This window comes from Escherichia sp. WS3227_2, assembly GCF_046486495.1.
GTDB lineage: Bacteria > Pseudomonadota > Gammaproteobacteria > Enterobacterales > Enterobacteriaceae > Escherichia > Escherichia coli.
The window spans coordinates 1-57,671 of the sequence record NZ_JBJQLG010000014.1; the positions used below are offsets into that span (position 1 = coordinate 1).

Sequence of the window (57,671 nt, forward strand, 5' to 3'; positions counted from 1 at the left end):
CTGACGCGCCGCCGGTTTTCCGCTCATCTGCTCATCCTTGTTTTATCGGGTTATTTGTCTGCTGACAGGCGAAACCCTACAGATTTATAAGAAAGCCTTAAGTGAGATATCCGTCAGATAGAAACAATTAGGAAAATATTTATATATGTTTCATGAATATATGTTTCGATTGGTATAACGGTGTCTAAATATTCCTCTGAACATCTTCCTGATACAAAAAAACCGCCAGCGTTTCCGCTGGCGGTTTTCAATGTATTCAGAACTCAGCAATCAGTAAAAATCACCAGTTGCCTTTTCTGCCTGATCCATCCACACCGGTTTCTCGCTGGTTTTCGACCAGACGCGGTGCAGGTAGCTGTAAAAGCGGGCGCGGTCTTTCCAGAAAAGCATGAAAGGCAGCGCCAGAACGCCCGCTGCAACCGCATAAGTACGGCGTAAAAAGATAAGCCATGCAGGATATTCTCTGTAGAGTTCCATACTTTTCTCCCCCTTTTGTATCTACCCGGTGAATGGCACCGGAAAAATGAATTTGTTTATCTGATGAAAATAGTACCGCCTTTTGTGTAATTTTACTACTCATCCGACCACTTATTTTTGCTTATTGATGGTTTATTTACATTCACCGTGTAATTAAGTTACACAAAAGTTAAATTAATACTAACCATCAGTTAAATCATGGCTTTTGCCATTTTTATACTTTTTTTACATCCCGCCCGAAGATTTTTGCGAAATCTTTGCAGCCAGAATTCTACCCTTCCGGTATCACTTTTAGGCCACTGGAGGTGCACTGTGAGTGCAGGCGTGATAGCCGGCGTGTTGCTGGTGTTTTTATTACTGGGTTATCTGGTTTATGCCCTGATCAATGCGGAGGCGTTCTGATGGCTGCGCAAGGGTTCTTACTGATTGCCACGTTTTTACTGGTGTTAATGGTGCTGGCACGTCCTTTAGGCAGCGGGCTGGCGCGGCTGATTAATGACATACCTCTTCCCGGTACAGCGGGTGTTGAACGCGTACTTTTTCGTTTACCTGGCGTCTCTGACAGTGAGATGAACTGGAAGCAGTATCTCTGTGCCATTCTCGGCCTGAACATGCTGGGGCTGGCGGTGCTGTTTTTTATGTTGCTCGGTCAGCACTATCTGCCGCTTAATCCACAGCAGTTGCCGGGGCTGTCGTGGGATCTGGCGCTGAATACTGCCGTCAGCTTTGTCACCAATACCAACTGGCAATCTTACAGCGGTGAAACCACGTTGAGCTATTTCAGCCAGATGGCGGGCTTAACGGTGCAAAACTTTCTTTCTGCCGCCAGCGGGATTGCGGTGATTTTTGCCCTCATCCGTGCATTTACCCGCCAGAGCATAAGCACACTCGGGAATGCCTGGGTCGATCTGCTACGCATCACGTTATGGGTGCTAGTCCCTGTGGCGTTGTTGATCGCATTGTTTTTTATTCAACAAGGTGCGCTGCAAAACTTTCTGCCCTATCAGGCGGTGAATACCGTTGAAGGAGCGAAACAGCTGTTACCAATGGGGCCGGTGGCTTCTCAGGAAGCGATCAAGATGCTCGGTACTAACGGCGGTGGCTTCTTTAATGCCAACTCGTCGCATCCGTTTGAAAACCCAACCGCACTGACCAACTTCGTGCAGATGCTGGCGATCTTCTTGATCCCAACAGCGCTGTGCTTTGCCTTTGGTGAAGTGGCAGGCGATCGCCGCCAGGGGCGCATGTTGCTGTGGGCGATGTCAGTGATTTTTGTCATCTGCGTAGGCGTGGTGATGTGGGCAGAAGTTCAGGGTAATCCGCATCTGCTGGCGCTGGGTGCGGACAGCAGCATCAATATGGAAGGTAAAGAGAGCCGTTTCGGCGTGCTGGTCAGTAGCCTGTTTGCGGTCGTGACTACGGCGGCTTCCTGTGGCGCGGTGATTGCGATGCATGATTCGTTTACCGCTCTCGGTGGCATGGTGCCGATGTGGCTGATGCAAATTGGTGAAGTGGTATTCGGCGGTGTCGGTTCTGGTCTTTACGGCATGATGCTGTTTGTCCTGCTGGCGGTGTTTATTGCCGGGCTGATGATTGGTCGTACACCGGAATATCTGGGTAAAAAAATCGACGTACGTGAGATGAAACTGACTGCACTGGCGATTCTGGTTACTCCAACACTGGTGCTGATGGGCGCGGCGTTGGCGATGATGACCGACGCCGGACGTAGCGCCATGCTCAACCCTGGCCCGCATGGTTTTAGCGAAGTGCTGTACGCCGTGTCATCCGCCGCTAACAACAACGGCAGCGCCTTTGCCGGATTAAGCGCCAACTCCCCGTTCTGGAACTGTTTACTGGCGTTCTGCATGTTTGTCGGTCGCTTCGGGGTGATTATCCCGGTGATGGCAATTGCCGGTTCGCTGGTGAGTAAAAAGAGCCAACCCGCCAGCTCCGGCACGCTGCCAACGCACGGCCCGCTGTTTGTTGGCCTGTTAATCGGCACCGTATTGCTGGTTGGCGCACTGACCTTTATCCCTGCCCTGGCGCTTGGTCCGGTGGCGGAATATCTCTCCTGATGATATTGAGTGAGCACTGAATATGAGTCGTAAACAACTGGCGCTATTCGAACCAACACTTGTCGTTCAGGCGCTGAAAGAAGCGGTGAAAAAATTAAACCCGCAGGCGCAATGGCGCAATCCGGTGATGTTTATCGTCTGGATCGGCAGTCTGCTGACCACCTTTATTAGCATCGCAATGGCAAGCGGTGCGATGCCTGGCAATGTGCTGTTTAGCGCGGCAATCAGCGGCTGGCTGTGGGTCACCGTACTGTTCGCTAATTTCGCCGAGGCGCTGGCAGAAGGCCGCAGTAAAGCGCAGGCCAACAGTCTGAAAGGGGTGAAAAAAACTGCCTTTGCCCGCAAGCTGCGTGAGCCGAAATATGGCGCTGCGGCGGACAAAGTTCCCGCCGATCAACTGCGTAAAGGCGATATCGTACTGGTAGAAGCTGGCGATATTATCCCCTGCGATGGTGAAGTCATTGAAGGGGGTGCATCGGTCGATGAAAGCGCCATCACCGGGGAATCGGCACCGGTGATCCGTGAATCCGGCGGCGATTTTGCCTCCGTCACTGGCGGCACGCGTATTCTTTCTGACTGGCTGGTGATTGAGTGCAGCGTTAACCCCGGCGAGACATTTCTGGATCGGATGATCGCGATGGTGGAAGGTGCGCAGCGACGTAAAACGCCGAACGAGATTGCCCTGACCATCCTGCTGATTGCCCTGACTATCGTCTTTTTACTGGCAACCGCCACGCTGTGGCCGTTTTCCGCGTGGGGCGGTAATGCAGTCAGTGTAACGGTACTGGTGGCGCTGCTGGTCTGTCTGATCCCAACCACTATTGGCGGCCTGTTGTCAGCGATCGGCGTCGCCGGGATGAGTCGGATGCTGGGCGCGAATGTGATTGCCACCAGCGGACGTGCAGTTGAAGCGGCAGGTGACGTTGACGTTCTGCTACTGGATAAAACCGGCACCATCACACTCGGTAACCGTCAGGCGTCGGAGTTTATCCCCGCGCAGGGCGTGGATGAAAAAATGCTGGCTGACGCCGCACAACTGGCTTCGCTGGCTGATGAAACGCCGGAAGGCCGCAGTATTGTGATCCTCGCCAAGCAGCGTTTTAACCTGCGCGAGCGCGATGTGCAGTCGCTCCATGCCACCTTTGTACCGTTTACTGCGCAAAGCCGGATGAGCGGGATCAACATCGACAACCGCATGATCCGTAAAGGTTCTGTCGATGCCATTCGCCGCCATGTTGAGGCTAATGGTGGTCACTTCCCAGCCGATGTTGATCAAAAAGTCGATCAGGTTGCGCGTCAGGGGGCCACGCCGCTGGTGGTGGTGGAAGGTTCCCGTGTGCTGGGCGTTATTGCGCTGAAAGATATCGTCAAAGGCGGTATTAAAGAGCGCTTCGCCCAGCTGCGCAAAATGGGCATTAAAACGGTGATGATTACCGGCGATAACCGTCTGACTGCCGCCGCCATTGCTGCGGAAGCGGGCGTCGATGATTTTCTCGCCGAAGCGACACCGGAGGCCAAGCTGGCATTGATTCGTCAGTATCAGGCGGAAGGCCGTTTGGTGGCGATGACCGGCGACGGCACCAATGATGCTCCGGCGCTGGCGCAGGCAGATGTCGCGGTAGCGATGAACTCCGGTACTCAGGCGGCGAAAGAAGCGGGCAATATGGTGGATCTCGACTCTAACCCGACCAAGTTGATCGAGGTGGTGCACATTGGCAAACAGATGCTGATGACCCGTGGCTCGCTGACCACCTTCAGCATTGCCAACGATGTGGCGAAATACTTCGCCATTATTCCGGCGGCGTTCGCGGCAACATATCCACAGTTAAATGCGCTGAACATCATGCGCCTGCATTCGCCCGACTCCGCAATCCTCAGTGCGGTCATTTTCAACGCCTTGATTATCGTCTTTTTGATTCCCCTGGCGTTAAAAGGCGTGAGTTATAAACCGCTTACCGCTTCTGCCATGTTGCGCCGTAACTTATGGATTTACGGTCTGGGTGGGCTGCTGGTGCCGTTTATTGGTATCAAAGTCATTGATTTACTGCTGACCGTTTGCGGTCTGGTGTGAGGTTTACCATGCGTGGATTACGTCCGGCATTATCGACATTTATCTTTCTGTTATTGATTACTGGCGGCGTTTACCCGCTGCTAACCACCGCGCTGGGGCAATGGTGGTTTCCCTGGCAGGCCAACGGTTCGTTGATCCGTGAAGGTGATACGGTGCGCGGTTCGGCATTAATCGGGCAGAATTTTACCGGCAACGGCTATTTTCATGGTCGCCCGTCGGCAACGGCAGAAATGCCCTATAATCCACAGGCTTCTGGCGGGAGCAATCTGGCGGTCAGTAACCCTGAGCTGGATAAACTAATAGCCGCACGCGTTGCTGCATTACGGGCCGCTAACCCTGATGCCAGCGCGAACGTTCCGGTTGAACTGGTGACGGCATCGGCAAGCGGGCTGGACAATAACATCACCCCGCAAGCGGCAGCCTGGCAGATCCCACGCGTGGCGAAAGCGCGTAATCTCAGCGTTGAACAGCTCACGCAACTGATCGCAAAATACAGCCAACAACCGCTGGTGAAATATATCGGCCAGCCGGTCGTCAACATTGTCGAACTCAATCTGGCGCTGGATAAGCTTGATGAATAACGAACCCTTACGTCCCGACCCCGATCGTCTGCTGGAACAAACTGCCGCGCCGCATCGGGGGAAGCTGAAAGTTTTCTTCGGTGCCTGCGCAGGCGTCGGGAAGACCTGGGCGATGCTGGCAGAAGCCCAGCGACTGCGGGCGCAAGGGCTGGATATTGTGGTTGGCGTGGTAGAAACCCACGGGCGGAAAGATACCGCCGCAATGCTGGAAGGGCTGGCTGTTCTGCCGTTAAAACGCCAGGCGTACCGTGGGCGGCACATCAGCGAGTTTGATCTCGATGCCGCCCTCGCCCGCCGTCCGGCACTGATCTTAATGGACGAACTGGCGCACAGTAATGCGCCAGGTTCTCGTCATCCTAAACGCTGGCAGGACATCGAAGAGCTGCTGGAAGCTGGCATTGATGTTTTCACAACCGTCAACGTTCAGCATCTGGAAAGTCTGAATGATGTGGTCAGCGGCGTCACCGGAATTCAGGTACGGGAAACCGTGCCCGATCCTTTTTTCGATGCCGCCGACGACGTGGTGCTGGTGGACTTGCCCCCGGACGATCTGCGTCAACGGCTGAAAGAAGGTAAAGTCTATATTGCCGGGCAGGCGGAACGCGCCATTGAACATTTTTTTCGCAAAGGCAATCTGATCGCCCTGCGCGAACTGGCACTGCGCCGTACTGCCGATCGCGTAGATGAGCAAATGCGCGCCTGGCGGGGGCATCCTGGCGAAGAGAAAGTCTGGCACACGCGCGACGCGATCCTTTTATGCATCGGGCATAACACCGGCAGCGAAAAACTGGTCCGCGCGGCGGCGCGGCTGGCGTCACGGCTGGGTAGCGTCTGGCACGCGGTGTATGTTGAAACCCCTGCCCTGCATCGCTTACCGGAGAAAAAACGTCGGGCAATTCTCAGCGCCTTACGTCTGGCGCAGGAGCTGGGCGCAGAGACGGCAACACTTTCTGATCCAGCGGAAGAGAAAGCGGTAGTGCGTTATGCCCGTGAACATAATCTTGGCAAGATTATTCTCGGTCGCCCGGCCTCGCGCCGCTGGTGGCGTCGGGAAACGTTTGCTGACCGACTGGCGCGCATCGCCCCCGATCTCGATCAGGTGCTGGTCGCGCTTGATGAACCACCCGCCCGCACGATAAACAACGCGCCGGATAGCCGCTCTTTTAAAGACAAGTGGCGGGTACAGATTCAGGGATGCGTGGTTGCCGCCGCGTTATGCGCCGTTATCACCTTAATTGCCATGCAGTGGCTGATGGCGTTTGATGCCGCCAACCTGGTGATGCTGTATCTACTTGGCGTGGTGGTGGTGGCGCTATTTTATGGACGCTGGCCTTCGGTGGTTGCTACCGTCATTAATGTGGTGAGTTTCGATCTCTTTTTTATCGCCCCACGCGGCACGCTCGCCGTCTCTGATGTGCAATATCTGCTGACCTTCGCGGTGATGTTAACCGTCGGGCTGGTGATCGGGAACCTTACTGCTGGCGTTCGTTATCAGGCGCGGGTAGCCCGTTACCGCGAGCAACGCACACGGCACTTATATGAAATGTCGAAAGCTCTGGCGGTGGGCCGCAGTCCGCAGGACATCGCCGCCACCAGCGAACAATTTATTGCCTCCACGTTTCATGCCCGCAGTCAGGTGTTGTTGCCCGATGACAACGGTAAATTGCAGCCGTTAACACATCCGCAAGGAATGACGCCGTGGGACGATGCCATCGCGCAGTGGAGTTTTGATAAAGGCCTGCCTGCGGGCGCGGGCACCGACACGTTACCCGGTGTACCGTACCAGATTTTGCCGCTAAAAAGCGGCGAGAAAACCTACGGGCTGGTGGTGGTGGAACCGGGGAATCTGCGCCAGTTGATGATCCCGGAACAGCAACGCCTGCTGGAGACGTTTACGCTGTTAGTCGCCAATGCCCTTGAGCGGCTGACACTGACCGCCAGCGAAGAACAGGCGCGGATGGCAAGCGAACGAGAACAGATCCGCAACGCCCTGCTGGCGGCGCTTTCGCATGATTTACGCACGCCGCTTACGGTGCTGTTCGGTCAGGCAGAAATCTTAACGCTCGATCTGGCGAGCGAAGGATCGCCCCACGCCCGCCAGGCCAGCGAGATTCGTCAGCATGTGCTGAACACGACCCGACTGGTGAATAATCTACTGGATATGGCGCGAATTCAGTCCGGCGGCTTTAATTTGAAGAAAGAGTGGTTAACGCTGGAAGAAGTGGTCGGCAGCGCGCTGCAAATGCTGGAACCGGGTTTATCGTCGCCCATCAATCTTTCTCTGCCAGAACCGCTGACCTTAATCCACGTTGACGGGCCACTCTTTGAACGGGTGCTGATTAATCTGCTGGAGAACGCGGTGAAATACGCGGGTGCGCAGGCCGAAATTGGTATCGATGCCCACGTTGAGGGCGAAAATCTACAACTGGATGTCTGGGATAATGGCCCCGGTCTTCCGCCAGGCCAGGAGCAGACGATATTTGATAAGTTTGCTCGCGGGAATAAAGAGTCGGCGGTACCGGGTGTAGGGCTTGGGCTGGCAATTTGTCGGGCGATTGTGGATGTACACGGCGGCACCATTACCGCGTTCAACCGACCGGAAGGTGGTGCCTGTTTTCGTGTTACACTTCCCCAGCAAACTGCCCCTGAACTTGAAGAATTTCATGAGGATATGTGACAAACGTTCTGATTGTTGAAGATGAACAGGCTATTCGTCGCTTTCTGCGCACGGCGCTGGAGGGCGATAGGATGCGCGTCTTTGAGGCCGAAACGCTGCAACGCGGCTTGCTGGAAGCGGCTACCCGTAAGCCAGATTTGATTATTCTCGATCTCGGCCTGCCCGATGGTGATGGGATTGAGTTTATCCGCGACCTGCGCCAGTGGAGCGCAGTGCCGGTGATTGTGCTTTCCGCACGTAGCGAAGAGAGCGACAAAATCGCCGCGCTGGATGCCGGAGCGGATGATTATCTGAGTAAGCCGTTTGGCATTGGCGAATTGCAGGCCCGTCTGCGCGTCGCATTACGCCGCCACTCTGCCACCACCACGCCCGATCCGCTGGTGAAATTTTCCAATGTTACCGTCGATTTAGCGGCTCGAGTGATCCATCGCGGTGAGGAAGAGGTGCATCTCACCCCGATTGAGTTCCGCCTGCTGGCGGTGTTGCTTAATAATGCGGGAAAAGTGCTCACCCAGCGCCAGCTACTTAACCAGGTGTGGGGGCCAAACGCGGTCGAACACAGTCATTATTTGCGTATTTATATGGGGCATCTGCGACAAAAACTGGAGCAAGATCCCGCCCGCCCCCGCCACTTCATTACTGAAACCGGTATTGGGTATCGGTTTATGCTTTAGGGTCTGAATTGCCGGATGCGGCGTGAACGCCTTATCCGACCTACACATCGTCCCGTAGGCATGATAAGACGCGTCAGCGTCGCATCAGGCATGGCACTCATCGCGATATGTTTAATGCGTATTTATCTGTTTCAACTCTTGCTGGCATTTTTCTGACTGGCAGCGTCGCAACTCGATAATCCCGACATGCATCATCGAGCCAAAAAATCCGCTTTCGCTGACATAATCCTCATTAACAATCGGTCGAGTGCCAGGCTTGCCCTGGCAAACCCGCATAAAAAATGAGGTGTAGCACTGCCAGCCACGATTTAAACTGCTCTTTTCTTGTGGTGACATATCGTGAAGATAAGTAAGTTCTTTTTCGTTCCCGCCTGACAACTGCCAGCGGCGGGTATTATCAGGTAAGTTATCGCCACGGCAATTTGTCTTACACCGGGAAGGCGCAATATTTACCGCAATGCTACCCGTTAATCCTCTGGTTTTATCTTTAGGGGTCAGTAACCAGTCACCAGCTAATGATGATTGTTCAGGTTGGGCGCATGCTGTCAGCAGTAGTGTGGCGGTAATTAATGCCACTCTGACGACCAGACTCCTTTTGGTCTTCATTTTGAATTCCCTTGAGCTATTCAGTTTGTTGGCAAAGTGCTCGTTGTTCATGCCGGATGCAGCGTGAACGCCTTATCCGGCCTACAAAATAGCGCAAATTCAATATATTGCACCATCTTCCCAGGCCTGATAAGCGTAGCGCATCAGGCAGTCATAAGTAAAAAAGGGCGATCTTCCGACCGCCCTTTTTCTTATTTAATGTGTTTACGCGTTTTTCAGAACTTCGCTAACAATCTCAACCGCTTCTTTCTCGATCTGCTTGCGATGCTCTTCACCGAGGAAGCTTTCGCAATAAATCTTGTACGCGTCTTCCGTGCCTGACGGACGCGCGGCGAACCAGCCGTTGTCAGTCATCACTTTCAGACCGCCGATAGAAGCACCGTTGCCCGGTGCCGCCGTCAGGCGCGCGGTGATCGGGTCGCCTGCCAGGGTGCTGGCGCTCACCATTTCCGGAGACAGCTTAGACAGCGCCGCTTTTTGTGCGGAAGTCGCGGCTGCCTGCAAACGGTTGTAGCTCGGCGCACCAAAGCGTTTTGCCAGTTCGTTGTAGTGTTCCTGCGGATTCTTACCGGTGACAGCGGTGATTTCCGCCGCCAGCAGACACATAATGATGCCGTCTTTATCGGTGGACCACGGCGTGCCGTCGAAACGCAGGAAGGAAGCGCCTGCACTCTCTTCGCCGCCAAAGCCGAAGCTGCCATCAAACAAACCATCAACAAACCATTTGAAACCTACCGGGACTTCTACCAGCTTACGGCCCAAATCATTGACCACACGGTCGATCATCGCAGATGAAACCAGCGTTTTACCGACAGCAACATCTTTGCCCCACTGCGGACGGTGCTGGAACAGGTAGTTGATCGCCACCGCCAGGTAGTGGTTCGGATTCATCAAACCTGCCGGAGTGACGATACCGTGACGGTCATAATCCGGGTCGTTAGCAAACGCCAGATCGAACTTATCACGCAGTGCCAGCAGACCCGCCATCGCACACTCGGAGGAGCAGTCCATACGGATCGCACCGTCTTTATCTAGGTGCATAAAGCGGAAGGTTTGATCGACCTGATCGTTAACGATGGTCAGGTTGAGATTGTAATACTCGCCAATGCGCTTCCAGTATTCGATACCGGAACCGCCCAGCGGATCAACGCCAAGCGTCAGGCCCGCTTTCTGAATCGCCGCCATATCAACGATATCGGCCAGCCCTTCCACGAACGGCTGCACCAGATCCTGCTCTTTCACATGACCGGATGCCATCGCTTCGTCGAGGGAGATACGCTTCACACCTTTCAGGCCATCGGCCATCAGTGCGTTGGCCCTGTCTTCCACCACTTTGGTGACGTTGGTATCAGCCGGGCCACCATTTGGCGGGTTGTACTTGATACCACCATCTTCCGGCGGGTTATGGGACGGTGTAATCACGATACCGTCTGCCAGCGGGCCACCTTTTTTATTGTGAACCAGGATGGCATTGGAAACGGCAGGCGTTGGAGTGAAGCCATTGTTTTCCTGCACAATAACATCAACGCCGTTCGCTGCCAGCACTTCCAGAACGGAAATGAACGCAGGCTCGGACAGGGCGTGAGTATCTTTACCCACATAGCAAGGGCCAGTGATGCCGTTTTTCGCACGTTCTTCAGCAATTGCCTGAGCGATCGCCAGAATGTGCGGCTCGTTAAAGCTGTGGCGCGCTGCACTGCCACGGTGACCGGAAGTACCGAATTTCACCGCGTGCTCCGCATTCCCTGCTTCTGGTTTCAGTACATAATATTGCGCCGTCAGTTGGGCGACGTTAATCAAATCACTCTGTTGTGCAGGTTGGCCTGCACGATTGTGGATTGCCATTGCTTTGTCCTTTGTCTGCAACGTTTTAGATAGTTCCGCAAACCTTCTCAATCAATTCCGCCGGGAATTGCATCGACTGCATGATGTGTTCGATCATGCTGCATTTACGGCCGGTGTTGGTGTTGGTGATCACCCAATACGGCGTGCCAGGCACATGTTTCGGCTTGGTCTGATTACCATTTTTCAGCAGCGTTTGTTCATCTGCCGCAAAGTAAACGCGTGTACGACCGTGCAACGATTCCGTTGCCTCGGCAAACGCCTGGGCGTCAAGAGAATATAGTGTAGACAACAGCAGCATAAAGCGATTGACCGCTCGCTTTTGCTCTGCGTATTCATCCGAAAGCAGAAGTTCACGCATTGCGCGAACCTTGTCTTTAATCGTTTTGACCGGCTTCGCTTCGACGATAGCAGGTGACGCAACGCGAACCTCTTTCGTCACCGGAGCAGCAGGCTGTGATGCGGCGGAAAATTTCAACATACGCCGTAAAATGTCGGATGCGCTCTCGCCGATATGCTTAGTGTGGCTGGCAATATAGCTGTAGAGTTCATCATCAACTTCAATCGTTTTCATCTTAATCCAGTGCAGTGTCTTAGCTGAATACAAGTCGCCAGGAGTATATGAATAAATCCCGGCAGCGGATAGCGTCAAGCCTGGCTTGCAGAAAAACTCGGAATAAACCTTATTTGTTGCAGCCCTGTGGCACAATGGTCAACATAATACCCTAACCCGACAACGCGAAAAAAAGAACTTTGCCATGAAATTGAATATCCGCGCGCAAACTGCACAAAACCAGCACAATAATTCTCCCATCGTTCTTGTCCACGGTCTGTTTGGCAGCCTCGACAACCTTGGCGTACTGGCTCGCGATCTGGTAAACGATCACAATATCATCCAGGTTGATATGCGTAACCACGGTCTTTCACCGAGAGATCCGGTGATGAATTACCCGTCGATGGCGCAGGATCTTGTTGATACCCTGGATGCACTGCAGATCGATAAAGCAACATTTATCGGTCACTCCATGGGCGGTAAAGCGGTAATGGCACTTACTGCACTGGCCCCCGATCGCATCGATAAACTGGTGGCGATTGACATCGCGCCGGTCGACTATCACGTACGCCGTCATGATGAGATTTTCGCGGCCATCAACGCAGTCAGTGAATCGGACGCACAAACTCGCCAGCAAGCAGCAGCAATAATGCGCCAGCATCTTAATGAAGAAGGGGTGATTCAGTTTCTGTTGAAATCTTTTGTTGACGGGGAGTGGCGCTTTAACGTGCCGGTATTGTGGGATCAGTATCCGCATATTGTGGGTTGGGAGAAAATCCCGGCATGGAATCACCCTGCCCTGTTTATCCCTGGCGGCAATTCTCCGTATGTTAGCGAGCAGTACCGTGATGATTTACTGGCACAATTTCCACAGGCACGGGCGCATGTGATTGCAGGCGCGGGTCACTGGGTCCATGCTGAAAAACCGGATGCGGTATTACGCGCTATCCGTCGCTATCTCAATGATTAACGCAACTGATTAAAAACCCAGCGTCCGCGTCGCTTTCCGCGCGTGGGCGTTGGCGTGACTCATCGCGCTGATGTATTATGGCGCGCTATCCATCCGGGCAGAGGCCTGGCTGATTGTTTCCCCCGAAGTCACCAAGATCATGGCCAAAGAACAAACGGACCGTACGACATTAGATCTGTTCGCGCACGAGCGTCGACCGGGACGACCGAAAACTAATCCGCTTTCGCGCGATGAACAGCTGCGTATTAATAAACGCAACCAGCTAAAACGCGACAAAGTACGTGGCCTTAAGCGTGTCGAACTGAAGCTGAACGCGGAAGCTGTCGAGGCGCTGAACGAGCTGGCGGAGTCGCGCAATATGAGCCGTAGCGAACTGATCGAAGAGATGTTAATGCAGCAACTGGCGGCGCTGCGTAGTCAGGGCATCGTTTAAATTTCCACTTTCATGTAGCACAGTGTGCAGTCCTGCTCGTTTGCTGATTCCGCAAGACTGCCTGTTCTGCTATGATTGCCTTTATCCGTGGGCAATTTTCCACCCCCATTTCAATAAGTTTCAAGAGGTTATTTCACTCATGGCTATCACTGGCATCTTTTTCGGCAGCGACACCGGTAATACCGAAAATATCGCAAAAATGATTCAAAAACAGCTTGGTAAAGACGTTGCCGATGTCCATGACATTGCAAAAAGCAGCAAAGAAGATCTGGAAGCTTATGACATTCTGCTGCTGGGCATCCCAACCTGGTATTACGGCGAAGCGCAGTGTGACTGGGATGACTTCTTCCCGACTCTCGAAGAGATTGATTTCAATGGCAAACTGGTTGCGCTGTTTGGTTGTGGTGACCAGGAAGATTACGCCGAATATTTCTGCGACGCATTGGGCACCATCCGCGACATCATTGAACCGCGCGGTGCAACGATCGTTGGTCACTGGCCAACTGCGGGCTATCATTTCGAAGCATCAAAAGGTCTGGCTGATGACGACCACTTTGTCGGTCTGGCTATCGACGAAGACCGTCAGCCGGAACTGACCGCTGAACGTGTAGAAAAATGGGTTAAACAGATTTCTGAAGAGTTGCATCTCGACGAAATTCTCAATGCCTGATGTGATGCGGCGTAGACTCATGTCTACGCCGTATTAATAGATAATGCCAATCAAAATAATTGCTACAAATTTGTAACTTTTGCTGTTGTACCTGTACAATGTCCCGGTGTTCAAGTGGCCTTGCCGTTGTAAATGTAAGCAGTGCCACGTTTTTATTAACAATATTTGCCAGGGACTTGTGGTTTTCATTTAGGCGTGGCAATTCTATAATGATACGCATTATCTCAAGAGCAAATTCTGTCACTTCTCGTAATGAAGTGAACCGCTTAGTAACAGGACAGATTCCGCATGACTGATAACAATACCGCCCTAAAGAAAGCTGGCCTGAAAGTAACGCTTCCTCGTTTAAAAATCCTGGAAGTTCTTCAGGAGCCGGACAACCATCACGTCAGTGCGGAAGATTTATACAAACGTCTGATCGATATGGGTGAAGAAATTGGTCTGGCTACGGTATATCGCGTACTGAACCAGTTTGACGACGCTGGTATCGTCACCCGCCACAATTTTGAAGGCGGTAAATCCGTATTTGAACTGACACAGCAACATCACCACGATCACCTGATCTGCCTCGACTGCGGCAAGGTTATCGAATTTAGTGATGATTCCATCGAAGCGCGTCAGCGTGAAATTGCCGCAAAACATGGCATTCGCCTGACTAACCACAGTCTCTATCTTTACGGTCACTGTGCCGAAGGCGATTGCCGCGAAGATGAGCACGCGCACGAAGGCAAATAAGCCAGCCGGAACGAGAAAAGCCAACCTGCGGGTTGGCTTTTTTATACACGGGAAATAAGAAAAGCGAGAGTTACAGCTCTCACTTATTTGTTATTACTGCGAATTTCCTGCCAGACCTTATCACAATCGGCTTTCACCGCCTGATCATTACCGGTTTGCGTTGCGCGCAGACACTGCTGATAATCCAGTACGCGTACACTTTCCTGGTCGGCAAACTGCTGATGTTGTTTCTCTTTCTTCAGCACGTTTAACACGCTCTGGCAGGCTTCAATTTTTTCTGGCGAACCTTGTGCGGTGTTGATACAGGCGCTGTATGCCTCTTTCAGACGACTGTCTTCCTGTGGCGCGGTTGATTGCGCACAAGCTACCAGCCCCGATGCCATTATGGCGATGAGAATCAGTTTTTTCATAGCAAATTCCTCAAACGTGCGGCAGGCACAAAACCTGCCGCGTCGGGCATCAGAAGATGGTGAATGGTGCGATTACCATAAATTTCACGTCACGCTCATCCTGGAAAATGTTGCCGTAACCACCGCCCCAGCTTGGGATGTCGGAGTGGTTGTCGTATTCGGTGAAGTGCAGTTTGAACATCGTGCCTTTGGCGCGACCGTCCTGAATGGTGTAGACCGCATCCAGGCTGTAGGCAGACTCTTCAATAGTCCGGTTTTTGTCGTAGTACGCATCCGGATTGCTCTGCCAGGTCGCAGGTTTAGCATCCCATGCGTAAACGTAGGAAGCGCCGATGGCGAAGCCTGGAAGATTCCAGTTTTTCAAGTCATACATCGCACCGAAGAAGACCGCTTTTTCGCCGTTGGCGTTGAAGTCAGAACGGTTATCCCACCAGATATCCAGGCGACCGTTGGAGGAAGCGTAGGTTGGAGTCATACGTTGCAGGAAGTATCCCTGCTGACCGTCGGCTTTAACCCAGGTGCCTTCCAGACGCAAATCCACTACATCAGCCGCCCGGTAACCAAAGGTCAATGCTTGCAGCCAGGCAGTGCCGTCGTAAAGGTCGTTGACGCTGCGATCGTCAACTTTATCGCGCGTACCGTAGAACTGGTAGCTGGTGGTTAACGGGCTACCGGCGATATCAAATTTGTAGCTGGCTTTGGCAAAGTATTGATCGATATACCCTTCCGCCTGACCAAATGCTGCTTCCAGTACGAAGTTATTTTTGAAGTCGTATTTCGCACCGATGGAGTGCAGATAATCAACTTTGGTGGTTTTATCGTTCTGATAAAACTCATCCATTTCCAGATGCCACGGTGCTTTGTATTCGTTGGTCCACATGTAGGAGAAACTCAACGCACCAGCATCGCCGTAATCAAAATTCGCCCCGGCTTCCGCCCCCTGATAAGTACCCGGCATAAAGCTCCAGTGCGGCGCTAACAGCGTTTGACCAGTTGGCTGAATGTAACCTGCCCTCGCCCAAACCGGACCGTATTTAAATTTGGCCGCTGCTTTATACAGGCTTATACCGCTTTTATCGCCGGACCAGTCTTCGTCATAGGCTTTATTACTTTTTGAAAACGCGATTTCGTTCGGGTGAGAGCTGTCACCGTTTTCCGCCATTTCAATCGCCGTAAACGCGGCAATATCAAGGCCGAACATATCAGCAGCATAACCGGACTGAAAATCGAGGTTGGCGTTCCAGGTGGAGTGAGAAAGGTTGGTTTTGTATTTGTCGCCGTCGGTAACATCTTTACGGTCGCGTTCACGCTGCCAGTAATAGATACCGCCGGTTAAGGTTGAATCGTCGATGAATCCTTCGGCGCGAGCCTCCGGCATTGCCATAAAGCCCGACATTGCTGTAACACCGGCGATAGCCAGCGCCAGCGTACTACGTTTGCCACTAAACGTACGCATGGGTTAATCCTCTTTGACGTATAAATTGCTGCACCAAAGGTGAACAGCGAAAAAAATAAAAATTAAAAAAGTAGCGTTGAGAAAAGTCTCGCTGACTACAGGAACAGACTATTTTTCGCGACGCGAATTATCAATCTCTTTCTGTAACCAGAATGTAAGAACATGAGCAACCGCACATATTTTGATGATTTTTGTTACAAGGCTTAAGTTTGCAGTTGAAAGGCTTGCAGAAGAATAAAAACGTGAAATTCTAGCAAGATGAAAGCGGTTACATTTTATTTAATTATGTTTTGTGATTTTAAATTTATTTTATGGATAAATTGCGAAGCGGAATTAATTCGCGAAGAAAAGCAGAAAAAAACGCCGCAGAGCGCGGCATTTTGAATTGTTTGCATGTTTCATGCCGGATGCGGCGTAAACGCCTCACCCGGCCTGGTAGAACTTAAAATTACTCGCCTACTTTCGCCCAGGTATCACGCAGCCCAACGGTGCGGTTAAATACCGGTTTTTCCGCCGTAGAATGGCGGCTGTCGAGGCAGAAATAACCTTCACGCTCAAACTGGAATGCTTTACCCGCTACCGCGTCTTTCAGAGACGGTTCAGCAAAGCCCTGTTTGATCACCAGCGATTCCGGGTTAATCACCGACAGGAAATCATCCGCAGCACCTGGGTTAGGCACGCTGAACAGACGATCGTACAGGCGGATTTCAACCGGCAGCGCATGTGCCGCGCTCACCCAGTGGATAACACCTTTCACTTTACGACCATCTGCCGGATCTTTGCTTAAGGTGTCGGCGTCATAAGTACAGAAGATGGTGGTGATATTGCCTTCGGCATCTTTCTCCACGCGTTCTGCCTTAATGACGTAAGCATTACGCAGACGCACTTCTTTACCCAGCACCAGACGCTTGTACTGCTTGTTAGCTTCTTCGCGGAAATCGGCGCGGTCGATCCAAATCTCACCGCTAAACGGCACCTGACGGCTCCCCATTTCCGGTTTGTTCGGATGGTTCGGCATGGTAACCATTTCGCCTTCGCCCTGGTAGTTTTCGATAACCAGTTTCACCGGATCGATAACCGCCATTGCGCGCGGGGCGTTTTCGTTGAGATCTTCACGGATGCAGGATTCCAGCGACGCCATTTCAATGGTGTTGTCCTGCTTGGTCACGCCGATGCGTTTGCAGAACTCACGAATAGAAGCCGCAGTGTAACCACGACGACGCAGACCGGAAATGGTCGGCATACGCGGGTCATCCCAGCCTTCAACGTGCTTGTCGGTCACCAGCAGGTTCAGCTTACGCTTGGACATCACAGTGTATTCCAGATTCAGGCGCGAGAATTCGTACTGGCGCGGGTGAACAGGAATGGTGATGTTGTCCAGCACCCAGTCGTACAGGCGACGGTTGTCCTGGAACTCAAGCGTACACAGAGAGTGCGTAATACCTTCCAGCGCATCGCTGATGCAATGGGTGAAGTCGTACATCGGGTAGATGCACCACTTGTTGCCAGTCTGGTGGTGTTCAGCAAATTTAATGCGGTACAGCACCGGATCGCGCATTACGATAAATGGCGACGCCATGTCGATTTTCGCACGCAGGCAGGCTTTACCTTCTTCAAAACCACCGGTACGCATTTTTTCGAACAGCGCCAGGTTCTCTTCAACGCTGCGGTCGCGGTACGGGCTGTTTTTACCCGGCTGCGTCAGGGTGCCGCGGTATTCGCGGATCTGTTCCGGTGTCAGTTCATCAACGTACGCCAGGCCTTTATTGATCAGTTCGATCGCATAGGCGTGGAGCTGATCAAAATAATCGGAGGAGTAACGGACGTTACCAGACCAGTGAAAACCTAACCACTCTACGTCGTTTTTGATCGACTCAACATACTCGATATCTTCTTTTACCGGGTTAGTGTCGTCGAAACGCAGGTTGCACTGGCCTTTATAGTCCTGGGCGATCCCGAAGTTCAGGCAGATAGATTTCGCATGGCCAATATGCAGATAGCCATTCGGCTCCGGCGGGAAACGGGTGTGTACTGTGGTGTGCTTACCACTGGCCAGATCTTCATCGATGATCTGACGAATAAAGTTAGTCGGGCGGGCTTCTGCCTCACTCATCGTGGATTCCTCAAAGCGTAAACAACGTATAACGGCGTATGATCTTATAAGCGGGACAGGCTGACAACTGTTAGTTAGTGAAAATCGAAAATCTCACTGAGATTATGGGGATGATTGATGAAAAAAAAAGCGGCAGAGAAGATCTCCACCGCTTGTCATTGTTGGATGCGACGCTGCCGTGTCGCATCAGGTATAAAGCAGATTACTTTTTGATTTCATACAGCGGTGTTTGACCCGCCACGACATGGCCCTGAGCTTTAATGATCAAGCCGCTGAAATCGTCGATATTGCTGCAAACCACCGGGCTAATCATCGAGCGGGCGTTTTCGTTCAGATAATCCAGATCCATTTCCAGAATCGGTTGCCCTGCGCTTACTTGCGCGCCCTCTTCCACCAGACGTTTAAAGCCTTTACCTTCCAGCGCTACGGTGTCGATACCCATATGGACGACGATCTCCGCGCCTTTTTCGGTTTCCAGGCAGAACGCGTGGTTGGTGTTGAAGATTTTCACGATTGTCCCTGCGGCTGGTGATACGACGATTTTATCTGTCGGTTTCACCGCCACACCGTCACCCACCGCTTTGCTGGCGAATGCTTCGTCAGGAACCTGATCCAGTGCCACAACATCACCGGTAATCGGCGATACCAGCTCCGCGACAGACACCGCGTTTGGTATAGCCTGCGGTTTTGCTACAGGCGCGGCAGTTGCAGGCGCAGTTTCAGCTGACGCAGCGGCTACCGGACCACGGGCAACAACTTTCTTCATTGCATCGCCAATGGATTCCGCTTTCGCGCCAACAATCACCTGAATAGTCTGTTTGTTCAGTTTCACTACCCCAGAAGCACCCAGCCGTTTACACATCGCATCGTTGACGCGAGCCGAGTCAACCACGGTCAGGCGCAGACGAGTAATACAGGCGTCAATTGCTTTCAGGTTGTCAGTGCCGCCAACCGCAGCAATATAGTTGGTCGCCAGTTGATTGAGGCCTTCTTCAGTGTTGCTGTTGGCTTCTTCAGTAACGATCTCATCTTCTTTATCTTCACGACCCGGCGTTTTCAGGTTGAACATGCGGATAACCAAACTGAACACCACGAAGTAGATAGCGAAGAAGACAACACCCATAACCAGCAGCATCCAGACGTTCTGGCTGGCGGCCGGCAGGTTATACATCAACGCGTAGTCGATAGCCCCCGCAGAGAAGGAGAAGCCCGCGTGGATACCCAGCAGCGTTGCCACAAACAGGCTGATACCGGTCAGCAGTGCGTGCAGGAGGTACAGCAGCGGCGCAAGGAACATGAACAGGAATTCCAGCGGCTCAGTCACACCGGTCAGGAACGCAGTAACAGCAACAGAAAGCAGCATACCGCCAACCATCGGACGACGCTCTTTCGGTGCTGCAAAGTACATCGCCAGCGCCGCACCCGGCAGACCGAACATCATGATCGGGAAGAAGCCGGACATGAACATCCCCGCGGTGCCGTCACCGGCATAGAAGCGGTTGATGTCACCGTGGAAAACCGTACCCGCCGCGTTGGTGAATTCACCAATCTGGAACCAGGCGATGGTGTTCAGTACCTGATGCAGACCGGTTGGGATCAGCAGACGGTTGATGAAACCAAAGATACCGGAACCCAGCGCGCCCGCAGAAACGATCCACTCGCCGCCTGCATGGATAGCGTGCTGTACCGGCGGCCAGACGTAACCAAAAATGGCCGCCAGCACCAGGCAGAAGAAGCCGGTGGCGATCGGCACAAAGCGTTTGCCGCCGAAGAAGCTCAGGAAGTCCGGCAGTTTAATATCGGACCAACGGTTATAGGCTGCACCACCGACCAGACCGGTAATGATACCCGCCAGTACACCCATGTTAATTTCCGGGTTGATGGTCACCATCGCTTTGGTTAACACAAAGTAACCTACCGCACCCGCCAGTGCCGCCGCACCTGCGCTGTCTTTCGACCAGCTGGATGCCACGCCGATGGCGAAGATTAATGCGAGGTTATCAAAAATCGCACCGCCCGCCTGGGCAATAAACGCAACGTTAAGTAAATCTGGCTGACCGAATCGCAGCAACAGCGCCGCCACCGGCAGCACCGCGATAGGGAGCTGTAACGCCCTACCGAGTCGCTGGAAAAAACCTAAAATATTCATCTTATTCCCCCTACGAGAACCCTATTTGGCTCGTTTAAAGCCGTATTTTTATTTTGCTGCAAATTGTACTGCCGATGTTCTGTAATCAGATTGTTAGATCATCTGCTACAGAGTGTGTGAAAATTTAATTCGTATCGCAAATTAAACGCGTGTCTTTTGTGAGTTTTGTCACCAAATATCGTTATCATCACTCCCTTTTACTGGCTAAACCAGAAAACTTATTTTATCATTCAAAAAATCAGGTCGGATTGACGCCTGTCTGCGCAAATCCAGGTTACGCTTAAAGATGCCTAATCCGCCAACGGCTTACATTTTACTTATTGAGGTGAATAATGAGACTGATCCCCCTGACTACCGCTGAACAGGTCGGCAAATGGGCTGCTCGCCATATCGTCAATCGTATCAATGCGTTCAAACCGACTGCCGATCGTCCGTTTGTTCTGGGCCTGCCGACTGGCGGCACGCCGATGACCACCTATAAAGCGTTAGTCGAAATGCATAAAGCAGGCCAGGTCAGCTTTAAGCACGTTGTCACCTTCAACATGGACGAATATGTCGGTCTGCCGAAAGAGCATCCGGAAAGCTACTACAGCTTTATGCACCGTAATTTCTTCGATCACGTTGATATTCCAGCAGAAAACATCAACCTTCTCAACGGCAACGCCCCGGATATCGACGCCGAGTGCCGCCAGTATGAAGAAAAAATCCGTTCTTACGGAAAAATTCATCTGTTTATGGGCGGTGTAGGTAACGACGGCCATATTGCATTTAACGAACCGGCGTCTTCTCTGGCTTCTCGTACTCGTATCAAAACACTGACTCATGATACTCGCGTCGCGAACTCTCGTTTCTTTGATAATGATGTCAATCAGGTGCCAAAATATGCCCTGACTGTCGGTGTTGGTACATTGCTGGATGCCGAAGAAGTGATGATTCTGGTGCTGGGTAGCCAGAAAGCACTGGCACTGCAGGCCGCCGTTGAAGGTTGCGTGAACCACATGTGGACCATCAGCTGTCTGCAACTGCATCCAAAAGCGATCATGGTGTGCGATGAACCTTCCACCATGGAGCTGAAAGTTAAGACTTTAAGATATTTCAATGAATTAGAAGCAGAAAATATCAAAGGTCTGTAATAGTTATCCCTGCCCTGACACCTTGCTCAGGGCAATATTTTTTAAAATCGGGGGTCAGAATGTATGCATTAACCCAGGGCCGGATCTTTACCGGCCACGAATTTCTTGATGACCACGCGGTTGTTATCGCTGATGGCCTGATTAAAAGCGTCTGTCCGGTAGCGGAACTGCCGCCAGAGATCGAACAACGTTCACTGAACGGGGCCATTCTCTCCCCCGGTTTTATCGATGTGCAGTTAAACGGCTGCGGCGGCGTGCAGTTTAACGATACTGCTGAAGCGGTCAGCGTGGAAACGCTGGAAATCATGCAGAAAGCCAATGAGAAATCAGGCTGTACTAACTATTTGCCGACGCTTATCACCACCAGCGATGAGCTGATGAAACAGGGCGTGCGCGTTATGCGCGAGTACCTGGCAAAACATCCGAACCAGGCGTTAGGTCTGCATCTGGAAGGTCCGTGGCTGAATCTGGTAAAAAAAGGCACCCATAATCCGAATTTTGTGCGTAAGCCTGATGCCGCGCTGGTCGATTTCCTGTGTGAGAACGCCGACGTGATTACCAAAGTGACCCTGGCACCGGAAATGGTTCCTGCGGAAGTCATCAGCAAACTGGCAAATGCCGGGATTGTGGTTTCTGCCGGTCACTCCAACGCGACGTTAAAAGAAGCGAAAGCCGGTTTCCGCGCGGGGATTACCTTTGCCACCCATCTGTACAACGCGATGCCGTATATTACCGGTCGTGAACCGGGTCTGGCAGGCGCGATCCTCGACGAAGCCGATATTTATTGCGGTATTATCGCTGATGGACTGCATGTTGATTACGCCAACATTCGTAATGCTAAACGTCTGAAAGGCGACAAACTGTGTCTGGTTACTGACGCCACCGCGCCAGCAGGTGCCAACATTGAACAGTTCATTTTTGCGGGTAAAACAATATACTACCGTAATGGACTTTGTGTGGATGAGAACGGTACGTTAAGCGGTTCATCCTTAACCATGATTGAAGGCGTGCGTAATCTGGTCGAACATTGCGGTATCGCACTGGATGAAGTGCTGCGTATGGCGACGCTCTATCCGGCGCGTGCGATTGGCGTTGAGAAACGTCTCGGCACACTCGCCGCAGGTAAAGTAGCCAACCTGACCGCATTCACACCTGATTTTAAAATCACCAAGACCATCGTTAACGGTAACGAGGTCGTAACTCAATAAGAGAAAGTATGACACCAGGCGGACAAGCTCAGATAGGTAATGTTGATCTCGTAAAACAGCTTAACAGCGCGGCGGTTTATCGCCTGATTGACCAGTATGGGCCAATCTCGCGGATTCAGATTGCCGAGCAAAGCCAGCTTGCCCCCGCCAGCGTAACCAAAATTACGCGTCAGCTTATCGAACGCGGGCTGATCAAAGAAGTTGATCAGCAGGCCTCCACCGGGGGCCGCCGCGCTATCTCTATCGTCACCGAAACCCGCAATTTCCACGCAATCGGTGTACGGCTTGGTCGTCACGACGCCACCATTACTCTGTTCGATCTCAGTAGCAAAGTGCTGGCAGAAGAACATTACCCGCTGCCGGAACGTACCCAGCAGACGCTGGAACATGCCCTGCTGAATGCCATTGCTCAGTTTATTGATAGCTACCAGCGCAAGCTGCGCGAGCTGATCGCCATTTCCGTGATCCTGCCGGGGCTTGTTGACCCGGACAGCGGCAAAATTCATTACATGCCGCATATTCAGGTGGAAAACTGGGGGCTTGTAGAAGCACTGGAAGAGCGTTTTAAAGTGACCTGTTTTGTCGGCCACGATATCCGCAGTCTGGCGCTGGCGGAGCACTACTTCGGTGCAAGTCAGGATTGCGAAGACTCCATTTTAGTGCGTGTCCATCGCGGAACCGGGGCCGGGATTATCTCTAACGGGCGCATTTTTATTGGCCGCAACGGCAACGTCGGTGAAATTGGCCATATCCAGGTCGAACCTCTGGGTGAACGCTGCCACTGTGGCAACTTTGGCTGCCTGGAAACTATCGCCGCCAACGCTGCCATTGAACAACGGGTGTTGAATCTGTTAAAGCAGGGCTACCAGAGCCGTGTGCCACTGGACGACTGCACCATCAAAACTATCTGCAAAGCCGCGAACAAAGGCGATAGCCTGGCGTCGGAAGTGATTGAGTATGTCGGTCGTCATCTGGGCAAAACCATCGCCATTGCTATCAACTTATTTAATCCGCAAAAAATTGTTATTGCCGGTGAGATCACCGAAGCCGATAAAGTGCTGCTCCCTGCTATTGAAAGCTGCATTAATACCCAGGCGCTGAAGGCGTTTCGTACTAATCTGCCGGTGGTACGTTCTGAGCTGGATCACCGCTCGGCAATCGGCGCTTTTGCGCTGGTAAAACGCGCCATGCTCAACGGTATTTTGCTCCAGCATTTGCTGGAAAATTAATGTGCTTTTATAGTGGCGCTTATTGTTGTCAATATTCTGGGTAGTCCATGACCATTAAAAATGTAATTTGCGATATCGACGGCGTGCTGATGCACGATAACGTCGCCGTACCGGGTGCAGCGGAATTTTTGCACGGGATTATGGATAAAGGCCTGCCGCTGGTGTTGCTGACCAACTATCCTTCGCAGACCGGGCAAGATCTGGCGAACCGCTTTGCCACTGCCGGTGTCGATGTACCTGACAGCGTGTTTTATACCTCTGCGATGGCGACCGCCGATTTCCTGCGTCGCCAGGAAGGCAAGAAAGCATATGTGGTGGGCGAAGGCGCACTGATTCATGAACTGTACAAAGCCGGTTTCACTATTACCGATGTGAACCCTGATTTTGTGATTGTTGGCGAAACGCGTTCCTACAACTGGGACATGATGCATAAAGCAGCCTATTTCGTCGCTAACGGTGCACGCTTTATCGCCACCAACCCGGACACCCACGGGCGCGGTTTTTATCCGGCCTGTGGCGCGCTATGCGCGGGGATCGAAAAAATCTCCGGACGTAAACCGTTCTATGTTGGTAAGCCGAGTCCGTGGATCATCCGCGCAGCATTAAACAAAATGCAGGCGCATTCGGAAGAAACGGTGATTGTCGGCGATAACCTGCGTACCGATATTCTGGCGGGCTTCCAGGCCGGTCTGGAGACGATTCTGGTACTCTCCGGTGTTTCGTCGCTCGACGATATCGACAGTATGCCATTCCGCCCCAGCTGGATTTACCCATCGGTCGCCGAAATCGACGTTATCTGAATAGCAACCACGCCTCAGGGCGTGGTTTCTTATTTTTACCCATCACTAAAATTCGCCCATTCAATAAAACCCGCCAAAAATTATCGATTCATCAATAAATACACCTCTACACCCTACCCTTTTTCATTAATCAGCAATCACCATTACGTTTTTTATTTACCCCCTGCCAAATCGCTTGCGCACAGTGCTGCTTTGCGGCATTTTTTTAAACAAGCAAACACAACAAGCAACAAATACCAGGTTAACGGAGAAGGTTATGTGTTCAATTTTTGGCGTATTCGATATCAAAACAGACGCAGTTGAGCTGCGTAAGAAAGCACTCGAGCTGTCACGCCTGATGCGTCATCGTGGCCCGGACTGGTCCGGTATTTATGCCAGCGATAACGCCATTCTCGCCCACGAACGTCTGTCCATTGTTGACGTTAACGCGGGGGCGCAACCTCTCTACAACCAACAAAAAACTCATGTGCTGGCGGTAAACGGTGAAATCTACAACCACCAGGCACTGCGCGCCGAATATGGCGATCGTTATCAGTTCCAGACCGGGTCTGACTGTGAAGTGATCCTCGCGCTGTATCAGGAAAAAGGGCCGGAATTTCTTGACGACTTGCAGGGCATGTTTGCCTTTGCTCTGTACGACAGCGAAAAAGATGCCTACCTGATTGGTCGCGACCATCTGGGGATCATCCCACTGTATATGGGCTATGACGAACATGGTCAGCTGTATGTGGCCTCAGAAATGAAAGCCCTGGTGCCGGTATGCCGCACGATTAAAGAGTTCCCGGCGGGGAGCTATTTGTGGAGTCAGGACGGCGAAATCCGTTCTTATTATCACCGCGACTGGTTCGACTTTGATGCAGTGAAAGATAACGTGACCGACAAAAACGAGCTGCGTCAGGCACTGGAAGATTCCGTTAAAAGCCATCTGATGTCTGATGTGCCTTACGGTGTGCTGCTTTCTGGTGGTCTGGATTCCTCAATTATTTCCGCGATCACCAAGAAATACGCCGCCCGTCGCGTGGAAGATCAGGAACGTTCTGAAGCCTGGTGGCCGCAGTTACACTCCTTTGCTGTAGGTCTGCCGGGTTCACCAGATCTGAAAGCAGCCCAGGAAGTGGCAAACCATCTGGGTACGGTGCATCACGAAATTCACTTCACTGTACAGGAAGGTCTGGACGCCATCCGCGACGTGATTTACCACATCGAAACCTATGATGTGACCACTATTCGCGCTTCAACACCGATGTATTTAATGTCGCGTAAGATCAAAGCGATGGGCATTAAAATGGTGCTGTCCGGTGAAGGTTCTGATGAAGTGTTTGGCGGTTATCTTTACTTCCACAAAGCACCGAATGCCAAAGAACTGCATGAAGAGACGGTGCGTAAACTGCTGGCCCTGCATATGTATGACTGCGCGCGTGCCAACAAAGCGATGTCAGCCTGGGGCGTGGAAGCACGCGTTCCGTTCCTCGACAAAAAATTCCTTGATGTGGCGATGCGCATTAACCCACAGGATAAAATGTGCGGTAACGGCAAAATGGAAAAACACATCCTGCGTGAATGTTTTGAAGCATATCTGCCCGCAAGCGTGGCCTGGCGGCAGAAAGAGCAGTTCTCCGATGGCGTCGGTTACAGTTGGATTGACACCCTGAAAGAAGTAGCGGCGCAGCAGGTTTCTGATCAACAGCTGGAAACTGCCCGCTTCCGCTTCCCGTACAACACGCCGACGTCCAAAGAAGCGTATCTGTACCGGGAGATCTTTGAAGAACTGTTCCCGCTTCCGAGCGCCGCTGAGTGCGTGCCGGGCGGCCCTTCCGTCGCGTGTTCTTCCGCTAAAGCGATCGAGTGGGATGAGGCGTTCAAGAAAATGGACGATCCGTCTGGTCGTGCGGTTGGTGTTCACCAGTCGGCGTATAAGTAAGAAATGCGGTACTGCCCCGGAGAAATCCGGGGCTGTTTCAGTTATTGAGCTGCTTGTTGATTCTGATATGCAGTAAGGAAATGTTCCGGGTTTGCCACATCACTGTTTGACAATTCATCACTGTAGGCCAGTACTTCATAGATTAATTTCCCACCACTATTGTTGAATTCCGAATTTCATCCTGTATGACAAAAGAATGGCTGTAGGGTGGGGAAAAAACACAAAGTAAACAATAATTGACGAATATAGCGCCACGCTGTTCGCAACCTAACCAAACAGTCACTTTCGAGCAATTTTCCTTGAAAAAGAGGTTGACGCTGCAAGGCTCTATACGCATAATGCGCCCCGCAACGCCGATAAGGTATCGCGAAAAAAAAGATGGCTACGTAGCTCAGTTGGTTAGAGCACATCACTCATAATGATGGGGTCACAGGTTCGAATCCCGTCGTAGCCACCATCTTTTTTGCGGGAGTGGCGAAATTGGTAGACGCACCAGATTTAGGTTCTGGCGCCGCAAGGTGTGCGAGTTCAAGTCTCGCCTCCCGCACCATTCACCAGAAAGCGTTGTACGGATGGGGTATCGCCAAGCGGTAAGGCACCGGTTTTTGATACCGGCATTCCCTGGTTCGAATCCAGGTACCCCAGCCATCTTCTTCGAGTAAGCGGTTCACCGCCCGGTTATTGGGGTATCGCCAAGCGGTAAGGCACCGGTTTTTGATACCGGCATTCCCTGGTTCGAATCCAGGTACCCCAGCCATCGAAGAAACAATCTGGCTACGTAGCTCAGTTGGTTAGAGCACATCACTCATAATGATGGGGTCACAGGTTCGAATCCCGTCGTAGCCACCAAATTCTGAATGTGTCGAATAAGTTCGGCAAATTCACAAACCAATTTGTTGGGGTATCGCCAAGCGGTAAGGCACCGGATTCTGATTCCGGCATTCCGAGGTTCGAATCCTCGTACCCCAGCCAATTTATTCAAGACGCTTACCTTGTAAGTGCACCCAGTTGGGGTATCGCCAAGCGGTAAGGCACCGGATTCTGATTCCGGCATTCCGAGGTTCGAATCCTCGTACCCCAGCCACATTAAAAAAGCTCGCTTCGGCGAGCTTTTTGCTTTTCTGCGTATATTCAATGTCGAATACGATGTTGACTCGTCTTATCCTTACAAAGTCGGATGCGACGCTGCCGCGTCTTATCCGACCTACGGTTGGCACGCATCCGGCAATGTTGTAGGGCTACAACCCTAACGCATATTTCAGCGCCTGACGTTTCAACACGCCAGCACGCTCCGCCGCCATCAAACCAAGATTACGCACAAAACGCAGCGGCGGCAGATTATTACTGAATCCGGCATAAAACAGATCCATACCGCTCTGCATAATGAAGTTATCCGCCATGCGCCGCATCTGGTAACGCTTGAGGACAGGATAACTGGCCCACGCTTCGCCGTAGCTGCGGGCATTCACCAGAACATCAATCAGGGCATCGACATCACGATAACCAAGATTCACCCCCTGCCCCGCCAGCGGATGGATGGTATGCGCGGCATCGCCCACCAGAGCAAGCCCTGGCTGCACATACTGCAACGCATGGCGACGTATCAGCGGAAACGCACCAGCGGCAAGCGGTGTCACGTAACCCAGACGCGACGGGAAATGCTTCGCGATTTCTGCCTGTAGCTGCGCCATATTCATATTCTGCAACTGGCGAATGTGCGCCGGAGAGTCATACCACACCAGCGATGCCCAGTTATCAAACAACGGCAGAAACGCACGCGGTCCGTCCGGGGTAAATTGCTGCCAGGTGCTGTCGCCGGGATCGTTCTCACACTGTACGCTAATCAACATACACGACTGTGCATACTGCCAGGCATGAACGCCAATTCCCGCCATCTGCCGCACCTGCGAATTTGCGCCGTCGGCACCAATCACCAGCTTCGCGCGGATCGTTTCACCGCCCTTCAGTTCCAGCTCCTGAAGATCATTATGGCGATGCAGCGCAATCAGCGAGCCTGGCACACGTAACGTTACTTTCGGATGCGCTTCCAGCGCCTGCCACAGCGCCTGTTGCAGGACTGTGTTTTCCACCATATAGCCAAGCAGCGGCAGCTTAAGTTCAGCGGCATCAAACACCACATGCGCCGTTTCCCACTCCCACGTTTCCAGTCTGCGGTAAGGATGGCAACGCATAGCCTGTACTGCATCCCAGACCCCTAACCCTTTAAGCAATGATACCGAAGCAGCGCTGATCGCCGAGATCCGCACGTCCGGTTGGCTATCAGCGACAAACGGCGCTGGTTCTGCGTGCTCGATCACCGTTACCGCAAATCCGTGCTGTGCCAGCCCCAGCGCCAGTGCGCCGCCGACCATTCCTCCGCCGACAATGGCAATTTCCGTTGGTTGATTTGTCATGGTCAATCATCCTGTTAGCAATATGCTTTAAGTTTACAGGATTTTTACCCCCAAGGGCTGATAACGCTCATACTGGTCACAACGGCAGCAAAGCATTACACTATGCGCCCTGCATTCCTGGCTACTATTTCGCAAGAGCAAGTCGATGACCAAAAAACTCCATATTAAAACCTGGGGCTGTCAGATGAACGAGTACGATTCATCGAAGATGGCCGATCTGCTGGATGCCACCCACGGCTATCAACTGACCGACGTGGCGGAAGAAGCGGATGTGCTGCTGCTGAACACCTGCTCAATCCGCGAGAAGGCTCAGGAAAAAGTCTTCCATCAGTTGGGTCGCTGGAAACTGTTAAAAGAGAAGAATCCAGACCTGATTATCGGCGTCGGCGGCTGCGTGGCATCGCAAGAAGGCGAGCACATTCGCCAGCGCGCCCACTATGTCGATATTATTTTTGGGCCGCAAACGCTGCACCGTCTGCCGGAGATGATCAACTCCGTGCGCGGCGACCGCAGCCCGGTTGTAGATATCAGCTTCCCGGAAATCGAGAAGTTTGACCGTCTGCCGGAACCGCGTGCCGAAGGGCCGACCGCGTTTGTCTCCATCATGGAAGGCTGCAATAAATATTGCACCTACTGCGTAGTGCCTTACACCCGTGGTGAAGAGGTAAGCCGTCCGTCCGACGATATTCTGTTTGAGATCGCCCAGCTTGCGGCTCAGGGCGTGCGTGAAGTCAACCTGCTCGGTCAGAACGTGAACGCCTGGCGTGGTGAAAACTACGACGGCACCACCGGATCGTTTGCCGATCTGCTGCGTCTGGTTGCTGCGATCGACGGGATCGATCGTATTCGCTTTACCACCAGCCATCCGATCGAATTCACCGACGATATCATCGAAGTGTACCGCGACACGCCGGAGCTGGTGAGCTTCCTGCATCTGCCGGTACAGAGCGGTTCCGATCGCATTCTGAACCTGATGGGACGTACCCATACAGCGCTGGAGTACAAAGCGATCATCCGTAAACTGCGTGCGGCGCGTCCGGATATTCAGATCAGTTCTGACTTCATCGTTGGCTTCCCTGGCGAAACCACCGAAGACTTCGAGAAAACGATGAAGCTGATTGCCGACGTCAATTTCGACATGAGCTACAGCTTTATCTTCTCTGCACGTCCGGGTACGCCAGCCGCCGATATGGTTGATGATGTTCCGGAAGAAGAGAAGAAGCAGCGTCTGTATATTCTACAAGAACGTATTAATCAGCAAGCGATGGCATGGAGCCGCCGGATGCTCGGCACCACCCAGCGTATTCTGGTAGAAGGTACATCGCGTAAGAGCATCATGGAGCTTTCCGGTCGCACTGAAAATAACCGCGTGGTCAACTTCGAGGGCACACCGGATATGATCGGTAAATTCGTCGATGTAGAAATTACCGACGTCTACCCGAACTCTCTGCGCGGTAAAGTGGTGCGAACTGAAGATGAAATGGGTCTGCGCGTGGCAGAAACACCGGAATCGGTCATTGCCCGTACCCGCAAAGAAAACGACCTTGGCGTGGGTTATTATCAGCCATAATTCTCAGGCCCGCCGTTCCGGTGGGCCTTGTTTTTTCTCTCTTTATCCCCATCTTTATCGCAATGCTTGCGCCTTTTTCCTGTGGCGTGAATAATTTCCTTATAGGCCGGTGAATGTTCAGCTTCCGGCGGCATACAGATAAGAGGAACGGTTTGAACATAGACACTCGCGAAATCACCCTGGAGCCAGCAGACAATGCGCGTCTGTTGAGCCTGTGCGGCCCGTTTGATGACAACATCAAACAGCTCGAACGCCGTCTCGGCATCGAGATCAATCGCCGCGATAACCACTTTAAACTGACCGGCCGTCCGATTTGCGTCACCGCTGCGGCAGACATTCTGCGTAGCCTGTATGTCGATACTGCCCCGATGCGTGGTCAGATTCAGGATATCGAACCGGAACAGATCCACCTTGCGATTAAAGAAGCGCGGGTACTGGAGCAAAGCGCGGAGAGCGTGCCGGAGTACGGCAAAGCGGTCAATATCAAGACCAAACGCGGCGTAATTAAGCCGCGCACGCCAAACCAGGCGCAGTACATTGCCAATATTCTCGACTATGACATCACCTTCGGCGTTGGCCCGGCGGGTACGGGTAAAACCTACCTGGCAGTGGCTGCGGCAGTTGATGCCCTGGAGCGTCAGGAAATTCGCCGTATTCTCCTGACTCGTCCGGCGGTAGAAGCCGGTGAGAAACTGGGCTTCCTGCCTGGCGATTTAAGCCAGAAAGTAGATCCGTATCTGCGCCCGCTGTACGACGCGCTGTTTGAAATGCTGGGCTTTGAGAAAGTCGAGAAACTGATTGAGCGCAACGTTATTGAAGTCGCACCGCTGGCCTATATGCGTGGCCGTACGCTGAACGACGCGTTTATCATTCTCGATGAAAGCCAGAACACCACCATCGAACAGATGAAGATGTTCCTGACCCGTATCGGTTTTAACTCAAAAGCGGTTATCACCGGCGACGTCACACAGATCGACCTGCCGCGTAATACTAAATCAGGCTTACGTCATGCCATCGAAGTGCTGGCCGATGTCGAAGAGATCAGCTTTAACTTCTTCCACAGCGAAGACGTGGTTCGTCACCCGGTGGTGGCGCGTATCGTTAACGCTTATGAAGCCTGGGAAGAAGCAGAACAAAAACGTAAAGCGGCGCTGGCAACAGAACGCAAGCGCGAAGAACAGGAACAAAAATGAGTCAGGTGATCCTCGATTTACAACTGGCATGTGAAGATAATTCCGGGTTACCGGAAGAGAGCCAGTTTCAAACATGGCTGAATGCGGTGATCCCGCAGTTTCAGGAAGAGTCGGAAGTGACTATTCGCGTGGTCGATACCGCCGAAAGCCACAGTCTGAATCTGACCTATCGCGGTAAGGATAAGCCGACCAACGTGCTCTCCTTCCCGTTTGAAGTGCCGCCTGGCATGGAAATGTCGCTACTGGGCGATCTGGTTATCTGCCGTCAGGTGGTTGAGAAGGAAGCTCAGGAGCAAGGCAAACCACTGGAGGCGCACTGGGCGCATATGGTGGTGCACGGCAGTCTGCATTTGTTAGGTTACGATCACATCGAAGATGACGAAGCAGAAGAAATGGAAGCCCTCGAAACAGAGATTATGCTTGCTCTGGGCTATGAGGATCCGTACATTGCCGAGAAAGAATAATTTGCCAGGCATTTGACTGGCAGACGTCCCCGCCGTTGGTGATTAACGACGGCGTTTTGATTAACTAACATGAGAACCCATACGACGCCATGAGCGACGACAATTCACACAGTAGTGACACGATAAGCAACAAGAAGGGATTTTTCTCCCTGTTACTCAGCCAACTTTTCCACGGTGAACCGAAAAACCGTGACGAACTGCTGGCGCTGATCCGTGATTCCGGGCAGAACGACCTTATCGACGAAGATACGCGCGATATGCTCGAAGGGGTGATGGACATCGCAGACCAACGCGTCCGCGACATCATGATCCCCCGCTCCCAGATGATTACCCTGAAACGCAACCAGACGCTGGACGAATGCCTTGATGTCATCATCGAGTCTGCCCACTCACGTTTCCCGGTGATTAGCGAAGACAAAGATCACATTGAAGGGATTCTGATGGCGAAAGACTTGCTGCCGTTTATGCGCAGCGATGCTGAAGCCTTCAGCATGGACAAAGTGTTACGTCAGGCAGTTGTCGTTCCTGAAAGTAAGCGCGTAGACCGGATGCTGAAAGAGTTTCGCTCTCAGCGTTACCACATGGCGATCGTCATTGACGAATTCGGTGGGGTTTCCGGTCTGGTGACCATTGAAGACATCCTGGAACTGATTGTTGGTGAGATTGAAGACGAGTATGACGAAGAAGATGATATCGACTTCCGTCAGCTGAGTCGTCATACCTGGACCGTGCGCGCACTGGCTTCCATTGAAGACTTCAACGAAGCGTTCGGCACCCACTTTAGCGATGAAGAGGTTGACACTATCGGTGGTCTGGTGATGCAGGCATTTGGGCATCTTCCGGCGCGTGGCGAAACCATCGACATCGACGGTTACCAGTTCAAAGTGGCGATGGCCGACAGTCGGCGTATTATTCAGGTTCATGTCAAAATCCCGGATGACTCACCCCAGCCGAAGCTGGATGAATAAAACCGAAACTGGATAGATAACTACATGGCTTTTGCCTCATTAATTGAACGCCAGCGCATTCGCCTGCTGCTGGCGTTATTATTCGGTGCCTGCGGAACGCTGGCCTTCTCTCCTTACGACGTCTGGCCTGCGGCGATTATTTCGCTGATGGGGCTTCAGGTGCTGACCTTTAACCGCCGTCCACTCCAGTCTGCCGCTATTGGCTTTTGCTGGGGATTTGGCCTCTTTGGCAGTGGTATTAACTGGGTCTATGTCAGCATCGCGACTTTTGGCGGAATGCCTGGCCCGGTTAACATCTTCCTGGTGGTGCTGCTGGCGGCGTATTTGTCGCTGTATACCGGACTGTTTGCTGGCGTGCTGTCGCGTCTGTGGCCGAAAACCACCTGGCTGCGCGTGGCGATTGCCGCCCCTGCTCTCTGGCAAGTGACCGAGTTTCTGCGCGGTTGGGTGCTGACCGGCTTCCCGTGGTTACAGTTCGGCTATAGCCAGATTGATGGCCCGTTAAAAGGGCTGGCACCGTTAATGGGCGTGGAAGCCATTAACTTCCTGCTGATGATGGTTAGTGGCCTGCTGGCACTGGCGTTGGTCAAACGCAACTGGCGTCCGCTGGTAGTGGCCGTCGTGCTGTTTGCCCTTCCCTTCCCGCTGCGTTACATCCAGTGGTTTACCCCGCAACCGGAGAAAACCATTCAGGTTTCGATGGTTCAGGGCGATATTCCGCAATCACTGAAATGGGACGAAAGCCAGCTTCTTAATACGCTGAAGATTTACTACAACGCAACGGCACCGCTGATGGGCAAATCATCGTTGATTATCTGGCCGGAGTCGGCGATAACCGATCTGGAAATTAATCAGCAACCGTTCCTCAAAGCACTGGACGATGAGTTGCGCGATAAAGGTAGCTCGCTGGTAACCGGGATTGTTGACGCACGTCTCAATAAGCAGAACCGCTACGATACCTACAACACCATCATCACGCTGGGTAAAGGTGCACCGTACAGCTACGAATCAGCCGATCGCTATAACAAAAACCATCTGGTGCCGTTTGGCGAGTTTGTCCCGCTGGAGTCGATTCTGCGTCCGTTAGCGCCGTTCTTTGATCTGCCGATGTCGTCGTTCAGCCGTGGGCCATATATCCAGCCACCGCTGTCGGTAAATGGTATTGAGCTTACTGCGGCTATTTGCTACGAGATCATTCTCGGCGAGCAAGTGCGTGATAACTTCCGCCCGGATACCGACTACCTGCTGACCATCTCCAACGATGCGTGGTTTGGTAAGTCTATTGGTCCATGGCAGCACTTCCAGATGGCGCGAATGCGTGCGCTGGAGCTGGCGCGCCCGCTGCTACGCAGCACCAACAACGGCATTACGGCGGTGATTGGCCCGCAGGGTGAGATTCAGGCGATGATCCCGCAATTCACCCGCGAGGTGTTAACCACTAACGTGACACCGACCACCGGACTCACACCGTACGCACGTACCGGCAACTGGCCGCTGTGGGTACTGACGGCACTGTTTGGTTTTGCTGCTGTGCTGATGAGCCTGCGTCAACGACGTAAATAATCCCTTCTTATCGTGCCGGAATACATCCCGTATTTCGGCACGCTCACCGGATGCGGCATCAGTGCGTTATCCGGATTACAAAATTCCCCTATCCAACTTTGGCACATCTATTGCTTTGTTATACAAGGCAAAGCTTGAACCAGCATCAGTACAACCCGGTTGCACCACAGCAATCCACGGGTAGCACCAAAAGAGTGCATTTTAAGAATTTTGCTTCGGAATGGTGCGGCGCATCTCGCAAAAACAAACAATAAAACAGCAATATCTTTACATTTAGCCAAACTAAATGTTACCTAACAAGCACAACACTGCACAATAAAGTTGCAGATGATAACAACACAAACACTCACAACGGGTATCCATGCGTTCTTAACGCAGAAGATAAAGGAGTTGGATATGCAATTACGTAAACCTGCCACAGCAATCCTGGCCTTGGCGCTTTCCGCAGGACTGGCACAGGCAGATGACGCCGCCCCGGCAGCGGGCAGTACGCTGGACAAAATCGCCAAAAACGGTGTGATTGTCGTCGGTCACCGTGAATCTTCAGTACCTTTCTCTTATTACGACAATCAGCAAAAAGTGGTGGGTTACTCGCAGGATTACTCCAACGCCATTGTTGAAGCAGTGAAAAAGAAACTCAACAAACCGGACTTGCAGGTAAAACTGATTCCGATCACCTCACAAAACCGTATTCCACTGCTGCAAAACGGCACTTTCGATTTTGAATGTGGTTCCACCACCAATAACGTCGAACGCCAAAAACAGGCGGCTTTCTCTGACACTATTTTCGTGGTCGGTACGCGCCTGCTGACCAAAAAGGGCGGCGATATCAAAGATTTTGCCGACCTGAAAGACAAAGCCGTAGTCGTCACTTCCGGCACTACCTCTGAAGTTTTGCTCAACAAACTGAATGAAGAGCAAAAAATGAATATGCGAATTATCAGCGCCAAAGATCACGGTGACTCTTTCCGTACCCTGGAAAGCGGTCGTGCCGTTGCCTTTATGATGGATGATGCTCTGCTGGCTGGTGAACGTGCGAAAGCGAAGAAACCAGACAACTGGGAAATCGTCGGCAAGCCGCAGTCTCAGGAAGCCTACGGTTGCATGTTGCGTAAAGACGATCCGCAGTTCAAAAAGCTGATGGATGACACCATCGCGCAGGTGCAGACCTCCGGTGAAGCGGAAAAATGGTTTGATAAATGGTTCAAAAATCCAATTCCGCCGAAAAACCTGAACATGAATTTCGAACTGTCAGACGAAATGAAAGCACTGTTCAAAGAACCGAATGACAAGGCACTGAACTAATTACAAGAACCAGGGGCGGAAATTCCAGCCCTCTCGATTGTTACGTAGCACGGACAGACTATACGCCTGATGGTCGTTCCCCATCGGGCCTGAAAACCGCAATACGCTGGGTAACAATCTTCGAGGGTAGCAGTTAACGCTGCTACCCTCTTTTTTCTGGAGTAGATTTATGTCTATAGACTGGAACTGGGGTATTTTTTTACAACAAGCCCCGTTCGGCAACACCACCTATCTTGGTTGGATCTGGAGTGGTTTTCAGGTGACGATCGCTTTGTCGATCTGCGCCTGGATTATCGCTTTCCTCGTCGGTTCATTTTTCGGCATTTTACGTACCGTTCCAAACCGTTTTCTCTCCGGTCTGGGTACGTTGTATGTCGAACTGTTCCGCAACGTGCCGTTGATTGTGCAATTCTTTACCTGGTATCTGGTGATCCCGGAGTTGCTGCCAGAGAAAATCGGCATGTGGTTTAAGGCCGAGCTGGATCCCAATATTCAGTTTTTCCTTTCATCCATGCTCTGCCTTGGGCTGTTTACCGCCGCCCGTGTTTGCGAACAGGTACGCGCCGCGATTCAGTCGCTGCCGCGTGGGCAGAAGAATGCCGCGCTGGCGATGGGTCTGACACTACCGCAGGCTTACCGCTACGTACTGCTGCCTAATGCTTATCGCGTTATCGTCCCGCCGATGACCTCAGAGATGATGAACCTGGTGAAAAACTCCGCCATCGCCTCGACTATCGGTCTGGTGGATATGGCGGCGCAGGCGGGTAAATTGCTCGATTACTCGGCCCACGCCTGGGAGTCGTTTACCGCCATTACGCTGGCGTATGTATTGATTAACGCTTTTATCATGCTGGTGATGACGCTGGTTGAACGTAAAGTTCGCCTGCCCGGCAACATGGGGGGCAAATAATGTACGAGTTTGACTGGAGTTCCATTGTCCCTTCCCTGCCATATCTGCTGGATGGGCTGGTGATCACCCTGAAAATCACCGTCACGGCAGTGGTGATTGGTATTTTATGGGGCACCATGCTGGCGGTGATGCGCTTATCCAGCTTTGCGCCCGTAGCGTGGTTTGCCAAAGCCTACGTTAACGTATTCCGCTCGATTCCTTTAGTTATGGTTTTGCTGTGGTTTTACCTGATCGTGCCGGGTTTTCTGCAAAACGTGCTGGGATTATCGCCAAAAAATGATATCCGTTTAATTTCGGCAATGGTGGCGTTTTCGATGTTTGAAGCGGCCTACTATTCAGAGATTATCCGTGCCGGTATTCAAAGTATTTCCCGTGGTCAGTCGAGCGCCGCGCTGGCGTTGGGGATGACTCACTGGCAGTCGATGAAACTGATTATTCTGCCGCAGGCGTTCCGCGCGATGGTGCCGCTGCTGCTCACTCAGGGCATCGTACTGTTCCAGGATACCTCACTGGTGTATGTGTTATCTCTGGCCGATTTCTTCCGTACCGCTTCAACCATTGGTGAGCGTGATGGTACGCAGGTCGAGATGATCCTGTTTGCCGGATTTGTTTATTTCGTTATTAGCCTTAGCGCGTCGTTGTTGGTCAGCTACTTGAAAAGAAGGACAGCATAATGATTACCCTGAAAAATGTTTCAAAATGGTATGGTCACTTTCAGGTGCTGACCGACTGCTCAACCGAAGTGAAAAAAGGCGAAGTGGTGGTGGTTTGCGGCCCGTCTGGTTCCGGCAAATCAACGCTGATTAAAACCGTCAACGGCCTCGAACCGGTGCAGCAAGGTGAAATTACCGTCGATGGTATCGTGGTTAACGATAAGAAAACCGATCTGGCAAAGCTGCGTTCCCGCGTCGGGATGGTGTTCCAGCATTTCGAGTTGTTCCCCCATTTGTCGATTATCGAAAACCTGACCCTGGCGCAGGTGAAAGTGCTTAAACGCGATAAAGCGCCCGCTCGTGAAAAAGCATTGAAATTGCTGGAGCGCGTGGGACTTTCCGCACATGCCAATAAATTTCCGGCGCAGCTTTCCGGCGGTCAGCAGCAGCGTGTGGCGATCGCTCGCGCATTGTGTATGGATCCTATTGCCATGCTGTTCGACGAACCGACATCGGCGCTGGATCCGGAGATGATCAACGAAGTGCTGGACGTGATGGTGGAACTGGCGAACGAAGGAATGACCATGATGGTGGTGACCCACGAAATGGGCTTTGCCCGTAAAGTGGCGAATCGGGTGATCTTTATGGATGAGGGTAAAATTGTCGAAGACTCGCCGAAAGATGCGTTCTTCGATGATCCGAAATCGGACCGCGCAAAAGACTTCCTCGCGAAAATCCTGCATTAATCACTCTGGCGCGCATACCCAAGTGCGCGCCATCTCACGCTTTATCGTTTCGCTCCTCGTATCTGTTACATCCTGGCGTTACCCTTGTCGCAAAGAAGCACACAACAAGGAGCAACAATGGCACTGCCAATTCTGTTAGATTGCGACCCAGGTCATGATGACGCTATCGCAATAGTTCTCGCCCTCGCCTCACCAGAGCTTGATGTCAAAGCAATTACGTCTTCCGCCGGAAACCAGACACCAGAAAAAACCTTACGCAATGTTCTGCGTATGCTGACCTTGCTTAATCGCACCGATATTCCGGTGGCAGGCGGCGCGGTAAAACCGTTAATGCGTGAGTTGATTATCGCGGACAATGTGCACGGTGAAAGCGGTCTCGACGGCCCGGCATTACCGGAACCGACGTTCGCACCGCAAAACTGTACGGCGGTGGAGCTGATGGCGAAAACGCTGCGCGAAAGTGCGGAACCTGTCACGATTGTGTCTACCGGACCGCAAACTAACGTTGCCTTGCTGCTCAATAGCCATCCGGAACTGCATAGCAAAATTGCTCGTATCGTGATTATGGGCGGCGCAATGGGGCTTGGTAACTGGACGCCTGCGGCTGAATTTAATATTTACGTTGACCCGGAAGCGGCAGAAATTGTCTTCCAGTCAGGGATCCCGGTGGTGATGGCCGGTCTGGATGTTACTCACAAAGCACAAATTCACGTTGAGGACACCGAGCGTTTCCGCGCGATTGGCAACCCTGTTTCAACCATTGTTGCCGAACTGCTGGATTTCTTCCTCGAATATCATAAAGACGAAAAATGGGGCTTTGTCGGCGCACCGCTGCATGACCCATGCACCATCGCCTGGCTGTTAAAACCGGAGTTGTTTACCACTGTTGAGCGCTGGGTTGGCGTGGAAACACAAGGGAAATATACCCAGGGTATGACGGTTGTTGATTATTATTATCTGACCGGCAATAAACCGAATGCCTCTGTAATGGTCGATGTTGATCGTCAGGGCTTTGTTGATTTACTGGCTGATCGTCTGAAATTTTACGCTTAATCACTCGCCGGATGACATCACGCCATCCGGCACCACTCATTTCATTAAGGCTCGAACGGGCGTCTCTGGAACTGGTCATGACCGCATTTCGGGCATAGCGTCAGCACTTCCGGTGTGTAGATCGGGAGATGGAAATGACATTTCTCGCAGACTAGATTCCCCAGCCCTACCACTTCTCCGCTGTGATAAACCCCGTGATGATTGAGGTCCTGGAAAACTTCGCGCCATTCAAGCTGTGTTTTATCGGTGATGTCTGCCAGTTCCTGCCACAAGCTTTCTTTAATCACCCGCATAAAGACGCTGTCAGACTCTTCTTTCAGGCTCTCTTCATAGCTCATGGCGAACTCTTCCAGGTCACGTCTGACAGCTCGCGTCAGCTCATCGACTTCGGTTCGCGTTAACTCCCCTGTTTTTATTACGCGCTCGCGCGCCTGTTCCACCAGTGCGTCGATATCACGTTCGCCATTGCGCAGGCGTTCGCTCAGTGACGCGACCAGTTCACGGTAATATTGAGCAACCTTGTTCATCGTTTCATCTCCCGGGTCGTTAACTGACTATAATAATAGACGTTCTTTGTTCCTTGCTTTGCTAATACGCCCACAAACTCTGTAAATTAATGTATGAATAATCCGGGCATCATTTCAACGTCGAATGCGCGAAAGGCTGTTTTGACGCGGACGTTTGGGCTATGCTATGCGGATCTGAAAAACCACCTCAACGCTACATTTGTAGCCGTATTGAAAACAGGACCACTGGCTGCCATGCAAGAGCAATACCGCCCGGAAGAGATAGAATCCAAAGTACAGCTTCATTGGGATGAGAAGCGCACATTTGAAGTAACCGAAGACGAGAGCAAAGAGAAGTATTACTGCCTGTCTATGCTTCCCTATCCTTCTGGTCGACTACACATGGGCCACGTACGTAACTACACCATTGGTGACGTGATCGCCCGCTACCAGCGTATGCTGGGCAAAAACGTCCTGCAGCCGATCGGCTGGGACGCGTTTGGTCTGCCTGCGGAAGGCGCGGCGGTGAAAAACAACACCGCACCGGCACCGTGGACGTACGACAACATCGCGTACATGAAAAACCAGCTCAAAATGCTGGGCTTTGGTTATGACTGGAGCCGCGAGCTGGCAACCTGTACACCGGAATACTACCGTTGGGAACAGAAATTCTTCACCGAGCTGTATAAAAAAGGCCTGGTATATAAGAAGACTTCTGCAGTCAACTGGTGCCCGAACGACCAGACCGTACTGGCGAACGAACAAGTTATCGACGGCTGCTGCTGGCGCTGCGATACCAAAGTTGAGCGTAAAGAGATCCCGCAATGGTTTATCAAAATCACCGCTTACGCTGACGAGCTGCTCAACGATCTGGATAAACTGGATCACTGGCCAGACACCGTTAAAACCATGCAGCGTAACTGGATCGGTCGTTCCGAAGGCGTGGAAATCACCTTCAACGTTAACGACTATGACAACACGCTGACCGTTTACACTACCCGCCCGGACACCTTTATGGGTTGTACCTACCTGGCGGTAGCGGCGGGTCATCCGCTGGCGCAGAAAGCGGCGGAAAATAATCCTGAACTGGCGGCCTTTATTGACGAATGCCGTAACACCAAAGTTGCCGAAGCTGAAATGGCAACGATGGAGAAAAAAGGCGTCGATACTGGCTTTAAAGCGGTTCACCCATTAACGGGCGAAGAAATTCCCGTTTGGGCAGCAAACTTCGTATTGATGGAGTACGGCACGGGCGCAGTTATGGCGGTTCCGGGTCACGACCAGCGCGACTACGAGTTTGCCTCTAAATACGGCCTGAACATCAAACCGGTTATCCTGGCAGCTGACGGCTCTGAGCCAGATCTTTCTCAGCAAGCCCTGACTGAAAAAGGCGTTCTGTTCAACTCTGGCGAGTTCAACGGTCTTGACCATGAAGCGGCCTTCAACGCTATCGCCGATAAACTGACTGCGATGGGCGTTGGCGAGCGTAAAGTGAACTACCGCCTGCGCGACTGGGGTGTTTCCCGTCAACGTTACTGGGGCGCGCCGATTCCGATGGTGACGCTGGAAGACGGTACCGTAATGCCGACCCCGGACGACCAGCTGCCGGTGATCCTGCCGGAAGATGTGGTGATGGACGGCATTACCAGCCCGATTAAAGCAGATCCGGAGTGGGCAAAAACTACCGTTAACGGTATGCCAGCGCTGCGTGAAACCGACACTTTCGACACCTTTATGGAGTCCTCCTGGTACTATGCGCGCTACACTTGCCCGGAGTACAAAGAAGGTATGCTGGATTCCAAAGCGGCTAACTACTGGCTGCCGGTGGATATCTACATTGGTGGTATCGAACACGCCATTATGCACCTGCTCTACTTCCGCTTCTTCCACAAACTGATGCGTGATGCAGGCATGGTGAACTCTGACGAACCAGCGAAACAGTTGCTGTGTCAGGGTATGGTGCTGGCAGATGCCTTCTACTATGTTGGCGAAAACGGCGAACGTAACTGGGTTTCCCCGGTTGATGCTATCGTTGAACGTGACGAGAAAGGCCGTATCGTGAAAGCGAAAGACGCGGCAGGTCATGAACTGGTTTATACCGGCATGAGCAAAATGTCCAAGTCGAAGAACAACGGTATCGACCCGCAGGTGATGGTTGAACGTTACGGCGCGGACACCGTTCGTCTGTTTATGATGTTTGCTTCTCCGGCGGATATGACTCTCGAATGGCAGGAATCCGGCGTGGAAGGGGCTAACCGCTTCCTGAAACGTGTCTGGAAACTGGTTTACGAGCACACAGCGAAAGGTGATGTTGCGGCACTGAACGTTGATGCGCTGACTGAAGATCAGAAAGCGCTGCGTCGCGATGTGCATAAAACGATCGCTAAAGTGACCGATGATATCGGCCGTCGTCAGACCTTCAACACCGCAATTGCGGCGATTATGGAGCTGATGAACAAACTGGCGAAAGCACCGACCGATGGCGAGCAGGATCGCGCTCTGATGCAGGAAGCACTGCTGGCCGTTGTTCGTATGCTTAACCCGTTCACCCCGCACATCTGCTTCACGCTGTGGCAGGAACTGAAAGGCGAAGGCGATATCGACAACGCACCGTGGCCGGTTGCTGACGAAAAAGCGATGGTGGAAGACTCCACGCTGGTCGTGGTGCAGGTTAACGGTAAAGTCCGTGCAAAAATCACCGTTCCGGTGGACGCAACGGAAGAACAGGTTCGCGAACGTGCTGGCCAGGAACATCTGGTAGCAAAATATCTTGATGGCGTTACCGTGCGTAAAGTGATTTACGTACCCGGTAAACTCCTCAATCTGGTCGTTGGCTAAGCGCGGGAGGAAGCGTGCGATATCTGGCAACATTGTTGTTATCTCTGGCGGTGTTAATCACCGCTGGGTGTGGCTGGCATCTGCGTGATACCACGCAGGTTCCTTCCACTATGAAGGTCATGATCCTGGACTCAGGCGATCCGAACGGGCCATTAAGCCGTGCGGTGCGTAACCAGTTACGTCTGAATGGTGTCGAGTTGCTTGATAAAGAAACCACGCGTAAGGACGTTCCATCCCTGCGTTTGGGTAAAGTGAGCATCGCGAAAGATACCGCATCGGTATTCCGTAACGGTCAAACAGCAGAGTATCAGATGATCATGACGGTCAATGCGACCGTGTTGATCCCCGGCCGTGACATCTACCCGATTAGCGCCAAAGTCTTCCGTTCGTTCTTCGATAACCCGCAAATGGCGTTAGCGAAAGATAACGAACAAGACATGATCGTAAAAGAGATGTACGACCGTGCTGCCGAACAGCTGATTCGTAAGCTGCCAAGCATCCGTGCTGCGGATATTCGTTCCGACGAAGAACAGACGTCGACCACAACGGATACTCCGGCAACGCCTGCACGCGTCTCTACCACGCTGGGTAACTGATGATTCGGTTGTACCCGGAACAACTCCGCGCGCAGCTCAATGAAGGGCTGCGCGCGGCGTATCTTTTACTTGGTAACGATCCTCTGTTATTGCAGGAAAGCCAGGACGCTATTCGTCAGGTAGCTGCGGTACAAGGATTCGAAGAACACCACACTTTTTCCATTGATCCCAACACTGACTGGAATGCGATCTTTTCGTTATGCCAGGCCATGAGTCTGTTTGCCAGTCGACAAACGCTATTGCTGTTGTTACCAGAAAACGGACCGAATGCGGCGATCAATGAACAACTTCTCACACTCACCGGACTTCTGCATGACGACCTGCTGTTGATCGTCCGCGGTAATAAATTAAGCAAAGCGCAAGAAAATGCCGCCTGGTTTACTGCTCTTGCGAATCGCAGCGTGCAGGTGACCTGTCAGACACCGGAGCAGGCTCAGCTTCCCCGCTGGGTTGCTGCGCGCGCAAAACAGCTCAACTTAGAACTGGATGACGCGGCGAATCAGGTGCTCTGCTACTGTTATGAAGGTAACCTGCTGGCGCTGGCTCAGGCACTGGAGCGTTTATCGCTACTCTGGCCAGACGGCAAACTGACATTACCTCGCGTTGAACAGGCGGTGAATGATGCCGCGCATTTCACCCCTTTTCATTGGGTTGATGCTTTGTTGATGGGAAAAAGTAAGCGCGCGTTGCATATTCTTCAGCAACTGCGTCTGGAAGGCAGCGAACCGGTTATTTTGTTGCGCACATTACAACGTGAACTGTTGTTACTGGTTAACCTGAAACGCCAGTCTGCCCATACGCCACTGCGTGCGTTGTTTGATAAGCATCGGGTATGGCAGAACCGCCGGGGCATGATGGGCGAGGCGTTAAATCGCTTAAGCCAGCCGCAGTTACGTCAGGCCGTGCAACTCCTGACACGAACGGAACTCACCCTCAAACAAGATTACGGTCAGTCAGTGTGGGCAGAGCTGGAAGGGTTATCTCTTCTGTTGTGCCATAAACCCCTGGCGGACGTATTTATCGACGGTTGATATGAAATCTTTACAGGCTCTGTTTGGCGGCACCTTTGATCCGGTGCACTATGGTCATCTTAAACCCGTGGAAACGCTGGCGAATTTGATTGGTCTGACGCGGGTCACAATCATCCCTAATAATGTTCCTCCGCATCGTCCCCAGCCGGAAGCGAACAGCGTGCAGCGTAAACACATGCTTGAACTGGCGATTGCCGACAAGCCATTATTTACTCTTGATGAACGCGAGCTAAAGCGCAATGCCCCCTCTTACACTGCGCAAACACTGAAAGAGTGGCGGCAGGAACAAGGGCCGGACGTGCCGCTGGCGTTTATTATAGGTCAGGATTCACTGCTGACCTTTCCGACCTGGTACGAATACGAAACGATACTCGACAATGCACATTTGATCGTCTGTCGGCGTCCAGGTTACCCACTTGAAATGGCGCAACCGCAATACCAGCAATGGCTGGAAGATCATTTGACACATAACCCGGAAGATCTTCACCTTCAGCCTGCCGGTAAAATTTATCTGGCTGAAACGCCGTGGTTTAACATCTCGGCGACCATCATCCGCGAACGTTTGCAAAACGGTGAATCGTGTGAGGATTTATTGCCGGAACCGGTACTGACTTACATTAACCAACAAGGCTTGTATCGCTGATACCTGTCGTTACGGAGGGCATGATGCGACTGTGGTTAATTCGTCATGGCGAAACGCAAGCGAATATCGATGGTCTGTACAGCGGTCATGCTCCCACACCCCTGACTGCGCGCGGTATTGAGCAAGCGCAAAATCTGCATACGCTGCTACATGGTGTTTCCTTTGACCTGGTTTTATGCAGTGAACTGGAACGGGCACAGCATACCGCGCGACTGGTTCTCAGTAACCGCCAGCTCCCCGTGCAAATCATCTCTGAACTCAACGAAATGTTTTTTGGCGACTGGGAGATGCGGCATCATCGCGACCTCATGCAAGAAGATGCCGAAAACTATAGCGCGTGGTGCAATGACTGGCAGCATGCTATCCCCACGAACGGTGAAGGATTTCAGGCATTTTCACAACGTGTGGAACGGTTTATCGCAAGGCTTAGTGAATTTCAGCACTATCAGAATATTTTAGTCGTCAGCCATCAGGGTGTACTGAGTCTGTTAATCGCCCGTTTAATTGGCATGCCTGCCGAAGCTATGTGGCATTTTCGCGTTGACCAGGGATGTTGGAGCGCCATTGATATCAACCAAAAATTCGCGACGTTACGCGTCCTCAATAGCCGTGCCATCGGGGTCGAAAATGCATGACTTTTCTGTTTTTTTACGGGTAAGCCGCAACGACCATTGACAGCCCCGGGCAGGCTGATATTCTCCGCAGCCAGACTTTTTTCGCCAGACACGACTTTGTAGAAATTGTTTTACAAAAATGGCGATGCAATCTGCGGCTCGGGGTGGGATGATAGCCCACTTTCGAAAGCCGATTCGGCGACAATTGTCCCGAAATCGCCTCTGGTTCAGGTATACTGACAGACCATTTTTATCTATTTGATTCACCCAGGGGGAAAACTTGCAGGGTAAAGCACTCCAGGATTTTGTTATCGACAAAATTGATGACCTCAAAGGTCAGGACATCATCGCCTTAGACGTTCAGGGCAAATCCAGCATCACCGACTGCATGATCATCTGTACGGGTACGTCCAGCCGTCATGTTATGTCCATTGCTGACCACGTTGTGCAGGAGTCTCGCGCAGCGGGCCTGTTACCGCTCGGCGTAGAAGGTGAAAACAGCGCCGACTGGATTGTCGTGGATTTGGGCGATGTGATTGTCCATGTCATGCAGGAAGAGAGCCGTCGCCTGTATGAACTGGAAAAACTCTGGAGTTAATGCGTGAAGCTGCAACTTGTCGCCGTGGGAACGAAAATGCCGGACTGGGTACAAACCGGTTTTACCGAGTACCTGCGTCGTTTTCCGAAAGATATGCCCTTCGAGCTGATTGAAATTCCGGCCGGAAAACGCGGCAAGAATGCGGACATCAAGCGCATACTCGACAAAGAGGGTGAGCAGATGTTGGCGGCCGCAGGCAAAAACCGCATTGTCACCCTCGATATTCCAGGCAAGCCCTGGGATACGCCGCAGTTAGCCGCTGAGCTGGAACGCTGGAAGCTGGATGGTCGCGACGTCAGTCTACTGATTGGCGGGCCTGAAGGGTTGTCGCCTGCCTGTAAAGCGGCGGCGGAGCAGAGCTGGTCGCTGTCGGCGCTTACCCTCCCCCATCCGCTGGTTCGCGTGCTGGTCGCAGAGAGTCTGTACCGGGCGTGGAGCATCACCACCAACCATCCTTATCACCGTGAGTGATAAGGGAGCTTTGAGTAGAAAACGCAGCGGATGAAACTACAGAACTCTTTTCGCGACTATACGGCAGAGTCCGCGCTGTTTGTGCGCCGGGCGCTGGTCGCCTTTTTGGGGATTTTGCTGCTGACCGGCGTGCTTATCGCCAACCTGTATAATCTGCAAATTGTTCGCTTTACCGACTACCAGACCCGCTCTAATGAAAACCGCATTAAGCTCGTGCCTATCGCGCCCAGCCGCGGCATTATCTACGACCGTAACGGTATCCCTCTGGCCCTCAACCGCACTATCTACCAGATAGAAATGATGCCGGAGAAAGTCGATAACGTGCAGCAAACGCTGGACGCTTTGCGCAGCGTGGTAGATCTGACCGATGATGATATTGCTGCATTCCGAAAAGAGCGCGCACGTTCACACCGTTTCACCTCTATTCCGGTGAAAACTAACCTGACCGAAGTACAAGTAGCTCGCTTTGCCGTCAATCAGTACCGTTTTCCGGGTGTTGAAGTTAAAGGCTATAAACGTCGTTACTATCCTTACGGTTCGGCGTTGACCCACGTCATCGGCTATGTGTCGAAAATCAACGATAAAGACGTCGAACGCCTGAATAATGACGGCAAACTGGCCAACTATGCGGCAACGCATGATATCGGTAAGCTGGGCATTGAGCGTTACTATGAAGACGTGCTGCACGGTCAGACTGGTTATGAAGAGGTTGAAGTTAACAACCGTGGGCGTGTTATCCGCCAGTTAAAAGAAGTACCACCGCAAGCCGGACACGATATTTACCTGACGCTGGATCTCAAACTCCAGCAATATATTGAAACGCTGCTGGCGGGTAGCCGCGCAGCGGTGGTAGTCACCGATCCGCGTACAGGTGGGGTGCTGGCGCTGGTTTCCACGCCTAGTTATGACCCAAACCTGTTTGTTGACGGTATCTCCAGCAAAGATTATTCCGCCTTGCTGAACGACCCGAATACACCGCTGGTGAACCGCGCCACACAGGGGGTTTATCCTCCCGCGTCTACAGTTAAACCCTATGTGGCGGTTTCGGCATTGAGCGCCGGAGTGATCACGCGCAATACGACGCTGTTTGACCCAGGCTGGTGGCAACTGCCAGGTTCGGAAAAACGTTATCGTGACTGGAAAAAATGGGGCCACGGGCGTCTGAATGTCACAAGATCGCTGGAAGAATCTGCGGATACCTTCTTCTATCAGGTGGCCTACGATATGGGAATCGATCGCCTCTCCGAATGGATGGGTAAATTCGGTTATGGTCATTACACTGGTATCGACCTGGCGGAAGAACGTTCCGGCAACATGCCTACCCGCGAATGGAAACAGAAACGCTTTAAAAAACCGTGGTATCAGGGTGACACCATTCCGGTTGGTATCGGTCAGGGTTACTGGACAGCGACCCCAATCCAGATGAGTAAGGCACTGATGATCCTGATTAATGACGGTATCGTGAAGGTTCCGCATTTGCTGATGAGCACCGCCGAAGACGGCAAACAGGTGCCATGGGTACAACCGCATGAACCGCCCGTCGGCGATATTCATTCCGGTTACTGGGAGCTGGCGAAAGACGGTATGTACGGTGTTGCTAACCGCCCTAACGGTACGGCGCATAAATACTTTGCCAGCGCACCGTACAAAATTGCGGCGAAATCTGGTACCGCTCAGGTCTTCGGTCTGAAAGCGAACGAAACCTATAATGCGCACAAAATTGCCGAGCGTTTACGTGACCACAAACTGATGACCGCCTTTGCGCCATACAACAATCCGCAAGTGGCTGTCGCCATGATTCTGGAGAACGGTGGCGCGGGTCCGGCGGTTGGTACGCTGATGCGCCAGATCCTCGACCACATTATGCTGGGTGATAACAACACCGATCTGCCTGCGGAAAATCCAGCGGTTGCCGCAGCGGAGGACCATTAATCATGACGGATAATCCGAATAAAAAAACATTCTGGGATAAAGTCCATCTCGATCCCACAATGCTGCTGATTTTACTGGCATTGCTGGTTTACAGCGCCCTGGTTATCTGGAGCGCCAGCGGTCAGGATATTGGCATGATGGAGCGTAAAATCGGCCAAATCGCGATGGGTCTGGTCATCATGGTGGTGATGGCGCAAATTCCTCCACGCGTTTATGAAGGCTGGGCCCCCTATCTCTATATCATCTGTATTATTTTGCTGGTGGCGGTAGATGCTTTCGGTGCCATCTCTAAAGGTGCTCAACGCTGGCTGGACCTCGGTATTGTTCGTTTTCAGCCGTCGGAAATTGCCAAAATAGCCGTACCACTGATGGTTGCGCGCTTTATCAACCGCGACGTTTGCCCGCCATCGTTGAAGAACACTGGCATCGCGCTGGTGCTGATATTTATGCCCACGCTGCTGGTGGCTGCACAGCCTGACCTGGGAACATCAATCCTCGTTGCGCTTTCCGGTCTGTTTGTACTGTTCCTCTCTGGCCTTAGCTGGCGTCTGATTGGCGTCGCAGTAGTGCTGGTAGCGGCGTTCATTCCGATTCTGTGGTTCTTCCTGATGCATGATTACCAGCGCCAGCGCGTAATGATGCTCCTGGACCCGGAATCAGACCCACTCGGCGCGGGCTATCATATTATTCAGTCTAAAATTGCTATTGGCTCCGGCGGATTACGCGGCAAAGGCTGGCTGCACGGTACTCAGTCACAGCTTGAATTTCTCCCCGAACGCCATACCGACTTTATCTTCGCGGTACTGGCGGAAGAGCTGGGATTAGTGGGTATTTTGATTCTGCTCGCTCTTTACATTCTGCTGATCATGCGCGGGCTGTGGATAGCCGCCAGAGCGCAAACCACCTTTGGTCGCGTCATGGCTGGCGGCTTAATGCTGATATTATTCGTTTATGTCTTCGTAAATATTGGTATGGTAAGCGGTATTCTGCCGGTTGTAGGGGTTCCGCTCCCACTGGTCAGTTATGGAGGATCGGCGCTAATTGTGCTGATGGCTGGGTTCGGGATTGTAATGTCAATCCACACCCACAGGAAAATGTTGTCGAAAAGCGTGTAAGAGGTGCGCAATGCGTAAGCAGTGGCTCGGGATCTGCATCGCGGCAGGAATGCTCGCGGCATGTACAAGCGATGATGGTCAGCAACAGACGGTAAGTGTACCGCAGCCTGCGGTATGTAACGGCCCCATAGTTGAAATTAGCGGGGCGGACCCGCGTTTCGAACCACTGAACGCGACGGCAAATCAGGATTACCAGCGCGACGGTAAAAGCTACAAAATCGTGCAGGATCCGTCTCGATTTAGCCAGGCGGGACTGGCGGCAATCTATGATGCCGAACCCGGCAGTAACCTGACGGCCTCTGGCGAAGCATTCGATCCGACACAGTTGACGGCGGCCCATCCAACGCTTCCGATCCCCAGCTACGCCAGAATCACTAACCTGGCTAACGGGCGAATGATCGTGGTGCGCATTAATGATCGCGGTCCTTACGGCAACGACCGCGTTATTTCGCTTTCTCGCGCGGCAGCTGACCGTCTTAACACGTCAAACAACACCAAAGTTCGTATCGATCCGATTATTGTCGCCCAGGATGGTTCGCTTTCTGGTCCTGGTATGGCTTGTACCACAGTTGCCAAACAGACTTACGCCCTGCCTGCACCTCCCGATTTAAGCGGCGGCGCGGGAACAAATTCAGTGTCTGGCCCACAGGGTGACATTCTTCCGGTCAGTAATTCGACGCTAAAAAGCGAAGATCCGACCGGCGCGCCGGTAACCAGCAGCGGTTTCCTCGGCGCACCAACGACCTTAGCGCCTGGTGTTCTGGAAAGCAGCGAACCAACACCTGCACCACAGCCCGTTGTTACAGCTCCGGCGACAACGCCTGCAACCTCGCCTGCAATGGTGACACCGCAAGCCGCCTCGCAAAGCGCCAGCGGCAACTTTATGGTGCAAGTCGGAGCCGTTAGCGATCAGGCTCGTGCGCAACAGTACCAACAGCAACTGGGACAGAAGTTCGGCGTCCCCGGTCGCGTAACTCAAAATGGCGCGGTCTGGCGGATCCAGCTTGGCCCATTCGCCAGCAAAGCCGAAGCCAGTACCTTGCAGCAACGTTTGCAAACCGAAGCCCAATTACAGTCATTTATTACCACCGCGCAGTAGCGTAAAGCAGGCATCTGATGTGTCAATTTCTGTAAATGACGTTAACAAAGTCACGCGGAAAGTCAGATGCCTGCCGGTAGTGCATTTGCTATAGTAGGGCACTTTTTTTAATTCCATCACGGATGTCGTAGTTCAGACCATGAATACCATTTTTTCCGCTCGTATCATGAAGCGCCTGGCGCTCACCACGGCTCTTTGCACAGCCTTTATCTCTGCTGCACATGCCGATGACCTGAATATCAAAACTATGATCCCGGGTGTACCGCAGATCGATGCGGAGTCCTACATCCTGATTGACTATAACTCCGGCAAAGTGCTCGCCGAACAGAACGCAGATGTCCGCCGCGATCCTGCCAGCCTGACCAAAATGATGACCAGTTACGTTATCGGCCAGGCAATGAAAGCCGGTAAATTTAAAGAAACTGATTTAGTCACCATCGGTAACGACGCATGGGCTACCGGTAACCCGGTGTTTAAAGGTTCTTCGCTGATGTTCCTCAAACCGGGCATGCAGGTTCCGGTTTCTCAGCTAATCCGCGGTATTAACCTGCAATCGGGTAACGATGCTTGCGTCGCCATGGCCGATTTTGCCGCTGGTAGCCAGGACGCTTTTGTTGGCTTGATGAACAGCTACGTTAACGCCCTGGGCCTGAAAAATACCCACTTCCAGACGGTACATGGTCTGGATGCTGATGGTCAGTACAGCTCCGCGCGAGATATGGCGCTGATCGGCCAGGCGTTGATCCGTGACGTACCGAATGAATACTCGATCTATAAAGAAAAAGAATTTACGTTTAACGGTATTCGCCAGCTGAACCGTAACGGCCTGTTATGGGATAACAGCCTGAATGTCGACGGCATCAAAACCGGACACACTGACAAAGCAGGTTACAACCTTGTTGCTTCTGCGACTGAAGGCCAGATGCGCTTGATCTCTGCGGTGATGGGCGGACGTACTTTTAAAGGCCGTGAAGCCGAAAGTAAAAAACTGCTAACCTGGGGCTTCCGTTTCTTCGAAACCGTTAACCCACTGAAAGTAGGTAAAGAGTTCGCCTCTGAACCGGTTTGGTTTGGTGATTCTGATCGCGCTTCGTTAGGTGTTGATAAAGACGTGTATCTGACCATTCCGCGTGGCCGCATGAAAGATCTGAAAGCCAGCTATGTGCTGAACAGCAGTGAATTGCATGCGCCGCTGCAAAAGAATCAGGTCGTCGGTACTATCAACTTCCAGCTTGATGGCAAAACGATCGAACAACGCCCGCTGGTTGTGCTGCAAGAAATCCCGGAAGGCAACTTCTTCGGCAAAATCATTGATTACATTAAATTAATGTTCCATCACTGGTTTGGTTAAAAATCGAACACTTGAAAGTGTAATTTCCGCCCCCATATACTAAGCATCAGTAAAAAACTCCCGCCTTCTGGCGGGAGTTGCTATTTAATTACGTTACGCCGGAGCTGACATGAAAACCAAACTTAACGAACTGCTTGAATTCCCTACTCCTTTTACTTACAAAGTTATGGGGCAGGCGTTACCTGAGCTGGTTGATCAGGTGGTTGAAGTGGTACAGCGCCATGCGCCAGGTGACTACACCCCAACGGTAAAACCAAGCAGCAAAGGCAACTACCACTCGGTATCTATCACTATCAACGCTACTCATATCGAGCAGGTTGAAACACTGTATGAAGAACTGGGCAAAATCGATATTGTCCGCATGGTTCTGTAACTCGCTTCTCCGTTACCCGGCTCCTGGTCGGGTAACTCCCCTCTCCTCGCTGTGATATACTTTTCCCCCACTTTTACTCATTCTCCACGGAGATGCCGTTTTGTATCAGGATAAAATTCTTGTCCGCCAGCTCGGTCTTCAGCCTTACGAGCCAATCTCCCAGGCTATGCATGAATTCACCGATACCCGCGATGATAGTACCCTTGATGAAATCTGGCTGGTCGAGCACTATCCGGTATTCACCCAAGGGCAGGCAGGAAAGGCGGAGCACATTTTAATGCCGGGTGATATTCCGGTGATTCAGAGCGATCGCGGTGGGCAGGTGACTTATCACGGGCCGGGGCAACAGGTGATGTATGTGTTGCTTAACCTGAAACGCCGTAAACTCGGTGTGCGTGAACTGGTGACCTTGCTTGAGCAAACAGTGGTGAATACCCTGGCTGAACTGGGTATAGAAGCGCATCCTCGGGCTGACGCGCCTGGTGTCTATGTCGGGGAAAAGAAAATTTGCTCACTGGGTTTACGTATTCGACGCGGTTGTTCATTCCACGGTCTGGCATTAAACGTCAATATGGATCTTTCACCATTTTTACGTATTAATCCTTGTGGGTATGCCGGAATGGAAATGGCTAAAATATCACAATGGAAACCCGAAGCGACGACTAATAATATTGCACCACGTTTACTGGAAAATATTTTAGCGCTACTAAACAATCCTGACTTCGAATATATTACCGCTTAATTCCATACATCAATGGCCCAATTTACACTGGGTCATTACTCATAATACCTGCTAATGCTTTACATCTCCTTCGCGTTTGTATATTTTCTTTATCACTTGCAGAAATGCGATGCTACGCCTTGCTCCGTAACTCACCCCATTGATTAACTTATTGAAATAGTTGATTATGGTGAGCAAAAGCGTTCCGTTCCAATTAGACATAAGATTATTGTAATTTTTTTAAATATTATTTTTCCATGAATAAAATTGGAGTAAGTGCGTGGATAGTAATAATCAAATTGAAACCTGTTTAAGCAGAAAGTCGTCAGAAGGTAAACCACAAATATTTACAACCTTACGAAATATTGATCTTAACCTTCTGACTATTTTTGAAGCTGTATATGTACATAAAGGGATCGTTAATGCAGCGAAAGTGCTTAATCTGACACCCTCGGCAATCAGTCAGTCTATTCAGAAACTGCGCGTTATATTCCCTGACCCATTGTTTATTCGCAAAGGCCAGGGTGTCACTCCTACCGCATTTGCGATGCATCTACATGAGTATATCAGTCAGGGCCTTGAGTCCATTCTTGGCGCGCTGGATATCGAAGGAAGCTATGATAAGCAACGAACGATAACTATTGCGACCACCCCCTCGGTCGGAGCCCTGGTCCTTCCTGTCATCTATCGGGCGATTAAAACTCACTATCCGCAGCTTTTACTGCGCAACCCGCCCATCAGCGACGCGGAAAACCAACTCAGTCAGTTTCAAACCGATCTCATCATCGATAACATGTTTTGCACCAATCGTACGGTGCAACATCATGTTCTGTTCACCGACAATATGGTGTTAATTTGCCGCGAGGGAAATCCACTACTCTCTTTAGAAGATGACAGAGGGACTATCGACAACGCTGCGCATATACTCCTGTTACCGGAAGGGCAAAATTTCAGCGGTCTGCGGCAGAGAGTTCAAGAGATGTTTCCGGACCGGCAAATCAGTTTCACCAGCTACAACATTTTGACAATCGCTGCACTGGTTGCCAACAGTGACATGTTAGCGATTATTCCCAGCCGTTTTTATAACCTGTTTAGCCGTTGTTGGCCGCTGGAAAAACTGCCTTTTCCGTCCTTAAATGAGGAGCAAATAGATTTCTCTATCCACTACAACAAATTCAGCCTGCGTGATCCCATCCTGCACGGGGTAATAGATGTTATCCGTAATGCATTTTGAAAAAGTATTGTTACAGCCAGATCACAGCGAAGAACGAAAAAATGGCACAATCCAACAACAATTTTACATTTTCGCGACCGCTTTGGCTGCTTTCAGGTCCGTTTCAATGATATACTGCCAGTCGTTAATTCAAAAATAGTTGATAATTACAACAATCTATTGAATTGAAACGCTTTCCTTCGTAATTCGCAACTGGAACACGCACGCTATGAGTAAACCCATTGTGATGGAACGCGGTGTTAAATACCGCGATGCCGATAAGATGGCCCTTATCCCGGTTAAAAACGTGGCAACAGAGCGCGAAGCCCTGCTGCGCAAGCCGGAATGGATGAAAATCAAGCTTCCAGCGGACTCTACACGTATCCAGGGCATCAAAGCCGCAATGCGCAAAAATGGCCTGCATTCTGTCTGCGAGGAAGCCTCCTGCCCTAACCTGGCGGAATGCTTCAACCACGGCACAGCAACGTTTATGATCCTCGGCGCTATTTGTACCCGCCGTTGTCCGTTCTGTGACGTTGCCCATGGTCGCCCGGTAGCTCCGGATGCCAATGAACCAGTGAAACTGGCGCAGACCATTGCCGATATGGCGCTGCGTTATGTGGTTATCACCTCCGTTGACCGTGATGACCTGCGCGATGGCGGTGCCCAGCACTTTGCGGATTGCATTACTGCCATTCGGGAAAAAAGCCCGCAAATCAAAATTGAAACTCTGGTGCCGGATTTCCGCGGTCGTATGGATCGTGCTCTGGATATTCTGACCGCCACACCACCAGATGTGTTCAACCATAACCTGGAAAACGTACCGCGTATTTACCGTCAGGTACGGCCTGGTGCAGATTACAACTGGTCGCTGAAGCTGCTGGAACGCTTTAAAGAAGCGCATCCGGAAATCCCGACCAAGTCTGGTCTGATGGTGGGTCTGGGTGAAACCAATGAAGAAATTATTGAGGTAATGCGCGACCTGCGCCGTCATGGTGTGACGATGTTAACGCTGGGGCAATATTTGCAGCCAAGCCGCCATCACCTGCCGGTTCAACGTTACGTTAGCCCGGATGAGTTCGACGAAATGAAAGCCGAAGCGCTGGCGATGGGCTTTACCCATGCTGCATGCGGTCCGTTTGTCCGCTCGTCTTACCACGCCGATTTGCAGGCGAAAGGGATGGAAGTTAAGTAATCCTGTAATAATTGCTTACATCTGTCTGATAAAAAACCCGCTTTTTGAAGCGGGTTTTTTGTATCGAACAAGATATTGAGGGAGCGTCCTGCTCGCCACGTCACTCTTTATGAGAGAGCTTTTCAGCCTGAAGATCAACGTCTGCGCCTTTTTTCGCCGCAGCATCGTCATCATTCATCGCCTTCTTGAACCCTTTAATGGCCGCTCCAAGGTCTCCGCCCAGCGTACGTAACTTCTTAGTCCCAAACAGCAGAACGACCAGCGCCGCAACTACCAGCAGTTTGGTAATACTAATCTCACCCATAGATACCTTCTTGACATATAACCGGCAACAGAACGCGCCTTAAAAACCAGAGAATATTAACGGTCATTCGACGCGCGCACACAATAGCAATCTGTAACAAGGTGAATCAAGCGCCGAGTAAAAAAACATCATAATAATTGCGGCGGCGCAAAGCGACGGTTGTTTAAGACGGGCAGTTGCGCGCGCACCTGACGCACACGTTCGGGCGTCACTTCCGCCATAATGAGTGCAGGCATTTCTGACGCTGCCGCAATGGTGACGCCAAAGGGATCTATAATCCGGCTTTGCCCGATATTTTTGTTCCCGCACTCCCCCGCCGCCACCATATAACAGGTGGTATCCAGCGCACGAGCGGCAAGCAACGTTGACCAGTGATGCTCTTTGAGCGGCCCACGAACCCAGGCGGCAGGAAGTACCAGGATTTCAGCTCCCTGTAATGCCTGTGCCAGCGCCAGCTCTGGAAAGCGTAAGTCATAACAGGTCATCAGACCGACCTTCATCCCTTCCACCTCCAGTAACGGAGCTATTTCATTACCAGCATCAACATGGCGTGATTCCTGAATGGCAAATGCATCATAGAGATGCAGTTTGGCATAACGGGCGACGATGTTTCCTGCCTGAAGTGCCACCAGCATATTCCATGCGCGCCCCGGCGTTGAAGGAACATGAATCGTCAGAATTGTCGTCAACATGTTACGTTTACTTTCTCGCCGTAAACGTCCGAGGAATTCGCCTTCCAGCAGCTGTGCTGATTTAACCGATAGATCTGCATCATGATCATCGCGCGCCAGCAATGCTTCCGGCAGGACAAACAGCGATACGTCGTTTTCCGCCGCCTGCGCCATCAACGAGGCACAAATCTCAGCGTTCTTTTCCCACACAGATGTAACAGCAAACTGTCCTGCGGCAACCAGCATTGCCACCTCCTCCTGTCAGAGTCGTAAAATTCGCCAACGGCGATTATTCGGCGTTACACTTATCACTCATACAAATCAAATAGCAGGATTTTGCAGTGTTACAACTTCTTTTAGCAGTTTTTATTGGCGGTGGTACGGGAAGCGTGGCGAGATGGCTGTTAAGTATGCGATTTAACCCGCTGCATCAAGCGATTCCGTTGGGGACGCTGGCTGCAAACCTGATTGGGGCATTCATCATAGGAATGGGATTCGCCTGGTTTAGCAGGATGACGAACATTGATCCAGTGTGGAAAGTATTAATCACCACCGGATTTTGTGGCGGTCTAACAACCTTCTCAACATTTTCGGCAGAAGTGGTGTTTTTGTTACAAGAGGGCCGCTTTGGCTGGGCGTTACTGAACGTTTTCGTCAACCTTTTGGGGTCTTTTGCCATGACCGCACTGGCTTTCTGGCTGTTTTCCGCCTCAACCGCACACTAAAGACCAAAAAAAACCCGCTGATTAAGCGGGTTTTGAATTCTTGCTGACGTATC

At 51.9% G+C, this 57,671-nt stretch carries 54 protein-coding genes and 7 tRNA genes; 49 read left to right on the plus strand and 12 right to left on the minus strand.

All coding sequences use genetic code 11. From position 1 onward, the window contains the following. Nucleotides 1–270: 270 nt before the first annotated feature. The gene (locus ACJHXB_RS18590) at nt 271–477 is read right to left on the minus strand and encodes a YbfA family protein (protein WP_000424926.1); all 207 of its coding nucleotides are present in this window, start codon (nt 475–477) and stop codon (nt 271–273) included. 312 nt (nt 478–789) lie between these two features. On the opposite strand from ACJHXB_RS18590, the gene kdpF reads away from it, so the two are divergent. The 6 genes from kdpF to kdpE are packed head-to-tail and all read left to right on the plus strand — an operon-like array spanning nt 790 to nt 8,555. Beyond that, a complete protein-coding gene (kdpF, locus tag ACJHXB_RS18595; RefSeq protein ID WP_001365534.1) occupies nt 790–879 on the plus strand; it encodes a K(+)-transporting ATPase subunit F in 90 nt (29 codons plus the stop codon). Then, nucleotides 879–2,552 (plus strand): potassium-transporting ATPase subunit KdpA, encoded by a 1,674-nt coding sequence (gene kdpA / locus ACJHXB_RS18600; RefSeq protein ID WP_000741117.1) that lies wholly within the window; start codon nt 879–881, stop codon nt 2,550–2,552. The genes kdpF and kdpA overlap by 1 nt, the downstream gene beginning before the upstream one ends. Before the next feature lie 22 nt (nt 2,553–2,574). Further along, on the plus strand, nt 2,575–4,623 hold the full coding sequence (kdpB, locus tag ACJHXB_RS18605) for a potassium-transporting ATPase subunit KdpB (protein ID WP_000088009.1): 2,049 nt from the start codon (nt 2,575–2,577) through the stop codon (nt 4,621–4,623). Nucleotides 4,624–4,631: 8 nt separating this feature from the next. Further along, entirely contained in the window at nt 4,632–5,204 is a 573-nt protein-coding gene (gene kdpC / locus ACJHXB_RS18610; protein ID WP_001309344.1) for a K(+)-transporting ATPase subunit C, read from the plus strand. Further along, entirely contained in the window at nt 5,197–7,881 is a 2,685-nt protein-coding gene (kdpD, locus tag ACJHXB_RS18615) for a two-component system sensor histidine kinase KdpD (RefSeq protein WP_001309343.1), read from the plus strand. The genes kdpC and kdpD overlap by 8 nt, the downstream gene beginning before the upstream one ends. After that, complete coding sequence (gene kdpE / locus ACJHXB_RS18620; RefSeq protein WP_000186111.1) at nt 7,878–8,555, plus strand: two-component system response regulator KdpE; 678 nt, start codon at nt 7,878–7,880, stop codon at nt 8,553–8,555. Before kdpD ends, kdpE begins: the two co-directional genes overlap by 4 nt. A gap of 111 nt (nt 8,556–8,666) precedes the next feature. Here kdpE and ACJHXB_RS18625 read toward each other — a convergent pair whose 3' ends face one another. From ACJHXB_RS18625 to seqA, 3 genes are all read right to left on the minus strand, one after another. Beyond that, the gene (locus ACJHXB_RS18625) at nt 8,667–9,161 is read right to left on the minus strand and encodes a hypothetical protein (protein ID WP_000851058.1); all 495 of its coding nucleotides are present in this window, start codon (nt 9,159–9,161) and stop codon (nt 8,667–8,669) included. Nucleotides 9,162–9,365: 204 nt separating this feature from the next. Next, entirely contained in the window at nt 9,366–11,006 is a 1,641-nt protein-coding gene (pgm, locus tag ACJHXB_RS18630) for a phosphoglucomutase (alpha-D-glucose-1,6-bisphosphate-dependent) (protein WP_001295675.1), read from the minus strand. Between the two features lie 25 nt (nt 11,007–11,031). After that, nucleotides 11,032–11,577, minus strand: coding sequence for a replication initiation negative regulator SeqA (gene seqA / locus ACJHXB_RS18635; RefSeq protein ID WP_000848387.1), 546 nt, complete (start codon nt 11,575–11,577; stop codon nt 11,032–11,034). Between the two features lie 184 nt (nt 11,578–11,761). On the opposite strand from seqA, the gene ybfF reads away from it, so the two are divergent. The 5 genes from ybfF to fur all read left to right on the plus strand — a co-directional run bounded on the left by ybfF (nt 11,762) and on the right by fur (nt 14,364). Next, entirely contained in the window at nt 11,762–12,526 is a 765-nt protein-coding gene (gene ybfF, locus ACJHXB_RS18640; RefSeq protein ID WP_000773293.1) for an esterase, read from the plus strand. Between the two features lie 139 nt (nt 12,527–12,665). Continuing rightward, the gene (ybfE, locus tag ACJHXB_RS18645) at nt 12,666–12,959 is read left to right on the plus strand and encodes a LexA regulated protein (protein ID WP_001300829.1); all 294 of its coding nucleotides are present in this window, start codon (nt 12,666–12,668) and stop codon (nt 12,957–12,959) included. Between the two features lie 139 nt (nt 12,960–13,098). Next, a complete protein-coding gene (gene fldA, locus ACJHXB_RS18650) occupies nt 13,099–13,629 on the plus strand; it encodes a flavodoxin FldA (protein WP_001018618.1) in 531 nt (176 codons plus the stop codon). A 209-nt stretch (nt 13,630–13,838) separates the two neighbouring features. After that, nucleotides 13,839–13,925, plus strand: a complete 87-nt coding sequence (gene uof, locus ACJHXB_RS18655) for a fur leader peptide (RefSeq protein WP_032144081.1) — start codon at nt 13,839–13,841, stop codon at nt 13,923–13,925. Then, a complete protein-coding gene (fur, locus tag ACJHXB_RS18660; protein ID WP_000131702.1) occupies nt 13,918–14,364 on the plus strand; it encodes a ferric iron uptake transcriptional regulator in 447 nt (148 codons plus the stop codon). Before uof ends, fur begins: the two co-directional genes overlap by 8 nt. Nucleotides 14,365–14,447: 83 nt before the next feature. On the opposite strand, the gene chiQ is transcribed toward fur, so the two are convergent. The 4 genes from chiQ to nagE form a co-directional block, all read right to left on the minus strand. After that, complete coding sequence (gene chiQ, locus ACJHXB_RS18665; RefSeq protein WP_000733579.1) at nt 14,448–14,774, minus strand: ChiQ/YbfN family lipoprotein; 327 nt, start codon at nt 14,772–14,774, stop codon at nt 14,448–14,450. Nucleotides 14,775–14,823: 49 nt separating this feature from the next. Beyond that, nucleotides 14,824–16,230 (minus strand): chitoporin ChiP, encoded by a 1,407-nt coding sequence (gene chiP, locus ACJHXB_RS18670; RefSeq protein WP_001258828.1) that lies wholly within the window; start codon nt 16,228–16,230, stop codon nt 14,824–14,826. A 448-nt stretch (nt 16,231–16,678) separates the two neighbouring features. Beyond that, nucleotides 16,679–18,343, minus strand: a complete 1,665-nt coding sequence (gene glnS, locus ACJHXB_RS18675) for a glutamine--tRNA ligase (RefSeq protein WP_001287164.1) — start codon at nt 18,341–18,343, stop codon at nt 16,679–16,681. Nucleotides 18,344–18,545: 202 nt separating this feature from the next. Then, the gene (gene nagE, locus ACJHXB_RS18680) at nt 18,546–20,492 is read right to left on the minus strand and encodes a PTS N-acetyl glucosamine transporter subunit IIABC (RefSeq protein WP_001023116.1); all 1,947 of its coding nucleotides are present in this window, start codon (nt 20,490–20,492) and stop codon (nt 18,546–18,548) included. Nucleotides 20,493–20,824: 332 nt separating this feature from the next. Here nagE and nagB point away from each other — a divergent pair, with 332 nt between their 5' ends. From nagB to ACJHXB_RS18740, 12 genes are all read left to right on the plus strand, one after another. Further along, a complete protein-coding gene (gene nagB / locus ACJHXB_RS18685) occupies nt 20,825–21,625 on the plus strand; it encodes a glucosamine-6-phosphate deaminase (protein ID WP_001237072.1) in 801 nt (266 codons plus the stop codon). 59 nt (nt 21,626–21,684) lie between these two features. Beyond that, on the plus strand, nt 21,685–22,833 hold the full coding sequence (nagA, locus tag ACJHXB_RS18690; RefSeq protein ID WP_000271153.1) for an N-acetylglucosamine-6-phosphate deacetylase: 1,149 nt from the start codon (nt 21,685–21,687) through the stop codon (nt 22,831–22,833). Between the two features lie 8 nt (nt 22,834–22,841). After that, complete coding sequence (gene nagC, locus ACJHXB_RS18695; protein WP_000187594.1) at nt 22,842–24,062, plus strand: DNA-binding transcriptional regulator NagC; 1,221 nt, start codon at nt 22,842–22,844, stop codon at nt 24,060–24,062. A gap of 47 nt (nt 24,063–24,109) precedes the next feature. Further along, nucleotides 24,110–24,862 carry a ribonucleotide monophosphatase NagD gene (gene nagD / locus ACJHXB_RS18700; protein ID WP_000153129.1) on the plus strand — a complete coding sequence of 251 codons (753 nt, stop codon included), beginning with the start codon at nt 24,110–24,112 and terminating at the stop codon, nt 24,860–24,862. Nucleotides 24,863–25,118: 256 nt separating this feature from the next. Then, the gene (gene asnB / locus ACJHXB_RS18705) at nt 25,119–26,783 is read left to right on the plus strand and encodes an asparagine synthase B (RefSeq protein ID WP_000337063.1); all 1,665 of its coding nucleotides are present in this window, start codon (nt 25,119–25,121) and stop codon (nt 26,781–26,783) included. A gap of 380 nt (nt 26,784–27,163) precedes the next feature. Next, a tRNA-Met gene (locus tag ACJHXB_RS18710) sits at nt 27,164–27,240 on the plus strand. An 8-nt stretch (nt 27,241–27,248) separates the two neighbouring features. Beyond that, a tRNA-Leu gene (locus ACJHXB_RS18715) sits at nt 27,249–27,333 on the plus strand. Nucleotides 27,334–27,356: 23 nt separating this feature from the next. Continuing rightward, nucleotides 27,357–27,431: transfer RNA gene (locus ACJHXB_RS18720), tRNA-Gln, on the plus strand. Nucleotides 27,432–27,465: 34 nt separating this feature from the next. Beyond that, nucleotides 27,466–27,540, plus strand: a tRNA-Gln gene (locus tag ACJHXB_RS18725). Nucleotides 27,541–27,555: 15 nt separating this feature from the next. Then, a tRNA-Met gene (locus ACJHXB_RS18730) sits at nt 27,556–27,632 on the plus strand. A 48-nt stretch (nt 27,633–27,680) separates the two neighbouring features. Next, nucleotides 27,681–27,755 (plus strand) — tRNA-Gln (locus ACJHXB_RS18735). Between the two features lie 37 nt (nt 27,756–27,792). Further along, nucleotides 27,793–27,867 (plus strand) — tRNA-Gln (locus tag ACJHXB_RS18740). A 154-nt stretch (nt 27,868–28,021) separates the two neighbouring features. Here the strand turns inward: ACJHXB_RS18740 and ubiF are convergent. After that, complete coding sequence (ubiF, locus tag ACJHXB_RS18745; RefSeq protein WP_000184546.1) at nt 28,022–29,197, minus strand: 3-demethoxyubiquinol 3-hydroxylase; 1,176 nt, start codon at nt 29,195–29,197, stop codon at nt 28,022–28,024. A 145-nt stretch (nt 29,198–29,342) separates the two neighbouring features. Here ubiF and miaB point away from each other — a divergent pair, with 145 nt between their 5' ends. The 10 genes from miaB (at nt 29,343) to rihA (ending at nt 39,622) form a co-directional block, all read left to right on the plus strand. Beyond that, nucleotides 29,343–30,767 (plus strand): tRNA (N6-isopentenyl adenosine(37)-C2)-methylthiotransferase MiaB, encoded by a 1,425-nt coding sequence (miaB, locus tag ACJHXB_RS18750; RefSeq protein WP_000162740.1) that lies wholly within the window; start codon nt 29,343–29,345, stop codon nt 30,765–30,767. 152 nt (nt 30,768–30,919) lie between these two features. Beyond that, complete coding sequence (locus tag ACJHXB_RS18755) at nt 30,920–31,960, plus strand: PhoH family protein (RefSeq protein ID WP_001469133.1); 1,041 nt, start codon at nt 30,920–30,922, stop codon at nt 31,958–31,960. After that, nucleotides 31,957–32,424, plus strand: a complete 468-nt coding sequence (gene ybeY / locus ACJHXB_RS18760; protein ID WP_000084469.1) for an rRNA maturation RNase YbeY — start codon at nt 31,957–31,959, stop codon at nt 32,422–32,424. The genes ACJHXB_RS18755 and ybeY overlap by 4 nt, the downstream gene beginning before the upstream one ends. A gap of 89 nt (nt 32,425–32,513) precedes the next feature. Further along, entirely contained in the window at nt 32,514–33,392 is an 879-nt protein-coding gene (gene corC / locus ACJHXB_RS18765) for a CNNM family magnesium/cobalt transport protein CorC (protein WP_001278605.1), read from the plus strand. Nucleotides 33,393–33,416: 24 nt separating this feature from the next. Further along, nucleotides 33,417–34,955 carry an apolipoprotein N-acyltransferase gene (lnt, locus tag ACJHXB_RS18770; RefSeq protein WP_000853071.1) on the plus strand — a complete coding sequence of 513 codons (1,539 nt, stop codon included), beginning with the start codon at nt 33,417–33,419 and terminating at the stop codon, nt 34,953–34,955. Between the two features lie 396 nt (nt 34,956–35,351). Beyond that, nucleotides 35,352–36,260, plus strand: coding sequence for a glutamate/aspartate ABC transporter substrate-binding protein GltI (gene gltI / locus ACJHXB_RS18775; RefSeq protein ID WP_001309342.1), 909 nt, complete (start codon nt 35,352–35,354; stop codon nt 36,258–36,260). 169 nt (nt 36,261–36,429) lie between these two features. Continuing rightward, on the plus strand, nt 36,430–37,170 hold the full coding sequence (gene gltJ / locus ACJHXB_RS18780) for a glutamate/aspartate ABC transporter permease GltJ (RefSeq protein ID WP_000020941.1): 741 nt from the start codon (nt 36,430–36,432) through the stop codon (nt 37,168–37,170). Continuing rightward, nucleotides 37,170–37,844, plus strand: a complete 675-nt coding sequence (gene gltK, locus ACJHXB_RS18785; protein ID WP_000272824.1) for a glutamate/aspartate ABC transporter permease GltK — start codon at nt 37,170–37,172, stop codon at nt 37,842–37,844. The genes gltJ and gltK overlap by 1 nt, the downstream gene beginning before the upstream one ends. Then, nucleotides 37,844–38,569, plus strand: coding sequence for a glutamate/aspartate ABC transporter ATP-binding protein GltL (gene gltL, locus ACJHXB_RS18790; RefSeq protein ID WP_000631384.1), 726 nt, complete (start codon nt 37,844–37,846; stop codon nt 38,567–38,569). Before gltK ends, gltL begins: the two co-directional genes overlap by 1 nt. 117 nt (nt 38,570–38,686) lie before the next feature. Then, the gene (gene rihA, locus ACJHXB_RS18795; protein WP_001207525.1) at nt 38,687–39,622 is read left to right on the plus strand and encodes a pyrimidine-specific ribonucleoside hydrolase RihA; all 936 of its coding nucleotides are present in this window, start codon (nt 38,687–38,689) and stop codon (nt 39,620–39,622) included. 44 nt (nt 39,623–39,666) lie between these two features. Here rihA and ACJHXB_RS18800 read toward each other — a convergent pair whose 3' ends face one another. Beyond that, nucleotides 39,667–40,149, minus strand: coding sequence for a zinc ribbon-containing protein (locus ACJHXB_RS18800; protein WP_001044880.1), 483 nt, complete (start codon nt 40,147–40,149; stop codon nt 39,667–39,669). A gap of 234 nt (nt 40,150–40,383) precedes the next feature. Here ACJHXB_RS18800 and leuS point away from each other — a divergent pair, with 234 nt between their 5' ends. From leuS to lipA, 15 genes are all read left to right on the plus strand, one after another. Then, nucleotides 40,384–42,966, plus strand: a complete 2,583-nt coding sequence (gene leuS / locus ACJHXB_RS18805; protein ID WP_001157896.1) for a leucine--tRNA ligase — start codon at nt 40,384–40,386, stop codon at nt 42,964–42,966. A 14-nt stretch (nt 42,967–42,980) separates the two neighbouring features. Next, nucleotides 42,981–43,562, plus strand: a complete 582-nt coding sequence (gene lptE / locus ACJHXB_RS18810; RefSeq protein ID WP_001269673.1) for an LPS assembly lipoprotein LptE — start codon at nt 42,981–42,983, stop codon at nt 43,560–43,562. Next, nucleotides 43,562–44,593, plus strand: coding sequence for a DNA polymerase III subunit delta (gene holA, locus ACJHXB_RS18815; RefSeq protein ID WP_000620511.1), 1,032 nt, complete (start codon nt 43,562–43,564; stop codon nt 44,591–44,593). The genes lptE and holA overlap by 1 nt, the downstream gene beginning before the upstream one ends. A gap of 1 nt (nt 44,594) precedes the next feature. Then, on the plus strand, nt 44,595–45,236 hold the full coding sequence (nadD, locus tag ACJHXB_RS18820; protein ID WP_000838889.1) for a nicotinate-nucleotide adenylyltransferase: 642 nt from the start codon (nt 44,595–44,597) through the stop codon (nt 45,234–45,236). 23 nt (nt 45,237–45,259) lie between these two features. Continuing rightward, the gene (locus ACJHXB_RS18825; RefSeq protein ID WP_001241875.1) at nt 45,260–45,871 is read left to right on the plus strand and encodes an adenosylcobalamin/alpha-ribazole phosphatase; all 612 of its coding nucleotides are present in this window, start codon (nt 45,260–45,262) and stop codon (nt 45,869–45,871) included. Between the two features lie 259 nt (nt 45,872–46,130). Next, nucleotides 46,131–46,448, plus strand: a complete 318-nt coding sequence (gene rsfS / locus ACJHXB_RS18830; protein WP_001161664.1) for a ribosome silencing factor — start codon at nt 46,131–46,133, stop codon at nt 46,446–46,448. A 3-nt stretch (nt 46,449–46,451) separates the two neighbouring features. After that, a complete protein-coding gene (gene rlmH, locus ACJHXB_RS18835) occupies nt 46,452–46,919 on the plus strand; it encodes a 23S rRNA (pseudouridine(1915)-N(3))-methyltransferase RlmH (RefSeq protein WP_000776104.1) in 468 nt (155 codons plus the stop codon). Between the two features lie 30 nt (nt 46,920–46,949). Then, nucleotides 46,950–48,851 carry a peptidoglycan DD-transpeptidase MrdA gene (mrdA, locus tag ACJHXB_RS18840; protein ID WP_000776191.1) on the plus strand — a complete coding sequence of 634 codons (1,902 nt, stop codon included), beginning with the start codon at nt 46,950–46,952 and terminating at the stop codon, nt 48,849–48,851. A 2-nt stretch (nt 48,852–48,853) separates the two neighbouring features. Continuing rightward, nucleotides 48,854–49,966 carry a peptidoglycan glycosyltransferase MrdB gene (gene mrdB / locus ACJHXB_RS18845; protein ID WP_000131719.1) on the plus strand — a complete coding sequence of 371 codons (1,113 nt, stop codon included), beginning with the start codon at nt 48,854–48,856 and terminating at the stop codon, nt 49,964–49,966. A gap of 10 nt (nt 49,967–49,976) precedes the next feature. After that, nucleotides 49,977–51,065, plus strand: a complete 1,089-nt coding sequence (gene rlpA / locus ACJHXB_RS18850; RefSeq protein WP_001231418.1) for an endolytic peptidoglycan transglycosylase RlpA — start codon at nt 49,977–49,979, stop codon at nt 51,063–51,065. 139 nt (nt 51,066–51,204) lie between these two features. After that, on the plus strand, nt 51,205–52,416 hold the full coding sequence (gene dacA / locus ACJHXB_RS18855) for a D-alanyl-D-alanine carboxypeptidase DacA (RefSeq protein WP_001092082.1): 1,212 nt from the start codon (nt 51,205–51,207) through the stop codon (nt 52,414–52,416). A gap of 109 nt (nt 52,417–52,525) precedes the next feature. Beyond that, a complete protein-coding gene (ybeD, locus tag ACJHXB_RS18860; protein ID WP_000850550.1) occupies nt 52,526–52,789 on the plus strand; it encodes a DUF493 family protein YbeD in 264 nt (87 codons plus the stop codon). Between the two features lie 100 nt (nt 52,790–52,889). Continuing rightward, on the plus strand, nt 52,890–53,531 hold the full coding sequence (gene lipB / locus ACJHXB_RS18865) for a lipoyl(octanoyl) transferase LipB (RefSeq protein ID WP_000284027.1): 642 nt from the start codon (nt 52,890–52,892) through the stop codon (nt 53,529–53,531). 259 nt (nt 53,532–53,790) lie between these two features. Beyond that, nucleotides 53,791–54,744: a YbeF family transcriptional regulator gene (locus ACJHXB_RS18870; RefSeq protein WP_000378061.1), complete on the plus strand. Its 954-nt coding sequence runs from the start codon at nt 53,791–53,793 to the stop codon at nt 54,742–54,744. 208 nt (nt 54,745–54,952) lie between these two features. Then, on the plus strand, nt 54,953–55,918 hold the full coding sequence (gene lipA / locus ACJHXB_RS18875; RefSeq protein WP_000042632.1) for a lipoyl synthase: 966 nt from the start codon (nt 54,953–54,955) through the stop codon (nt 55,916–55,918). 100 nt (nt 55,919–56,018) lie between these two features. Here the strand turns inward: lipA and tatE are convergent, their stop codons facing one another. Then, the gene (tatE, locus tag ACJHXB_RS18880; protein WP_000503931.1) at nt 56,019–56,222 is read right to left on the minus strand and encodes a twin-arginine translocase subunit TatE; all 204 of its coding nucleotides are present in this window, start codon (nt 56,220–56,222) and stop codon (nt 56,019–56,021) included. Nucleotides 56,223–56,350: 128 nt separating this feature from the next. Next, complete coding sequence (locus ACJHXB_RS18885; RefSeq protein ID WP_001314558.1) at nt 56,351–57,139, minus strand: deaminated glutathione amidase; 789 nt, start codon at nt 57,137–57,139, stop codon at nt 56,351–56,353. Nucleotides 57,140–57,234: 95 nt separating this feature from the next. Between ACJHXB_RS18885 and crcB the strand changes: the two genes are divergently transcribed. Continuing rightward, nucleotides 57,235–57,618: a fluoride efflux transporter CrcB gene (crcB, locus tag ACJHXB_RS18890; protein WP_000939738.1), complete on the plus strand. Its 384-nt coding sequence runs from the start codon at nt 57,235–57,237 to the stop codon at nt 57,616–57,618. Nucleotides 57,619–57,671: the final 53 nt, after the last annotated feature.

What these genes read in the sequence shown, in the direction of transcription:
- ACJHXB_RS18590 (WP_000424926.1), bottom strand. Translation starts at nt 477, where the DNA reads ATGGAACTCTACAGAGAATATCCTGCATGGCTTATCTTTTTACGCCGT.
- kdpA (WP_000741117.1), top strand. Translation starts at nt 879, where the DNA reads ATGGCTGCGCAAGGGTTCTTACTGATTGCCACGTTTTTACTGGTGTTA.
- kdpB (WP_000088009.1), top strand. Translation starts at nt 2,575, where the DNA reads ATGAGTCGTAAACAACTGGCGCTATTCGAACCAACACTTGTCGTTCAG.
- kdpC (WP_001309344.1), top strand. Translation starts at nt 4,632, where the DNA reads ATGCGTGGATTACGTCCGGCATTATCGACATTTATCTTTCTGTTATTG.
- kdpD (WP_001309343.1), top strand. Translation starts at nt 5,197, where the DNA reads ATGAATAACGAACCCTTACGTCCCGACCCCGATCGTCTGCTGGAACAA.
- ACJHXB_RS18625 (WP_000851058.1), bottom strand. Translation starts at nt 9,161, where the DNA reads ATGAAGACCAAAAGGAGTCTGGTCGTCAGAGTGGCATTAATTACCGCC.
- pgm (WP_001295675.1), bottom strand. Translation starts at nt 11,006, where the DNA reads ATGGCAATCCACAATCGTGCAGGCCAACCTGCACAACAGAGTGATTTG.
- seqA (WP_000848387.1), bottom strand. Translation starts at nt 11,577, where the DNA reads ATGAAAACGATTGAAGTTGATGATGAACTCTACAGCTATATTGCCAGC.
- ybfF (WP_000773293.1), top strand. Translation starts at nt 11,762, where the DNA reads ATGAAATTGAATATCCGCGCGCAAACTGCACAAAACCAGCACAATAAT.
- ybfE (WP_001300829.1), top strand. Translation starts at nt 12,666, where the DNA reads ATGGCCAAAGAACAAACGGACCGTACGACATTAGATCTGTTCGCGCAC.
- fldA (WP_001018618.1), top strand. Translation starts at nt 13,099, where the DNA reads ATGGCTATCACTGGCATCTTTTTCGGCAGCGACACCGGTAATACCGAA.
- uof (WP_032144081.1), top strand. Translation starts at nt 13,839, where the DNA reads ATGATACGCATTATCTCAAGAGCAAATTCTGTCACTTCTCGTAATGAA.
- fur (WP_000131702.1), top strand. Translation starts at nt 13,918, where the DNA reads ATGACTGATAACAATACCGCCCTAAAGAAAGCTGGCCTGAAAGTAACG.
- chiQ (WP_000733579.1), bottom strand. Translation starts at nt 14,774, where the DNA reads ATGAAAAAACTGATTCTCATCGCCATAATGGCATCGGGGCTGGTAGCT.
- chiP (WP_001258828.1), bottom strand. Translation starts at nt 16,230, where the DNA reads ATGCGTACGTTTAGTGGCAAACGTAGTACGCTGGCGCTGGCTATCGCC.
- glnS (WP_001287164.1), bottom strand. Translation starts at nt 18,343, where the DNA reads ATGAGTGAGGCAGAAGCCCGCCCGACTAACTTTATTCGTCAGATCATC.
- nagE (WP_001023116.1), bottom strand. Translation starts at nt 20,492, where the DNA reads ATGAATATTTTAGGTTTTTTCCAGCGACTCGGTAGGGCGTTACAGCTC.
- nagB (WP_001237072.1), top strand. Translation starts at nt 20,825, where the DNA reads ATGAGACTGATCCCCCTGACTACCGCTGAACAGGTCGGCAAATGGGCT.
- nagA (WP_000271153.1), top strand. Translation starts at nt 21,685, where the DNA reads ATGTATGCATTAACCCAGGGCCGGATCTTTACCGGCCACGAATTTCTT.
- nagC (WP_000187594.1), top strand. Translation starts at nt 22,842, where the DNA reads ATGACACCAGGCGGACAAGCTCAGATAGGTAATGTTGATCTCGTAAAA.
- nagD (WP_000153129.1), top strand. Translation starts at nt 24,110, where the DNA reads ATGACCATTAAAAATGTAATTTGCGATATCGACGGCGTGCTGATGCAC.
- asnB (WP_000337063.1), top strand. Translation starts at nt 25,119, where the DNA reads ATGTGTTCAATTTTTGGCGTATTCGATATCAAAACAGACGCAGTTGAG.
- ubiF (WP_000184546.1), bottom strand. Translation starts at nt 29,197, where the DNA reads ATGACAAATCAACCAACGGAAATTGCCATTGTCGGCGGAGGAATGGTC.
- miaB (WP_000162740.1), top strand. Translation starts at nt 29,343, where the DNA reads ATGACCAAAAAACTCCATATTAAAACCTGGGGCTGTCAGATGAACGAG.
- ybeY (WP_000084469.1), top strand. Translation starts at nt 31,957, where the DNA reads ATGAGTCAGGTGATCCTCGATTTACAACTGGCATGTGAAGATAATTCC.
- corC (WP_001278605.1), top strand. Translation starts at nt 32,514, where the DNA reads ATGAGCGACGACAATTCACACAGTAGTGACACGATAAGCAACAAGAAG.
- lnt (WP_000853071.1), top strand. Translation starts at nt 33,417, where the DNA reads ATGGCTTTTGCCTCATTAATTGAACGCCAGCGCATTCGCCTGCTGCTG.
- gltI (WP_001309342.1), top strand. Translation starts at nt 35,352, where the DNA reads ATGCAATTACGTAAACCTGCCACAGCAATCCTGGCCTTGGCGCTTTCC.
- gltJ (WP_000020941.1), top strand. Translation starts at nt 36,430, where the DNA reads ATGTCTATAGACTGGAACTGGGGTATTTTTTTACAACAAGCCCCGTTC.
- gltK (WP_000272824.1), top strand. Translation starts at nt 37,170, where the DNA reads ATGTACGAGTTTGACTGGAGTTCCATTGTCCCTTCCCTGCCATATCTG.
- gltL (WP_000631384.1), top strand. Translation starts at nt 37,844, where the DNA reads ATGATTACCCTGAAAAATGTTTCAAAATGGTATGGTCACTTTCAGGTG.
- rihA (WP_001207525.1), top strand. Translation starts at nt 38,687, where the DNA reads ATGGCACTGCCAATTCTGTTAGATTGCGACCCAGGTCATGATGACGCT.
- ACJHXB_RS18800 (WP_001044880.1), bottom strand. Translation starts at nt 40,149, where the DNA reads ATGAACAAGGTTGCTCAATATTACCGTGAACTGGTCGCGTCACTGAGC.
- leuS (WP_001157896.1), top strand. Translation starts at nt 40,384, where the DNA reads ATGCAAGAGCAATACCGCCCGGAAGAGATAGAATCCAAAGTACAGCTT.
- holA (WP_000620511.1), top strand. Translation starts at nt 43,562, where the DNA reads ATGATTCGGTTGTACCCGGAACAACTCCGCGCGCAGCTCAATGAAGGG.
- nadD (WP_000838889.1), top strand. Translation starts at nt 44,595, where the DNA reads ATGAAATCTTTACAGGCTCTGTTTGGCGGCACCTTTGATCCGGTGCAC.
- ACJHXB_RS18825 (WP_001241875.1), top strand. Translation starts at nt 45,260, where the DNA reads ATGCGACTGTGGTTAATTCGTCATGGCGAAACGCAAGCGAATATCGAT.
- mrdA (WP_000776191.1), top strand. Translation starts at nt 46,950, where the DNA reads ATGAAACTACAGAACTCTTTTCGCGACTATACGGCAGAGTCCGCGCTG.
- mrdB (WP_000131719.1), top strand. Translation starts at nt 48,854, where the DNA reads ATGACGGATAATCCGAATAAAAAAACATTCTGGGATAAAGTCCATCTC.
- rlpA (WP_001231418.1), top strand. Translation starts at nt 49,977, where the DNA reads ATGCGTAAGCAGTGGCTCGGGATCTGCATCGCGGCAGGAATGCTCGCG.
- dacA (WP_001092082.1), top strand. Translation starts at nt 51,205, where the DNA reads ATGAATACCATTTTTTCCGCTCGTATCATGAAGCGCCTGGCGCTCACC.
- ybeD (WP_000850550.1), top strand. Translation starts at nt 52,526, where the DNA reads ATGAAAACCAAACTTAACGAACTGCTTGAATTCCCTACTCCTTTTACT.
- lipA (WP_000042632.1), top strand. Translation starts at nt 54,953, where the DNA reads ATGAGTAAACCCATTGTGATGGAACGCGGTGTTAAATACCGCGATGCC.
- tatE (WP_000503931.1), bottom strand. Translation starts at nt 56,222, where the DNA reads ATGGGTGAGATTAGTATTACCAAACTGCTGGTAGTTGCGGCGCTGGTC.
- ACJHXB_RS18885 (WP_001314558.1), bottom strand. Translation starts at nt 57,139, where the DNA reads ATGCTGGTTGCCGCAGGACAGTTTGCTGTTACATCTGTGTGGGAAAAG.